The following is a 57671-nucleotide window of genomic DNA, read 5'->3' as shown; positions in this document are numbered from 1 at the left end:
CCATTTTATTTAAGGATGACAAGCCTGTCCTCACTGTCGGATCTCCTGGCGGGGCCACCATTATTTCGTCCGTTTTGCAAACCATTCTCTATCACATCGAATATGGTATGGAATTAAAAGCAGCTGTTGAAGAGCCGAGAATTTACACAAACAGCATGAGCTCTTACCGCTATGAAGACGGAGTTCCTGAAGATGTTCTCAGCAAACTAAACGGCATGGGCCACAAATTCGGCAAAAGCCCGGTGGATATCGGGAACGTACAAAGCATTTCTATCGACCATGAAAACGGCACCTTTAAAGGAGTAGCTGATTCAAGCAGAAATGGCGCGGCGATCGGCATTAATTTAAAACGGAAATAAAAGAAAAAAAACTGTACTCGTTTCAAATGAGTACAGTTTTTTTGTATGCAGACCTTTATATAAGAACAGAAACAACATCCTCCTGCCTGATAACAATCCGAATGCCTTTAATACGGTTTGGTGATACTCCATATGACGGCTTTCTTGACAATCGGCTACGTTCTTAGTTCAGCTTATGCAGCGTAACAGTCTTCATCTTTTCATTTCGTTTACCTCATCAATAAATGTCTGGAACGCACTCGTCATAAAAAAGTCTTTTCTGTATATAAATACGATCTCTAAGTCTTGATACGCTGCTGGCAGCTGATGAATATACACATTTGCACCATGGGTAGAGCAGTCAACAGCGGACTTCGGGAGCAGCGCCGTGCCCAAACCGGCGGATACTCCTCTTAAAATAGCTTCCAATGTGCCAAACTCTATGATTTTTTGATTTTGAATACCTGCTTCCTTCAGCAATCTCTTGACCCTGGCACGATGAGAACAGCCAGCTCCAAAAAAGAGCATCGGCTGCCGAAGCATGTCTTCTGCCGTCCCCTCCCGTGATGAAATCAAAACCAATTCATCACGGGAAACAGGGGTTTGTCTGATATCCGTGTGCTCAACCGGTCCGTATACAAAAGCTCCATCAACCTTATGATCAAGAACCTGTTGAATCAAATTGTGCGTATCAGCTGTGTTCACTGATAAATCAACTTCAGGAAAACGCCTGAGGAAGGAGGCCGCATGCTCGGGCAGATGCGTTACCGCTGTTGTTTCCAACGATCCGATCCGCAAAGGCCCTTTCGGATGCTGGCTCATCTGTGCCGATTTTTCAGCTTCGTCTAACAGGGATAATACTTGCTCTGCGTATTGCAATAGGTTTTCTCCGGCAGCTGTCAGCTTCATCCCGCGATTCGTTCGATGAAAAAGTTTGATATTCAAATCTTCCTCAAGGTTATGTATTCTGGCTGTCACATTCGATTGAACATAATTCAGCATTCGGGCTGCTTTCGTTATACTTCCTTCACGGGCAACAGCCCGAAAAATCTTTAAATCTCCGCTTTCCACAGGCACTCACCTTCTTGCTATGATAAAAAGTGATATCAGCTATCATATTTGTTCATTTTACTCGAAGAAAACCGCTATGTAAAATATGTAAAGATATGAAAATACAATTCAATGAGGAGGCAGACAGCATGAAAGCTGTAATTCACAACGGAAAAACCGGACTTCAGGGGTTATCCTTTCAAGACGCTCCATCAAAAAAGCCCGGATACGGAGAGGTAAAAGTCAAATTAAAATCTGCAGGTCTAAACCATCGCGACCTGTTTCTTATGAATAACAAATCTGAACGAGATCCTCAAGTGATACTGGGCTCTGACGGCGCCGGTATCATTGAAGAGGTTGGTGAAGGCGTGAAAAACGTTGCTGTTCAAACAGAAGTAATCATTTTCCCGACATTGAACTGGGATTTGACAGAGAATGTGCCGCCTGTTCCGGAGATTTTGGGAGGCCCTTCTGACGGAACGCTTGCTGAATACGTGATCATTCCTTCACAAAATGCAATCAAAAAACCTTCTTATTTATCCTGGGAAGAAGCAGGCGTTTTGCCTTTATCCGCTTTAACTGCATATCGGGCCCTGTTTACAAAAGCCCAATTGAAAAAAGACGAGCATCTATTGATACCCGGCATCGGCAGCGGTGTTGCAACCTACGCTTTATTCATGGCTAAAGCGATTGGGGCAACAGTAAGTGTGACCTCCCGCAGTGAGGAGAAAAGAAAAAAAGCGCTGCAATTAGGTGCTGATTACGCATTTGACAGCTACAGCAATTGGGATGAACAGCTGCAGGGAGAAAAGGCTGATGTTGTTCTTGACAGCATAGGCCCCGCCCTCTTTTCGGAATACTTCCGCCATGTTAAACCGAACGGCCGTATTGTCAGCTTTGGGGCAAGCTCAGGCGACGACCTCAGTTTTCCGGTGCGCTCTTTATTCTTTCCTCAGATCAATGTATTGGGAACTTCGATGGGGAGCTGTGAAGAATTTCATGATATGCTCGCTTTTATTGAAAAACATCAGCTGCGCCCTGTACTTGACCGCACATATCCTTTAGAAAAAGCGTTTGAAGCATATACCAGAATGCAGGAAGGCAGACAGTTTGGCAACATCGGAATCGTAATGGAATAAAAAAAGAAACCGGCTGATATTCAGACCGGTTTCTTTTATATGATAATCCCCTTTATTTACGGAAGAACTGAACTCCCCATCAAATATCGATCCACTTCGCGCGCTACTTCACGGCCTTCATTAATCGCCCATACGATTAAGCTTTGGCCTCTTCTTGCATCCCCTGCGGCAAATACGCCATCGATATTTGTTTGATAATCCCCATATGCTGCGCTGATTTTGTTATTTACTGAATCAACACCGAACTGTTTCAACAGCGGCTGTTCTGTGCCTTCAAAACCGATAGCGATAAAGACAAGCTGAGCAGGCCATACTTTTTCCGTCCCCGGCAGCTCGCGGAACTCGTACTTTCCGTGCTCATTTTTCACTTTTTCCATTTGGATGGTATGAAGTTCTTTCAGCTTGCCATTTTTATCCGCAACCATTTTTTTCGTTTGAATGGAGTATTCTCGCGGATCTCTTCCGAATTTTGCTTCCGCTTCTTCATACGCATATTCAAGCGTAAAGACGTGCGGCTGTTCAGGCCACTGATTGTCATTCGTGCGGGCCGGCGGAAGTTTCGGGTGTTTGCCGAATTGGTGCACACTTTTAGCTTTTTGTCGCAGAGCAGTAGCCACGCAGTCAGCTCCTGTGTCTCCGCCCCCGATTACGATGACATCTTTTCCTTTTGCATCAATAAACTTCTTGTCTTTAAAGTTAGAATCTAAATAGCTTTTTGTTGCGAGTGTCAGGTAGTCCATCGCGTAATGGACTCCTTTTGAGTTGCGTCCTTCAATTAATAGATCCCGCTGTTTTTGTGCGCCTGTGCACAGAATCACAGCATCAAATTGCTCTTTCAGCTCATCAGCTGTAATGTCAACGCCAATTTCTGTGTTCGTGACAAAATCAATTCCTTCTTGCGTCAGCAATTTAACCCGGCGTTCTACAATGCCTTTCTCAAGCTTCATGTTCGGAATGCCGTATGTTAAAAGGCCGCCCGCTCTGTCTGAGCGTTCAAACACAGTGACGGAATGCCCCGCTTGATTCAGCTGGTCAGCACTCGCCAGTCCGGCCGGGCCCGATCCAACGATGGCCACTTTTTTGCCTGTTCGTTTTTTAGGAATTCTAGGCTGGATCCAGCCATTCTCAAATCCTTTGTCGATAATGGTCCGTTCGATATTTTTAATGGATACGGCCGGGTCTGAAATCGCTAATGTACATGATCCTTCACAAGGAGCGGGACATACCCGCCCTGTGAATTCAGGAAAGTTGTTTGTTTTCAAAAGGCGTTCCAATGCTTCTTTCCATCTGCCCCGGTAGACAAGATCATTCCATTCAGGAATTAAGTTGTAAATCGGACAGCCGGATGTAAATCCGTTAATGTCTGCACCGATCTGGCAAAACGGTGTACCGCAATCCATACACCGCGCCCCCTGCCGTTTCGATGCTTCTTCTGAAAAAGGAGCAGAATATTCTTTCCAATCCTTTAAGCGAGTGAGAGGGTCCCGCTCAGCAGGTTTTTCTCGTTTGATCTCCATAAATCCAGTTGGTTTCCCCATGTTCCTCTCCCCTTCCTTACTGTACTACCGCTTGTTTTTGTCCCGATGACGCTGTAATCTGCTTTGGCTTCGTGTTGGCTTCAAATGCGTACATGATAGCTTCTTCATCTGATAAGCCTGCAGCTTTTTGCTCTTCGATGCTTGCGAGCATTTGTTTATAGTTTTTCGGAATGACTTTGATGAATTTTTTCACGCTGTCTTCCCACTGATCAAGCAGGTCTGTAGCTTTTTGGCTGTTAGTATACGCAGCATGTTTTTCAAGCATTGCTTTGATTTGCTGGGTTTCTTTTTCATCCTCTAATGATTCAAATAAAATCATCTCAAGGTTGCATTTGCGTTTAAACGCTTTTACATCTTCGGCCAGTACATAAGCGATTCCGCCGGACATACCTGCCGCGAAGTTTTTGCCTACATCTCCGAGTACGACAACACTTCCGCCAGTCATGTATTCACAGCCATGGTCGCCGATACCTTCTACAACCACGTTCACACCGCTGTTCCGAACGGCAAAGCGTTCACCTGCACGTCCGTTAATATATGCTTCTCCGCTTGTCGCGCCGTAGAAAGCTACGTTGCCGATAATGACGTTGTCATCTGAAGCGGAATTGAATCCTTGCGGTGACTTAACGATGATTTTTCCGCCAGAAAGCCCTTTTCCAACATAATCATTTGAGTCGCCATCCAAATAAAGCGTCATCCCTTTAGGAACGAAGGCTCCAAAGCTTTGTCCGGCTGATCCGGTAAACTGCAGCTTGATCGTATCTTCAGGAAGCCCTTCTTCTCCGTAGCGTTTCGAAATTTCACTGCCTGTTATCGTTCCGGCTACACGGTTTGTATTGTTGATTTCAATAGAAACATCCGCTTCTTTTCCAGACTCGATGGCTTCTTGTACGGCCGGGAGAATCGCTGTAATATCAAGTGATTGATCAATTTTATGATTTTGCGGCGATTGGAACGTCCGTACGCCTTCAGGCTGATAAAGAAGTGTAGACAAATCAAGCTGGCTTGCTTTCCAATGCGCCTTCGCCCGTTCACTCACATGAAGTACGTCAGTGCGTCCGATCATTTCATCAAATGTCTTGAAGCCTAACGCAGCCATGTACTCACGAACTTCTTCAGCAATGAACAGCATATAGTTCACAATATGATCAGGATCGCCCATGAACTTTTTGCGAAGCTCTGGATTTTGTGTCGCTACACCGACAGGACATGTATCCAAATGGCAGGCACGCATCATGACACAACCGAGTACAACTAACGGAGCCGTTGCGAAACCGAATTCTTCGGCGCCGAGCAAGGCAGCCATCACAACGTCTCGGCCTGTCATGAGCTTTCCGTCTGTTTCTAATACAACACGGTCACGGAGTCCGTTTAGCATTAACGTTTGATGTGCTTCGGCAAGTCCAAGCTCCCACGGAAGCCCTGTATGTTTAATACTGGTTTTCGGAGAGGCACCTGTACCTCCGTCGTAACCGCTGATCACAATGACATCTGCGGTCGCTTTGGCAACACCTGCAGCGATTGTGCCTACGCCTGCTTTTGACACCAGCTTTACGCTGATTCTTGCGTCACGGTTGGCATTTTTCAAATCGTGGATCAGCTGGGCTAAATCCTCAATCGAATAAATGTCGTGGTGCGGCGGCGGTGAGATTAATCCGACACCAGGCGTTGATCCGCGGACATCGGCAACCCAAGGATATACCTTGTTGCCAGGCAGCTGTCCGCCTTCACCCGGCTTAGCGCCTTGCGCCATTTTAATCTGCAGCTCATCTGCATTAACGAGGTAATGGCTTTTGACACCGAAACGTCCGGATGCAATTTGTTTGATCGCGCTTCTTTTGTCATCGCCGTTTTTATCTGGAACAAAGCGTTTCGGATCTTCTCCGCCCTCACCGCTGTTGCTTTTCCCGCCAAGACGGTTCATTGCGATTGCTAAAGCTTCATGCGCTTCCTTACTTAAGGATCCAAATGACATCGCACCCGTTTTAAAGCGTTTGACAATCGATTCAGCGGATTCAACTTCCTCTAATTTCAGAGGCTTGCGCTCTCCGTCAAATGCGAACAAGTTCCGCAAAAATCCAATGCGCTCTTCATCTGCCGCTTTTGTATATTGTTTAAACAAATTGTAATCATTTCTTCGGCACGCCCATTGCAAGGTATGAATCGTTTTTGGGTTAAACGCGTGATGCTCTCCGCCGTTTCTCCATTGGAAGTCACTTCCCGGTTCAAGCGTTTTGCTGTAATCATCCTGATACGCTTCCCGGTGGCGGCGCTTCGCCTCTTCTGCAATTGTGTTCAAGTCGATGCCGCCGAGCTGTGATGCAGTTCCTGTGAAATAGCGGTCAATCACATCGCGGCTGATTCCTACTGCCTCAAAGATTTGGGCGCCTCTGTAGCTTTGTACAGTTGAAATCCCCATCTTGGACATGACTTTTACGACACCTTCAGTGATGCTCTTTCCGTATTTGCTGACCGCTTCTTCATAGCTAATATCTAAACGGCCTTCATCAATTTCCTGCTTGTAGGTCGCATAAGCGAGATAAGGATTAATCGCATCCGCACCATAACCGATTAAAGCTGCAAAGTGATGCACTTCACGCGCTTCTCCTGATTCCACAATAATGCTGACTTTTGTACGCAGCCCCTTGCGGATTAAATGCTGATGCAGCGCGCTGACTGCCAGAAGCGGCGGAATTGGTGTCAGGCGTCCGTTCATCTTTTTGTCTGATAAAATTAACAGGCTTACACCTTGGCTGATGGCTTTTTCTGCCTGTGTGAACATGTCCTTTAATCCGCGTTCAAGATCCTCTGAAAACAGCACATCGATTTTTTGGCTTTTTAAATCAGGATGGACAATCGTTTTTAATGCATAAAACTGTTCATTGGATAAAACAGGTGTATATAGTTTAATCCGGCGAACGTTTCGCTCACTTGGGTGAAGAAGATCACCTTCTGCACCTAGCCAAGTCATCGTAGATGTCACAAGCTGCTCACGAATCGCGTCGATTGGCGGGTTCGTTACTTGTGCAAACAGCTGCTTAAAGTAGTTAAACAGTGATTGCGCGCGGTCTGACAGAACAGCAAGCGGCGCGTCATTCCCCATTGAACCAAGAGGATCTTTGCCTTCTTTAATGACAGGAATTAAATATTTTTGGATATCTTCATATGTGTATCCGAATGCCTTCTGACGAGTAAGAAGATCTGTAAATTGTTCTTCCTCTCTTGATTCCGGATCAGGATTCACTTGGACAAGCTCTTCCTCAAGCCACTTTTGGTACGGGTACTCAGTTGCAATTTGTGTTTTGACTTCTTCATCTGAAATAATCCGGCCTTCTTCCAGGTCGATTAACAGCATTTTCCCAGGTTCTAGACGGTTTTTATATAAAACGTTCTCCTGTTCAACTTCAATAACGCCTACTTCAGATGAGAATATAATATAATCATCTTTTGTTACATAATAACGGGCCGGACGGAGACCATTCCGGTCAAGGATCGCACCGATTTGTTTTCCGTCAGTAAATGAAATGGCTGTCGGTCCGTCCCAAGGCTCCATTAGGGAACTATGGTACTCGTAGAACGCTCTCTTTTCCTTAGACATATGCGTATTTTCCGTCCATGGCTCAGGAATGAGCATCATCGCTGTATGTGCCGGTTTGCGTCCAGCCATTACAAAAAACTCAAATGCGTTATCCAAAATGGAAGAGTCACTGCCGTCAGCATTCAGAATTGGAAGAATCTTGTTCAAGTCCTCACCGAAGCTTTCAGAAACAAATTGCTGCTCACGCGCTCTCATCCAGTTAATGTTTCCGCGAAGGGTGTTAATTTCACCGTTGTGAACCAAATAACGGTTTGGATGCGCTCTTTCCCATGTAGGGAATGTGTTGGTGCTGAAACGTGAATGGACAAGCGCAAAAGCAGAAACGAATGCTTCATCTTGCAGATCAGAATAAAACGCATCAACTTGTTCAGGTGTTAAAAGGCCTTTGTAAACAATGGTCTGGCTTGAAAGACTGGCAAAATAAAAATCAAGACCTTCCGTAACTCCCCAGTTTTCAGCCTGTTTACGAATGACATACAATTTTCGTTCAAAAGACAAATTGTCCTTCAGATCAGAACTTGCGCCGATAAATACTTGACGGACAAACGGACAGCTTTTCTGTGCCACTGTTCCGATTTTTCCGACATTTACAGGTACAGTTCTCCATCCAAGAACGGCTTGGCCTTCTTGTTCAATCAGTGCATTGATTTGCTTTTCGATTTTTTTTCTTTCATCTTCCTTCTGTGAGAAAAAGACCATTCCTACCCCGTAACGCCCTTTTTCCGGCAGATTGATGTCTTTGCACTCTTTCCTAAAGAAAGCATCAGGGATTTGAACCAGTAAGCCGGCTCCGTCTCCTGTATCCGGGTCACTGCCTTGACCTCCTCTGTGGTCTAGCTGGCAAAGCATCTTAAGCCCCTGTTTGACGATGTCATGAGTCTGCTTGCCCTTTAAGTGCGCATATAGGCCGATTCCGCATGCATCATGTTCAAATTCAGGACGGTAGAGACCTTGAGCTTTTGGCATTTGATTGTACGTCATAATTCCTCTCCCCCGATCAATTTCCGATAATACCGGTCATAAAATCTTACAACTCTATAATCATTGTAGGTTTTCAAAACGATATAAACAATATATAATTTAGATCAAAAGAATCTCAAAATGAGATAGATGGATGTGAGACAAACATGGAGCTGCGCCAACTGCGCTATTTTATGGAGGTGGCTGAACGTGAACACGTTTCAGAAGCTGCTGATCATTTGCATGTGGCCCAATCAGCAATCAGCAGACAAATTGCAAATCTTGAAGAAGAATTAAATGTGACTTTATTTGAGCGTGAAGGGAGAAATATCAAACTCACGCCGATCGGAAAAGAATTTTTGATTCATGTGAAAACGGCAATGAAAGCCATCGATTATGCGAAAGAACAAATTGATGAGTATCTCGACCCGCATCGCGGGACGGTAAAGATCGGCTTTCCTACAAGCCTCGCCAGCCAGCTTTTGCCGACTGTGATTTCAGCATTTAAAGAAGAATATCCGCACGTAGAATTTTTGCTGCGACAAGGCTCCTATAAGTTTCTGATTGAAGCTGTCAGAACCCGCGATATTGATTTGGCCTTATTAGGGCCGGTGCCGACGAACTTTCCTGACATAACAGGAAAAATTTTATTCACAGAGAAAATTTACGCGCTTGTTCCATTAAATCATCCGCTTGCCAAACAAAAAACGGTTCATTTAATCGATTTACGCAATGACCAATTTGTTTTGTTTCCGGAAGGATTTGTGCTTAGAAAAATGGCAATTGATGCTTGCAAACAAGCCGGCTTTGCCCCTCTCGTTTCTACAGAGGGTGAGGATTTGGATGCCATTAAGGGCTTGGTGTCCGCGGGAATGGGCGTTACCCTTCTGCCTGAAAGCACGTTTGCTGAAACAACACCTCGTTTTACTGTGAAAATTCCAATTGAGTTCCCTCAAGTGAAACGGACTGTCGGAATTATTAAACCGAAAAACAGAGAGCTTGCGCCGTCTGCGAATGACTTTTATGAGTTTGTCATTCAATTCTTCTCTAAGCTGGAGCAGTATCAATAAAAAAACGAACCCGAGCTTCTATAAAGAAGCTTCGGGTTTTTTGCTCTTGTCAGATTAATATACAGGCAAAGATAAATCCACATGGCACACAAATGCTTCCTGATCAATTACTGCTTTGTTCATCAGCTCTTTTTTCTTATCGAGTTCTTGAAGCTGTACAGAAGAATAATTGACGATTCCGAGCCCGATTTCTGCCCCTTGAGAATCCATCAGCCGAACAACTGATCCGCTTTTGAATTTCCCTTTAATCTCCTGTACACCGTCCAGATATAAACTCGATTGCCCGTTTGTTATTTTTCGTGAATAATCATCTGATAAAATCATTTCACCCTCTGGGCCGGAATTAAAAGCGATCCACTGCTCTTTATGGTTTAACGGAAGCGTTCCCTCTGCTTCAAAATAGGTGCCTTCTGCCTCTTGATGAACAGCTTGATATAAAATATCTTTTACATCTGCCTGACCAAGAAATCCTTTAATGCCAGAGGCCATTACGATTTTAAACGCATCAAGCTTAGAGCGCATGCCGCCGGTACCGACGCCGCTGCCAGTATCACCTGCGCACGCTTCGATGTCAGGCGTTATCTCACTCACCCGCTGCATCCTTTTTGCTTCTGGATTTGTGCGCGGATTGCTGTCATATAAGCCATCAATATCTGATAAAATCACAAGCATATCCGCATCAATTAATCCGGCGACTTTTGCCGCTAGTGTATCATTATCGCCAAACTTGAGCCGATTGACGGTCACTGTGTCGTTTTCGTTTATAATTGGGATGATGCCGCGTTCGAGCAGTACATTCATTGTATTCCGGACATTGTTATATCTGTATTCATCAGAAAAATCGCTTCTCGTAATTAAAATTTGGGACGCAACATAGCCATGCGCCAAAAACAGCTTTGAATAAGCCTCCATCAGCAGGCCCTGGCCGATTGAAGCTGATGCCTGTTTTTCTGGAAGCTTCTCGGGTCTTTGGATAAATCCGAGCTTCCGATATCCCGCCGCCACTGCGCCTGAAGAGACCAAAATCACTTCATAGCCGGCATCTTTAAGTTTGGCGATCTGGTCGACCAACGCTTCTAATTTTCGAATGCTGATTTCTCCATGAAGGCTTGTTAATGAACTGCTCCCAATTTTCACAACGACTCTTTTCATGTTAGTATCGGACGTCACTTTATCACTCCTGATAGCGGGGCAGCTGTTTTTTCGATATCGTCGCTGATTTCCTTTGAACGCATAGCCGCATGCTTGATCGCTTGAGAAATGGCTTCTCCGCCGCCGCTCTTTTTCAAGGCTTGCAGCCCGGCAGCTGTCGTTCCGTTCGGTGACGTGATATTGTCCCTTAAGACCTCAGGCTGTTCGCCTGTTTCCATGAGCATTTTTGCGGCACCCAAAAGCGTCTGTGCTCCGATGCTTCGAGATAACTGTTTATCGAGTCCTGCTTCCTCGCCTGTCTTCTCAATGAATTCCATTAAATAATAAAAATACGCGGGGCCGCTGCCGGCAATTCCGGTGAAAATGTCCATTTGATTTTCTTGAATTGTATAGACTTCACCCATGCATCCGAGCAATGCTTCGGCCAGCTTTTTCAGGTCTTTTGACACATACTTGCCAAGCGCAATGGCCGTTGCAGAAGCGCCAATCATACTGGATGTGTTGGGCATCACTCTGACAACCGGCTGTTCATTAAGCAATGATTGTTCAATATAAGAGGTGGTTATGCCGGCAAGGACCGACAATATTAATTGATGGGGTTGAATACGTGATTTTAGTGATGACAGAGCGCTTTCAGCGTCTTTTGGCTTCATTGCCAAAATGAGTACATCCATGTCTTCAATACATAGTTCATTGGGCGTAGCGCCAGTAATTCCATATTGAAGTTCAAGTTCAGCTAATCGCTCTGTATTGCTGCGGTTTGTAACGCAGATGTTTTGTTTCGGGATTTTGTTGGCACGAACGATACCTGATATCATTCCTTCCGCCATAGATCCTGCTCCTATAAAGGCTACTTTCTTTTGATCAAAGATCGGTAACATCTCCTTTGTTCGCTTTTTTGTTCGCATTTTCACACGTTTAAAATGTTACCACGTGAGGAAATGATGTCAAGTTTGAAGGTCATCATTGATTTGTATTGTTTCTTTTCGACAAATATGTATAATGAAAAGCAGAAAACACCCGATGCATCCTGCTGTGCCGGGTGTTTGTTTATATTTAAAAGTTATCTGAGAGCGCTTTTTCAATCAGTTTTTTACAGCGGTCCAGCTCAACTTTCAGCTGTTTTTTATATAGTTTGGCAGCCTCGTAATCTTTAAATTGATAGAGAACGACTTCCTGGAGCTTAGCCCCTTCTTTTTTTACTTTGATTTGCTTTAATATCCCGTCATCAAGAAGCTCATGCAAAGATCGGTATACTTCTGTATGATTTGGTTTAAAACCAATCTCTTTAAATTCAGACCTAAGCACTTCAAGCAGCTTCAATCCGTAGAGTCTCTCTTGCTCTGTCATCGTTATCATATAAAGTTTCAAAAATGCGCGCTGTTTAACTAAAAAACCAGTTGAACTTCTTTTTTCTTCTTTCATCATATGCACTCCTTCTTCTGTCAACTGAGAACACTATGTACTAAATATTCAATTTTAATCTATTGGTTTCCTTCTTTATATTAAAGACTGATAATCCAAAAATCTAATTTAGCTGTTTATATGTGGAGCGGAATATAAAAAAATAAATGAACATTCGGTACATAGTTTATTTAGTTCTATTATAGCCGATTTTCACTGTTATCTTCAATTTAAAACGATTGCTGGTTTTCGCGTATTCATTTACCAGTACGGATTACATTCAATTAAAAAAGCCTGTCTTGCGACAGGCTTCTCATTTTTTAGGGATTTGTTGACCATAATCCCGCTGTTTTGATGAAAATTCGCGGATCTAATTTCAATTGTGCCACCATGTATTCAGCAAGATCCTCTGGCTGCATAACCTTTTCAGGATTACCGTCTGTTAAGTTCAATTCGATAGACATATCACTAGCGACAGTGCTTGGCGTTAACGCGCTGACTCTGATATTATGCTTTCTCACTTCTTGCATAAGAGACTCAGTTAACCCGAGAACCGCAAATTTAGAAGCGCTGTAAGCACTTGTCACAGCTGCTCCTCTTTGGCCCGCTGTAGAAGAAATATTAATGATGTCTCCGGCTTTGCGTTCGATCATTTCCGGAAGCACCGCGCGAGTGACATGATACACACCCATTAGGTTGACTTGAATAATATCTTCCCACTCATCAGCTGACAGATCTAAGAAACCGCCAAATTTGCTGATTCCAGCGTTATTAATGAGGATATCGATATCACCGAGCTGTTCTTTCACTTGAGCTACAGCTTGATTAACCTGGTCGGCATCTTTTACATCTGCAGCAGCAAATGCAGCTTTTACACCAAGTGCTTTAACTTCTTCAGCCACTTTTTCAACATTTGCGGCAGTCCGGCCGATTAACCCGATATTCACGCCTTCTTTCGCAAGCGCAAGAGCTGTTGCGCGGCCTATCCCTCTGCCTCCGCCTGTGATAAGAGCAGTTTTATTTTGTAAACTTTGCAATTGAAGCACCCTTTCTTTGTTTACATATGTACGATATCACATTATAAGTACAACAAATCCAATACGCAAATCAAACGACCTGTGCAAATATCATTTCTTTTGATTAAAAAAGCGGAAACAGGGTAAAGACATAAGAAAAGGAGTGAACATATGGTTATTGTTTATATCAGCATCGTTGTATTGGCTATTTCTACAATTTTCTTAGGGGTTAATGTGATTCAAAACAAGAAAAAAATAGATCCCGCACTAAAAGAGCTCACCTCTGTTACGCAGGCAATGCAAAAACAAGTCGAAGGATTAAAGACTGAGGCGGAGTTGCTGACGCAAAAACAAAAGAAGATTCAGCAGGATGTCCAAATGAAAAAAAACGTATTTCGACTAACAACAGCTGAAGTGAAAGAAGTTCCTCAAGCTGTCAAAGAGGTGTGGAAGGCAGGACATTTAAATAGCAGATAAAGATGAATGATATCCCGTTGTTACGATCAGAATGGACAATGGGGTATCATTTTTAAGGAGGACTATGCATGATTGTAAACCGCCGCTGCTTAAAGGAGTTCGCAGAGAAACTACATTCTCTTCCTTCATCTCCTACAAAGTCCGATTTACTCATTTCTCCATTTCGTCTCCATCAAGAAAACGAACTTGGCATCTATTATTCACCTCATAATGAATATATCAATCGTGCTGCCACAATTGTGATTGCGGGAATCACGCCGGGGTTTTTTCAGATGAAAACAGCATACGAAACAGCCGCAGAAAGTCTGCGGCGCGGCCGGTCTCTTGAGCAAATGGCGGTAGACACGAAAAAAGCAGCAGGTCTCTCCGGTTCGATGAGGCATAACCTGATCAACATGCTGGATTTATGCGGGCTGCCGCAGGCTTTAGGCATTCAAAGCGCCTCACAGCTTTTTGGAGACTTGCGGCATATGCTTCATACCACTTCTGTTATCAAATATCCTGTCTTCTTTCAGCTAAAAAACTATTGACAGAACCGGCCCTTCTCATACCGCTGGGAAAAGCAGCCGAAACAGTATGTGATACACTGATCAGCCAGCACTGCATCCGGAATTTGTTTTGCCTTCGCGGCTTTCCCCACCCATCAGGCGCAAACGGCCATCGTTTGAAACAATTCAACAAAAACAAAGAGCAACTAGAAAGACAAATTCGTTCCTTTGCTGCCTCAGGTTTGATTTCACTATAGAAAAGAGGAAATAAAAGGGATATCATAAACGAAAACACAAACTTGGGGAGTGGTTGAATGTTTCCTGTATTAGAAACGGATCGGCTTACACTTAGGCAAATCACAGATCAAGATGCAGAAGACATTTTTGCTTGTTTTTCAAACCATAAGGTGACACGCTATTACGGAGTTGAAAACATGGAATCTATAGAACAGGCAACCTCAATGGTTCAAACGTTTGCCGGCCTTTATCAAGAAAAGCGCGGTATACGGTGGGGAATTGAAAGAAGAGACACTAAAGAATTGATCGGAACAATTGGCTTTCATGCTTTGGCCCAAAAGCATAGGCGTGCAGAGATCGGTTATGAAATCGTCCCGGCGCATTGGCGAAACGGATTTGCATTAGAAGCCATTTCAAAGGTTGTATCCTACGGATTCTCTGCCCTTGGACTGACGCGTATTGGCGCAGTTGTATTTACCGAAAATGAAGCATCAAATCGCCTGCTCGTAAAAATGGGATTCCAAAAAGAAGGTGTCTTAAGACAGTACATGTATCAAAATGGAGTCCCTTATGATACAAATGTGTATTCTATTTTAAAATCAAGAGAATGAATGGACGGCATTCTCTCGATCTGCATGTACATCCCCTTCCCTTTAAATGTCCGATTCAGGACCTGCACCAGCTATGACATCTTGATTCTTGATCACTTCCTTCAAGATTTTCACCTCTTATGCTCATATCACTTACAAAAATAAAAAAGATGCATAGTGGTCTATGCATCTCATGTTCTTTTTCCTCTATTCATAAATCCCTTTATTGGTCCTTCTTCTTGTGATAAAACCCCCAAGGAAACAAAACACAGCCGACCACATCAAAATATAGACAACCTGAGCTTTGTATTCCCACATTGAATGGCCCATTTCTACCCCGTGAATGAAAGTCATATACGCTTTTTGCGGCAGTATCGCACAAAGGGCATTCAATAATGGATGATGTGGAGCAAAAGAAATAAAACAGCCTGACAATACACACGTGATCACACTGATACCGCTCGTCATCAAACTGATGTTGCGATCCATCACAGAAGCCATAAAGATAGCGAATGCTGTTGCAAGCACTGTAAGAACACACAGTAACCCAGCAAGAATATCCAAACGGAAACCAATTTCAGCATGAAAGAGTACATGTGTAATCACGATGGCCAAGTAAGTGGGTATGTATAAACATAAAAACGTAAAGATAAACTGAACAAACAAATATTTCCCCACATGCACGGGAGACACTAAAATCCTTCTGAAGGTTTTGAGCATCCGGTCTTCTGGATATAACGCAGCTAATGCCACACCTTGCATCAATACAAGCATCACGATAAAGCCTAATATATTCGTTCCCGTTCCCCGTTCAGCCCTTAATTTATCCTCTCCCCGGTAGCTGCCTGGCATTTTTCCAGTCTCAAAAAATTGCTGGATCATTTTTTGATCCGCTTTACTTTTCAACGTGGTCACTTTGTAATCACGTTGATTTTTTTCTACGATGGCTGCATATTTCCCTAACACCAGATCAGAAAACTTCGGCTTCTGATGCACCGTTACCACTCTAAAAGCAGAATCACTCGGCATATGTTGCACGTTGTCCTGCTCTGTTACAAAAGCGATCGTTTCTTTGAAAACAGGCTTCCCGGAAAACATAACCGCAACGCCAATCATCAGAGGGATAATGATCACTGCAATGATGATAACGGCTTTTTTGGTCAGGATTCGCTCCCACCTGTTTCGGAATAAACTCAGCATACATATCCCTCCGGCTTAAATACAACATGCGAAACGGCAATACAAATGATTGAAGCCAATAATAGTCCTGACATAACAGGCAGCAGCATACAGAAATCGTGATCATAAATGAGGCGAAATGAACATTCTGTTACCCATTTAATCGGAGAAAGAAGCGATATCTGATTGACGGTATCTCCAAATCTATGAATTCCGAAAAATATGCCGCCAAAGAAAACAAAAAAAGCTATCGGAATTTGCATGATCCCGTTTGCCTGTTCTTCATTTTTCAACAAACAGCAGAACATTGTGCCAAAACAGCAGCCGAAAAATAAAAATACATACAATAAGAGCATGAAATACGGAAGATGTTGTCCTCCAAAGTTCAAATGAAAAATCGTTTGGGCGATCAACACATTCATGCTGTACATGATGACACTGAATATAAAGGTTGATAGTAATTTAGAAAGATAAATACTAGTTGTCGAAACCGGCGCATACACAATGCGAATGTTCGCTTTCTTCACCTTTTCCTCCATAAACGTATTAGAGGCCGTCATCGCAATCAGAGCCGCAGCAAAAATCATCATATTCACACCGTAATAATCATACGAACTGACACCGCCTGCTCCAAAGCTGTTTTTCGTAACAAAGCCCATGACCAGAATGAGAACGAAAGGAAAGGCCGTATTGGCGATCATAAGAACCGGATTCCTTAAAATATTCATAAAATCAAACGTTATCAATTTTAACAAACTCATTTTGCTCTCCTAATCTCTTAAATTTCTTCCCGTCAGCTCTAAAAATACCGTTTCTAACGATGCCTCTTTTTTGTTCATGCTTACGATGCTGCAGCCTTGGGCACCCAATTCTCCTATGATTTCACTCAGGTGATCTTGGTTCTGCTGAACGGTCACTTTTAGTTGATGGTCAGAGAAATCAACTCCTGTCACTCCTTTCATTTCTCTAATTGAGTTTTTATTTAATTGCTGAACATGCGTCAGCTGAAAAGCGTATGTTATGTCTTTATTCAATTCTCTGTACAGCTCTTCTTTTGTTCCATTGACAATGATTCTTCCTTCATTCATGATCATAATGCGATCCGAAATCGCCTCGACTTCTTCCATATAATGTGTCGAGTAAATAATGCTTGCGCCTCTTGTTTTCAGCTCTTTTATTGATTCTAAAATGTGATGCCGAGATTGCGGATCGATTCCTACCGTGGGCTCGTCCATGATAATCAGTTTCGGCTGATGGGCAATCGCACACGCAATGTTTAATCTTCTTTTCATCCCCCCTGAAAACGTCTTAGGCTTGTCATCTTTCCGGTCGTATAACTGTACAAGCTCCAGAGCCTCTTTTACTCGGGCTTTCAGTTCCTCTCCTTTGAGAGAATAAAGACTCGCAAAAAAACGAACATTTTTCTCAGCGGAAATCTCCTCATAAATCGCGATATCTTGAGGCACAATCCCGATGCCTTTCTTCATTTCCTTTGACCCTTTTTTCACACTATGGCCCAATATCGAAACGTTTCCGGAACTGGCCGACAATACCCCGGATAAAATATGAATGGTTGTGCTTTTCCCTGCACCATTTGGACCTAGTAAGCCAAGCACTTCCCCCTCTCTCACTTCAAACGAAATCCCATCTACCGCCGTTTTGTTTCCGTACCGCATTTTCAAATTTTCTACTGCCGCCACGTTGTTCATAGTTTGCTCCTTTTTACATTCTCCGTTTTGCGAATTCCTGCAATAAATTTGTTTTCAAATTGTCTCGATTTTGTTCAATGTCAAAATCAGCAGCATCTTCTTCAAAACCATCCTGTTCTTCTCCGTCAAAACTGTACAGTTTCTTCAATAAAACCCACAATGTTTCCAGCTCTTCAGTCGAAAACCCTTTAAATAGATCTGCCATAAAGTACACCGCTTTTTCACCGCATTCCTCCATGACACGCTTTCCTGAATCAGTAATCTTCACATTAACTGCACGCTTGTCGCGTTTACTTGGTACAGTGGTGACATAACCTCTTTTTTCAATACCGCTGACAAGTCTGTTGATGTTTTGTTTTGAAGTGCCTAATTTTTTTGCAATGTTGTTGAATGTCGTTTCCTCTTCCGGTAAATGCAGTATGGCAACCATCGTCATAAATTGCCTTGACGTTAAGCTTTCATAATAATCGTCCCCGCGTGATTGGATTTTGTTCAAAGCGGAAAAAAGTGTAGCGTAAGACTGCTGCATTAAAAATAAATCTTTCAGTTCTTTAGAATAATTCACGATGTTCCCTCCATAAAAAGACAATATATTGTCTTTATCATCATAACATTTCTTACTCAATTGTCAACATGTTGTCTATTTCTCTTTAGAAAAGTTTAACAGCTCCCTTGATAATTCATGCAATAATAACATACAGTGTTGATGGCTCATCATCGTGAATTCAATGAAGAAAAAAGCATTGGAGACCGCTATGAATCTGTTTTGGGAGAACATTCGGGCGAGCTAAAACGTGAAATTAACGGGGAACAAACGGCTCTGACTTTTATTTTGTTTCGTATCGGCTGATTGTGACGATGAAATCCCATCCAGATCAGTCATTTTTGCGGCATTCCTTATCGGAAATCTTACATTGATTGCTGAACAAATGACGAAAAAAACGCCCCTGAAACAGGGCGCTTTCTGATTAAGATGCACATTGAGGAGACGTTTCCTCCTGTACTGCTTTTTCCTCATGTATATGAATGCATTTCGTCATGACCGCACTCGCAAGATAAAGGATCGCAAAGATCCAGACAACACCTTGCGCCCCGATGAGACCGATGAACAGCCAAGCGAGCGCAGGGCCGACAAACGCTGATAAACCTGCAGCCAAATTCAATACAGACATGGCCGCTCCTTTGTCTTTTCCGGCCACCGTCGGCACAATTGCACCAATCGGCACATAGCCTGCCAGCAAACCTCCCCAAATAAAGCCGATCACGCTGACAACCGCTAAACTTCCGCCGGAGAAAACAGGTGCATAATATAATAGGACGGTGAAAATGCCGCAGCCGACTCCGCCGAACCAAATAACGGTATTTTTCCAGCCGAACTTATCGCCGACAATGCCAAAGAAGAGGTTGAACACAATGTTCCCCAGAAAAATCGTTCCCCAAATCTGCAGCCACACATTGGTTGAAATTCCATACTGAGCCATGTGCATCGGCAAAAAGACTGGGAAACCATATGTACCAATGCTGTTGATAATTCTGATGATTCCGCCTGTAAGCACCCGCGGATTCGTAAAAAGAATGGTAACTCCTTTTAAAAGCTCCTCGGCTGTTTCTGACCTTTTTCTTTTCTTCTTTTCAAAACGGTCTTTATTGATAAACAATGCGAAGAATGCACCAAGACATACCCAGAAAATAGAGCTCCAAAGCGTGTTCAAATAACCGAACGCTTTGATCGCGTAGCTTGAGTACCAAGCACCGAACACAAACATGCCCAGGCAATATGCAATCCAAAACCAGCCGACAGCAGTGCTCAGTTTGTTTTGCGGTGTTCTGTAGATGACCCATGTCAAGAAAGAATAAGCAAAAAGCGGGTAGCCTAACCCTTTTACAAAGTAAGTCACATACATTACAGGGAGGTTCAGCTGTTCAAATCCAAACACGATAAATGCAGCTGTACCGATCACATAAAACAACAGCCCCATAAACATCGTCCGTTTTGCGCCAAATGCTTCAAGACATACACCCGAAAACCAAGAAGCTATGGCAAGCGCAATTCCGTAAATGCTAAAAATTGAAGCGGATTGCTGAACGGTAAGCCCATTTTCGATCAGAAAAGGGCTGAGCCAGCCTTGTTCAAGCCCGTCTCCCATCATAAACAAAACAACCCCTAAAAACCCCCAGGCAAGCCGCTTTGGTATTCCAATTTTATCAAACATATCTGTCTCCTCCTTAGATGCTAATATCAATTACCGTATTACCTCATTAAAGCTGAAAATTAGATATTTCCTCAAAACAGCAGCAAATGCCGCCTTATAACAACACTTTGCTTTCTGAACCTGAAAAAAAGCGCTGTGTTTGCTTCCATTCCTCATATAAAGCCAGTTCGGCCTGACAATCCTGCGGTTCTATTACCCGGACAATTGCTGACATCTCTTCCGTCAATTGAAAGGTTTCATTGCAAATGACTGCAGCCCCAACGACAGATGCCTGATGATATCCCTCTTGGACATAGATTTTTTTCTGAAGAAGGTCCGCGATATATTGAGTGAGCGCTTTGCTTTGGAATCCTCCTCCACACACCCAAACATAGTCACGTTCAAACGGAGTAATCTCTGTTAATATATCAAAGTTCCATTTGATCGAAAATGCGATCTCTTGCAGCGCCGCACGTACAAAATGTGCTCTTTTTAAATGCGCTGAAAGCGGGGCATCAAAAAGAAAACCGCCTCTCGTTAACGCATTCTTTTCTGCCGATAAATAAGAACCGAGAGCCGCTACACATGCATTGTCTTCTTTAGCAAGTGCAGAAATCTCTTCCTCCATCACTTCGTACGATTCATTTGGATAAAAAATCTGTTTTAATTTTTGATAATTCAGGCCGGTAATTCCCGGATTTGTTTCCACAAGCCATTGGCCATGTTCTGTATGGCAGTTCAGCCAGGCTTTATGTTTTGTGTCGTCATGATCAGCAGTAATTTTGGTTATTGGCGTTGTTGTCCCAGATACGATGACGATGTCCTTAAGAGCAGCGCCGGTGCTTTTCACAGCCAGCTGTGTATCTCCGCCCCCTGCTATAACCTTTGCATGTATAGAAAGGCCTAATTCGGACGCAAACTCATTTGTTATCGTTCCAATCGCTGTTCCCGCTCTTACAAGAGGCGGAAGGATTGATGGGGAGAAGCCGAATATGCCGCACATCTCTTCTGACCAAGTGTTTTGCTTCACATCAAACAGCAGGGTTTCGGTTGCCTGTGAGGGTTCATATGTCAATATTCCGCTCAGCTGGTACGTCACCCAATCACTGATGCTTGTAAAGCTTGCAGTTTTTTCCCATAAAGAGGGCTGGCGTTCTTTTAAACCATAAAGCTTGAGCGCAGAAAAAAGTGCGGTCGGCAGGCGCCCTGTGCAGCTGTATATCTCTTCCTGATTGGGTATGCTCTCCTCCCACTCACGGCCGCGGTTATCAATGTTCGGCAGCCCTAGAAAAGAGTCACCGTTCTGATCGATCAGAACAATCCCCTGTCTTTGACTCGTCGATGTCAAACCTATTATGTCAATATCATGCGAACGGGAAAGCGCACGTTTTGCCAATCTCATGACTTGCTTCCACAGCACCTGAGGAGAAAAATAACGGCTGTCCGGGTAAAGCGTCTCGGTGGCATACACGATGTCCTCCCGTTCAACCCTTTGAACACTGCCTGATACACTCACGATCGCTACTCTCGCATTGCCTGTACCGATATCAAAAACGAGATAGCCTTTTTGTTTTTTCATTCCGTTAGCCTCCTTTCTTATGCCTCTGTTTTTAGCTTATCTTTGTTATACAATGTCGGAATATTAAGAGTTTTTTCAACCTTCCATTTTTTGAGGGCTTCATTCAGGATCGTCACGTGATGATCCTCCACTTCAAAGGTTGCTCCAGCGAGATGCGGTGTTGCCAGAACATTAGGCAATGAAATCAATTTGTAATCCGATTCCTCTGGAGGTTCATGATAAAAAACGTCTAAAATGGCTCCTCTGATTTTATGTTCTTTTAATATAGACAAAAGATCGTCACGATTTACCACAACCGCCCTTGAAGTATTGACGAAAATCGCACTCTCTTTCATCAGATCAAAATATGCCCGATCAATCAGTCCAAGTGTTTCCTCAGTACGAGGCAGATGGACAGAAACGATATCACTGACTGAAAAAACCGTTTTAAGAGATACTTTTTCATATTGGGGATGATCGTCTTGTACGTAGGGATCGTAATACTTTATTTTACAGTCGAACGCAGTCAGCAGTTTTGCAATCCTTTGCCCAACCGCGCCAAACCCAACCATGCCGACCGTTTTTCCCGTTAATTCATTTCCTTTAAATTTGACATAAGCCTGCAAGTAATCGCTGTCCCACTTCCCATCCTTCAGCCATTGATTCGAGGTGCTGGTATGGCGGAGAAAGGAAATCACATTACCGATAAACATTTCAGCAACGGCTTGCGCATTCCGTCCAGGCGTATAAAAAACGGGTATGCCTCTTTTTGATGCTGCGGCCACATCCACATTGGAGGGCATTCCCCTGCACACACCGACAAATGAAAGTTCTGGAACAGATGCAAATACGCTGTCTGTTACTTGATCAAGCTCAGTAATCAAGCCTTTCGCATTTGTTGCTTTTAATAGCTGAATGATTTCATCTTCCCGGTATGCCCGGCCTTGCTCCTTCCAGGTATGATAAGCAACCGAGCCGAACAATTTTTCAAGCTCTTTGCGTCCTTCTTCGTTGTACGGTGCTGTAACCAAAACCGTCATGGTGCAAAACATCCTTTTCATCATATTTTTCATAAAAAAAATCTCTTTCCGAAGATGGAAAGAGATTCATATATACGCGTGCCCTGTTACAGACAGACGCCGGTATAAACCTTGCTTTCCTATCTTTCAAGCTGACGCTTGCTGGAATTGGCACAATAATGTTGCCGAGGTTTCATAGGGCCAGTCCCTCCACCTCTCTGGATAGAAAATGTTGAGTATGTAATTTTCAGAATGAAGAATACGTTTATCATAAAGAAGTCTCAGATTGATGTCAATCTCTTTTTTCAGAATTGACGTTATCATCCGAAATGTTATAATTCTTACAAAATATCTAACTAGAGAGAGGAACTGGGCCATGAAATCTTTTGCAACACAACAAAACGGCATTTTCAAATCCGTTTGCTCGCTGGACTGCCCGGATCAGTGCGGATTATTAATACATAAAAAAGACGGAAAAATTGTGAAAGTGCAAGGTGATCCCGACCATCCTGTTACGGCCGGAAACATATGCAACAAAGTCCGAAACATGACGGAGCGCATCTATGATGAAAAGCGGCTGACTGCACCGCTCAAACGGACTGGTGCGAAAGGCCAAGCAATATTTGAACCGATTTCTTGGGAAGAGGCGATCGATACCATTACCTCCCGCTGGAAACAGCTGATTAATGAAGAGGGAGCTGAAAGCATACTTCCATATAGCTTTTACGGAAATATGGGAAAATTAACAGCTGAAGGAATGGACCGCCGCTTCTTTTACCGCATGGGTTCAAGCCAGCTCGAACGGACGATTTGCAGCAAAGCGGGATCTGAGGGCTATAAATATACAATGGGTATAAGTGCGGGAATTGATCCTGAGGAAACCATTCATACGAAACTATTTATTTTTTGGGGGATCAACGCGGTCAGCACAAACATGCACCAAATTACAATCGCCCAAAAAGCACGAAAACAGGGAGCCAAAATTGTCGTGATCGATGTGCATAAAAATCAGACAGGGCGTCTCGCAGATTGGTTTATTCCCATAAAACCCGGAACCGACAGTGCACTTGCCCTTGGCATCATGCACATTTTATTTAAAGAAAACCTTCATGATGAAGCATTTCTGTCCGAATACACGGTCGGCTATGAAGATCTCCGTGAACACGTGAAACAGTATGATCCGGAAAAGGTGTCACTGATCACCGGTGTCAGCACCGAAGATATTTACCAGCTGGCAAGAATGTACGGGGAAACCTCCCCTTCTTTTATCAGAATCGGAAACGGACCCCAGCATCACGATAACGGCGGGATGATTGTAAGGACAATTGCCTGTCTTCCGGCGATCACTGGCCAATGGCTGCACAAAGGGGGCGGCGCAATTAAGCATAACAGCGGAATTTTAGAATATAACACGAATGCCTTGCAGCGGCCTGACTTACTGAAAGGGCGCACACCGAGATCGTTTAATATGAATCAGCTTGGCAAAGTGCTTTTGGAAACAGATCCGCCTATTCGCTCTCTTTTTATTTACGGGACGAACCCGGCCGTTGTCGCGCCGGAAGCGAACAAAGTCAGACAGGGCTTGCTGCGGGAAGACCTATTTACTGTAGTTCATGATTTGTTTTTGACGGAAACGGCTGCATACGCAGACATTGTCCTTCCTGCAACATCCGCTTTTGAAAATACTGATTTTTATACCTCCTACTGGCACCATTACATTCAGCTTCAGCAACCGGTGATTGAGAGATATGGTGAAAGCAAGTCTAACACTGAAGTGTTCCGATTACTGGCTGAAGCAATGGGGTTCACAGACCAGGAGCTCAAAGATTCAGATGAAGAATTAATCCGCCAGGCACTTGACCATCCAGATAATCCATATTTGGCGGAGATTGATTACGATTCACTTACAAAGCATTCATTTATGAAAGCAAAACGCGAAAAACCGCTGTTTCCGGGCAAACTTCCGACGCCAAGCGGAAAAATAGAATTATATTCGAAAAAAATGAAACAAGACGGTTTCCCAGCTTTACCGACATATACGCCTCTTGCAAGCGATAATGAACATCCGTTTATGTATGTTCCGGCGCCAAACCATAATTTCTTAAACTCAACGTTTTCGAACAATGAAAAACACATCAAGCTTGAAAAGACGCCAAAACTCTTTATCAATACAACAGATGCTGATGAACATGGAATCGCTGATGGGGATCCTGTACGAATTTGGAACAGCCAGGGAGAATGCGAGCTGACCGCTGCAGTCGGAGAACAAGTGCTGCCAGGTGTCGTAGTCAGCCAAGGATTATGGGCGGATGAACCGGGAAAAAAACAGCTTGTAAACGCGCTTACCCCAGACCGCTTGTCCGATATGGGCGGCGGCGCCACCTTTTTTTCAGGCCGTGTGCAGATTGAAAAGGCTTGAAAAGATAACAGCCAGAGCACGTTCTGGCTGTATTTTTGTTTCAAGATAATGAAACCCGGAGTATGCCAAGCTCGTATAACATTACATCGACATATTGGAGGCATGCACATGGACGTTTTTTTAGCAATTGGTATTGCTTTGGCTGGATATTTTATCGGTGAAGGCTTAAAGCAAATGAACCACCCAAAAGGTAATGAACAAAGTGATATCTTGCTTATAAAAGAACGAGATATTCACTTTTACATCGCACATTTTTTAGGAATTACGACAGCAGAGGCAAAACAGTTAGCCGGAGACATGACAGACATTCCTTACATTGAAATAAACGGAAAAAAGTATGTACAGAAACATATGTTAAAAGAATGGACATTCACATTAGTTGAGAAACATCAGGGTGAATAAAGCAAATCTGAGGAGAGTGAGAATCATTGTCACGCTCTTCTCAGTTCAGCTGTATAGATTGGCCACCACCAAAACTTTACCCATAACCGGTGATAAACCGCTCAAGCCACAATCAATGTTCTTTCCTCAAACGGCTCAATATGCCCTTTCCACATCAGTACCTGCTGATTGATAACGTATGCTTTCGAAGCACTTTCAACATGTTATTGATAATCCCTCAAACCGCGCCTTTATCTGCGGATCAAACACAGTTTTCCACCCAACGGACACCTTCCACTCCCGCTTCAATAGCTGAATACCACATGTGACTCAATTCTTTCCCGCGATCAGCAGCCTCCATTGCTACAGCAACCGTGAATAAAGATTTAACCACGCTTCAAACACAGGATGGCCGCCACCTTGTAATGCTTCTGAGTATAAATATCCCATTCCGCGCTCTAAAATCTGTGCCGGTTTTCCCTGTATTTGCAAACGCAGCTGGTTAGGCTGTTCATCCCACCATTCAATACTGGCTTTGGAACCAATCACACGAATTTTTTGGCCATGCATAGATCCGGCATTTACACAAGAAGACACACCGTGCCGACCGCGCCATTATCATATCCTATGATTGTATAAGCATTGTCCTCTAGAGGCGCTCTGCCTTTCATAAAGCTTTGTTTCGCACACAATAGTTTTTTCCGGCAGCATTACTTCAGATAAAAATAATGGATGAGTGCCTAAATCCCCCAGTACATAACTAGAACCTGCAAATTTCGCATTTCGTGCTCGGGTTATGTAATTCCACCTGATCAGAGTGAAATCCGTGTGCAAAATTGCATATGAATCATGCGATTTTCACCTAATCCCCATTTGCGATCAGCTGGCGGGCCTGTTCTCCCATTTAATGCCCTGAATAGCCATATGCAATGCCGACAACCCGTGTTTTTCTTTGCAAGACCTTCTATTCTAGTTCTTTTGCTTCTTCGATCGTAAAAGAGAGGTTTTCACATACGACATGCAATCCGGTACTCAAAGCTGCTTTACAGATTTCATAATGAGTGGCATTGGGAGTTGCGACTGACACAGCCTCAATACCATCTTCACGTTTCGCTTCTTCAATTATGTTCCGAAAATCTGAATAGCAGCGTTCCGGAGAAACATGCAAATTTATACCGAACTCTTTCCGACGTACCGGAATGATATCAAATGCGCCTGCAACCAATTGGAAGTCATGATCACGCAATGCCGCTGAAGCGATGAATGTATCCAATTTGACTTCCCCGGCCGCCTCCTACCATTGCCCAGCGTATCGGTCTTTCCACCCTTTTTTTCGCCATTAATCATTCTGGTTCCCTATCACTCGTAACCAACACTTTTTAAATAAGCAATGCTTTGACTGACATCTCTTAAACTAGTATCAGAGTTTCTCGGATCACGTTCCTGTTCGATGGTAATGTAGCCGTGATAATGAATGTCTTTCAGCAATTTATGAATGGAATCATAGTTAATGATTCCTTGGCCGATCGGACACATGACTCCTTTTGCGCAAGCATCAAAAAAGCGGATATGCTCCCCCATCACCTGCTGATATACACTTTCATCAATGTCTTTAAAATGGATATAGTCGATACGGTCCGCACATTCTCTGAGCCATTGTTCCGGATCCATCTTTGAATAATACAAATGCCCTGTATCAAGACAAAGACCCGCAATGTCGTATGGGATATCCTTTAATAATTGCTGAATTTCATCCTCAAACTCAATATAGCCCCCTGCATGAGGATGGATGACGGCCCGCACGCCATATCGCTTCCAAGCCCGTTCCGCAATTGTCTGAATATGAGACATCATACGGTTCCAATCCTTTTTAGATAACCGTTTCGCTTGGTCAGGGTGCCCCGCCTTGTAATCTCTTTCGTCATGCCCCCAGTCAATCAGGACCAAATAAGGCGGTGTAAAGTGGCCGTCCTTTTCCTGAAAAGAGAAAGGGAGTTTTGTCATAAGAGAACATATATCGTCTGCTTGCTGCAGCAAGTTTTCTAAATGAGACGCTGTGACTAAATCATCGAAAATGGTACCGGCAATAATGGACAAATTGTTTTTAGAAAGCTCAGCTTGAACCCGCTCGATATCCATCGGAATATAACCGTATGGACCCAACTCGATCCCTTTATAACCAGCTTGTGATGCTTCCTGCAGCACTCTCTCCCATGGGGGAAGAAACGGATTTTTCGGATCGTCTACCCCCTAGCAGCAAGGCGCACCAGCAATGTGAATACTCATCCCCAACACCTCTATTTTTAAATTATTGAATAAAGCGCTTTCTTTTAATGGGATAACATATTGGTTGAAAAGCACATTTATTTGATTTTCCTCTTTTTCAAATGTTTTGTACAGTGTTTTTCCAGCTTTATAAAGCATCCTGATATACGCAGTGGGCTAACAATAGGTTTCAAAAATACCTTTACCCATATTAAATAATATGACTGACATGAAACTTACTCTCTTGCCTAAATGGGAAGAGAACGAAAAAAAGCGAATGAATACCTGCCCAACAGACAGAATAAGAAGAGTTGATATTTCAACACTTTTCGTAAAGGGGTGAAACCAATGAGTAAGAAAGGCATTCAAAATTCAAGTATTGAACAAATAAGAAATGACCATGAGACTGAAACAGCTTTTAAAGCAGATGATCCTAAAAAACACGGTTCCGATCCTAAAAGAACGAAATAAGTTTTTGCTTAATCCCATATGACACTGTTAAATTCAATAATCTGGAGTGAGAAAAGTGACTCAAAAAAATGGAGCAGACAGACCGGATGACTACAAAAGATTTTCTTCAATAGACAAGGAATATGATTTTCAGCAATCTTTAAATGAAAGTGGTAAGACAGAGAATGTAAACCCTGATACTCAAACTCATAATAAAGAAAACATAAATGACACCACGGATGTAGCTGGAAAATATTTCGACGCCTCGGATTATAAAGGAACTACGCAATTGGAAAAAGGATTGGCTGAAACTCATGAACAAGTCAGCGATGACTATTTTGAAGGAACGATCGATCAAAATTTGGACTAGTCATTCAAACGGGGCTAACTTGAAAGAAACAAGTTAGTTCCGTTCTTAGGAACAAACACAGTAAAAATGACTGTTCCCGAATCAATGCTAACATCTCCTAACCAGCAGATATTAAGGAAGACTAAAACCCCACCGAATAAGATGGGGTTTAAAAGTAATGTAACTTAATTAATATTTAAAACGATTAATGACGGTTTGAAGTTCTTCCGCCAATTGGGATAGAGATTCTGCAGCATAGGAGATTTCCTCCATTGAATTAAGCTGCTCCTGTGAAGATTTTGCAACCGCTTCTGTATTTGCTGATGTTTCTTTTGTACCAGCGGCCAATGTATGAACTGTATGCTGAATGACTTCAACGCCTGATGTAAGCTGCTGTGTTGCCGCTGCCACTTCTTGTATTTGAGAAGTGACCTGTTCCACCAGGTTCAGTATTTCATTGAAATTTCCTGTTGTCTCTTGAGAAAGAACAATACCTGAGCTCACATTTTCTTGAACAATCTTGATGTTATTCACCGTTTCAATGGATTCATTTTGGATAGTTGTTACCACCGATTGGATGTGGTTTGCAGATTTATTCGTTTCATCAGCTAATTTCCGAACTTCTTCTGCCACCACAGCAAATCCTTTTCCTTGCTCTCCGGCTCTGGCCGCCTCGATCGCTGCATTCAGAGCTAATAAATTTGTCTGCTCGGAAATATTTGTGATCAGTGAAGAAATATCGCTAATCTCAGCTGTGCTCTCTACCAATGCCTGCAATCCATTGCCGGCTGAATCTACAGATGTATCAATGAATTTCATCTGATCTAACATTTTGTTGACGGATTTAGACCCTATTTCAGCCTTGTCTCTCATCGAAGAAGAAAGATCCGCTATGTTACCTGTATTTGAAGCAACAGATGATATACTGTCTAATAATTCAGTAATGGATTCCGCACTCTTTTCAGTCATTGAGCTTTGCTTCACATTGCTGTCGGCAGCCATCTGCATTGCCCCGGAAATTTGTTCAGAAGTTGATTTCGATTCTTCCGCGTTTGCTGATAATTCTTCGGAAGATGCGGCGACTTGTTCAGATGAGCTGCTGATCTGCTTCACAATTTGAGTTAATGATTGGGTAAAAGAATTGAAAGATTGAGCAAGCTGACCAAATTCGTCTTTATTTTTAACAATGACTTTTTTGGTTAAATCAGCCTCTCCGTGAGCAATTTCCTCCAGCTGCTTATTCATACTTCTCAATGGAACCATAATGGACTTTAACAGCAATAAGCTTAAAACAATGCCTGCCATTGCTGATATCCCTGTGACAATGATGATGAACCATTGACTCATTTTCCCATTGTCGCGTATTTCGCCTTTTAGATCCTCCACCTCTTGATCCAGGCGATCTGTCAGTTTATCGACAGCCGGATCTACAACGTCTTTTCTTAACGTTCTTTCTTCTCCAAAATGGATGGTTTCTGCTTTTTTAGGATCTGAAGAGTAGGCTGTTAATATCTGCTGATTTAAAGCTCTATACTGAGTGAAACTTGTTTTAATGTCTTCAATATTTGATTGATATTTCTCTTCATCAATCAAGCCATTGATCCGATCAAGGCTCTTTAAGACATCTTCTGCTTTTTCCTTCATTCCCTCGTCATATTCTTTGTCTCCGGTGATCAGGAAGCCTCTTTCATCATTTGATAACCCGGTCAATCGATATTGGATCTGCTTCATCTCTTTTTGGAATTCCATTTTGTCTTTAAGTTCTTCATTCTTTTTTACAGTAGAAGAAATCATAAAAACAGAGGAGCCTCCAATTCCAATCATTGAAACAACTAATATTGATATAATCCCCAGCAATTTTGTTTTCACTTTCATGTGTCGTTTTCCCTTTCTGCACGATGTAATGATTGACATAATAATGTTCAAGCGTTGGCATGCAATTCGCTTACGCCCATGACAATAATATCGACATGTTTTATAAAATTTTATAGTGATGTCTTACTCGGTAAATAAGCCAATTCTTTAATTTGCTGACTTGTCTGCGTAGTATTTGAATTTCTCTTTTTCGCTTTTTCTAATTAAGGCATACTAAAAAAGGCTTTTCTTATCTCAAATTGGCTGAACAGGCTGTTCTTTCGAAAATATAATGACAATACGCAACATGATGTGAAGGAGCGAAACGTCATATGGGGATCATCAATGGAAAAGAATTCATTGACCGATTAAATAAACTACAAAACGAAATATGGTATGATGGCAAAAAAATTGAGGGTAACATTTCTGATCATCCTGCATTTAAAGGAATAATCAAAACCAAAAGCTCGCTTTATGATTTGCAAACGAAGGATGAGTTAATGAATGAAATGACTTATTGCCTTCCTGGAGAACATGACCCAATCGGTCTCTCATATCTTCAGCCTAAAACCAAGAGTGATTTGAGAAAAAGAAGGAACATGATTGAACATTGGGCTAGACATACTCACGGAATGATGGGGAGAAGTCCGGATTATATGAATACGGTCATGATGAGCTTTGCATCCTCAGCAGAGCTTTTAAGAGATAAAGAAAATTGCTTTCCAGAACATATACTAGACATGTATAAACAAGCTGCTAAACACGATCTTTCCTTTACCCATACATTCATTACTCCCCAAGTGAACCGGTCACAGTCCTATTTTGGCTCCAGTGAAAAACCAATATCTGCTAAAGTTATGGATAGGACCGAAAAAGGATTAATTATACAAGGCGCGCGTCTGCTTGCAACCCAAGGCGGGTTAACGGATGAAATCCTGGTTTTTTCGGCACCTAAATTTTTCTTTGAAACAGATGAAGCCTTTGCTTTTTCAATTCCATCTAATACAAAAGGCGTTAAATTCATCACAAGAGAATCATTTGTATTAAGCGAATCATCCTTTAATCATCCCTTAAGCTCAAGGTATGAAGAAATGGATTCAATCGTTGTTTTTGATCAGGTACTAGTGCCATGGAATCGTGTGTTTTTTTATGATAATGTTGAAGTAGCTAAAGATTTTATGACAAAAAGCTCCTTTCATGCCTTTACCTTTCATCAGGTCGTCATTAGGCAAATGATAAAGGTTGAATTTCTATTAGGAGTTGCACAGCTTCTTGTCGACACTATTAATGTTTCTGAATATCAGCATATACAACAAAAACTCTCTGAAATCATTGTGGGGTTGGAAACCATCAAAGCACTCATTGAGAAATCAGAAAATGACGCTCAGTTAGATGAATTCGGCTATATGCGTCCCAGTTTGATTCCTCTTCAAGTCATCAGTACGATCATTCCTACTCTATATCCTCGATTCACTGAAATCATTCAGTTAATTGGCGCTAGCGGAATGGTGACGCTGCCGACAGAAAATGCGTTTGACTCAGAGATACGGGAAGATCTTGATCAATACCTCCAAGCAACCAATACAAACGCTGAAGAACGTGTGAAAATTTTCCGCTTGGCTTGGGATTTAACAATGAGCTCATTCGGAACAAGGGAAACTCACTACGAAAGATACTTTTTCGGAGATCCTATTCGGATTTCAAGCAGACTGTATACAAGTTATCCAAAGCAGCAGCAAGTGAACATGATTAAAGCGTTTTTACATGCGGATGTTGATGATTGATATCTATTCATACTAAAAAAAACAGCGGGAAAAGGTCCGCTGTTTGGTATTTTTCATTCAGGAAACTGTACATGCCCCGGCACTGTATATGCATTGGACGTTCCGCTTTCAGGCAGCTTCGGAATCGTGTCTTTCACAACTTTTCCGCGGATGTCAGTGATTCTGACTGTGAGAGAGCCTGTCCCTAAATTAGTGCTGACAAAATGGTTATAGTCCATTTTCTCCATGTTGATCCACTTTCCGTCTTTATTATATTCCATTTTCATAACAGGATACTTGTGATTTCTGACTTGGATTGCAGCCCACCACCTGCTGCTGCCTTCTTTGATCCGATACGTGAAATTGCCCGTGATTGGGGCTTTGACAACACGCCATTTAATATTGATTTTTCCGTCTTTGATATTGCCGATTTTACGAAAGGCATTAGGTGACAGATCGAGCGCTCCCCGAGCGCCTTCAGGGTATAGATCGGTAACGTAGACAATTGTTTTTCCTTTTGGACCTTGAACTTCCAAATAAGAACCTGCAAGTGCTGCTTTTACTCCTCCGTAATTGAGATCTGCCGGATTTATTGCAGTAATCTCCATATCAGAAGGAATGGGATCCAGCAGGAAAGCTCCTCCTGAATAACCTGACCCTGTATACGTTGCATAGCCTTCATGCAGGTCATCAAATGCTGCCGAAGCTTGCGGGGAAAAACAAAGGATCATCAACAAAACCATGCCAACAACTGCACTTATTTTCTTTTTCATACCTGTCCTCCTCAATCCAGACTTCAAATGAGAATCATTATCATTGTAATACTCAATCCATCTGGTTTGAAAGAGGAAATAGATTCATAGATATTTTATGACAGATTCACTATCATACATATATCCAAGGAAATGTTTGATGAAAAAATCAATACGAATGAACGAGTATGCTCATCAGCCGAGTGACTTGTTTTTATTGAGCTATATTCTTATAGCAATAACCGAAATTAAACGAGTTTTTGGCCTGACAACAGCCAAGCAGGAAAAATTATTTTTCCCCGCTCAGTTTTAACTTAGCTGTCATCATGATGCCAAATATCAGCACGATCGGAACCCAAATGATGATGTAATAAAAATCAGGCTCAGCTAAAGCCACAATAATAGCCCCTACACAATATAAGATAATGGCCAGCGCTCTTAACACAGCATCTCTTAAAAATGTCTTCTTCTGCTTTTTAAAAAACAAACGGCCGGACAAATCCTCTAACAGAGAAGCCAATGTTCCGGTCAACACAGTTGAAGAAATACCTGCGATCCCCAGCTTTTTGGCTGCTATTGTTTGAACCCCCATCGAAATGCTCAAGAGAATAATGAGGATGTATACAGGAACATAAGACGAATAAAAAGAAAGACAAGCAAAAACAAATAAAATGAATGCTTCAAGTGCAAGCGCTTTTGTCACAGCAGAAGGCCAAAGGGTATTTTCTGCCTTTCCGACCATCAGTGTTGAAATAATCACGCCGCATATAAATCCGATTAGCGCAGTCAAAGAATTAAAAACAGTGACCTGAAGGGATTTGCCGATAGCCAACCCCAATAATACAATGTTTCCCGTCATATTAGCTGTGAACACATGTCCCAAGCTTAAATACCCGATTACATCCACGATTCCAGCTGTTAAACATAAAAGTGAAAGCAAGGTGTTTCGATAAGCTGCTGCAGTCAACGGTGTATCAATCCTTTCTTATTTCAATTGAAAGTGTGTCTTTAAAACGCGATCGTATATTTTAAAAAACCCGGCTTTAATTAGGAAGATAGAACCTATTATTCCTTTCCATTAACTGTAATAATAATCCCCGCGAGGAAATTTATTAAAATTGAAAGGGAGCATATTATGATGAAACGATTTTGTTTATGGTTGGCCATGTTCAGTTTGTTATTGGTTCTTTTGCCTGGAAAAGCGTTAGGCGCCGTCGATTTTCCAAATACCTCAACGAATGGCCTTTTAGGATTTGCGGGAAATGCTAAAAATGAAAAAGGCATTTCTAAAGCGAGCACAACGGGCGGAAAAAACGGTCAGATTGTTTACATTCAAAGCGTAAATGATTTAAAAACCCATCTAGGAGGATCAACTCCTAAAATTTTAGTGCTTCAAAATGATCTTTCCGCATCTTCGAAAACAACAGTCACCATTGGTTCAAATAAAACACTCGTAGGCTCATACGCGAAAAAAACGCTAAAAAATATTTATTTAACAACTTCATCTGCCTCTGGAAACGTCATTTTTCAAAATCTGACTTTTGAACACAGTCCGCAGATTAATGGAAATAATGATATCCAGCTTTATTTAGATTCCGGCATCAACTATTGGATTGACCACGTCACATTCTCAGGCCACAGCTATAGTACAAGCGGAAGTGATTTGGACAAGCTCCTGTATATCGGAAAATCAGCAGATTATATCACGATCAGCAACTCAAAATTCGCGAATCATAAATACGGTTTGATTTTAGGATACCCAGATGATTCGCAGCATCAATATGACGGCTATCCCCACATGACAATCGCCAACAATTATTTTGAGAACCTGTATGTAAGAGGCCCGGGTCTTATGAGATACGGATACTTTCATGTTAAAAACAATTACAGCAACAACTTTAACCAGGCCATTACGATTGCCACAAAAGCAAAAATATATTCCGAATATAATTACTTTGGAAAAGGCAGTGAAAAAGGCGGGATCCTTGATGACAAGGGCACTGGTTATTTCAAGGATACAGGCAGCTATCCGTCTCTCAACAAGCAAACCTCTCCGCTGACTTCCTGGAATCCCGGATCTAATTACAGCTACCGTGTCCAAACGCCGCAGTATACAAAAGAATTTGTCACGAAATACGCCGGATCACAAAGTACAACACTGGTATTTGGCTACTGACACAAAAGAGGCCTGCGTAAAAAAACGCCGAGCCTCTTTTTTACTTATAGGCTATTTTTAAGCGGTCTTGTTCCCTCCATCAGATTGGATGAAGGTACTGAAACAATTCCTTTTGCTCCTCTTTATGACTTTTTCACGATAACTTCTCAACGATTTTTATTATACCAGTTTGATACAAGTAAAAAGAATTCATATTATAAAGTTTCAATATATTGATTTTTATCATCTATAAACGAGACCGCCATCAGTTAATATGGCTTGACCTGTAATGTAATCTGAAGCATCTGAAGCTAAGAATGATACCAAATTAGCAACGTCCTCAGGTGTTTGATATCTTTTAAGGGCTATTTCCGAAGAAAATTTTTCAAAAGCTTCTCCTGGCTGCAAATCATCACTATGTTTCACCATTTCTTCATCAATTCTGTCCCACATTTTTGTTTTTGCGATTCCGGGACAATATGCATTCACTGTTATGTTATACTTCGCCAACTCTTTAGCAGCTGAATGTGTAAAAGACTTCACCGCATGCTTCGTCGCTGAATATGTGCCCAGCATTACAAATGACTCGTGACCCGCTATACTGCATGCGTTAATGATTTTGCCCTTTGTTTCTTGTTTGATTAACTGGTCAGCGGCTGCTTGAGTGCCAAAGACAACTCCATTCACATTAACCTGAAATAATCTATTCAGTTGTTCTTCTGTGATTTCCAAAAATGGAGAAACAGCTTCAATCCCCGCATTGTTTACAAAAACATCTAAACGGCCAAACTGATCTACTGTTTCTTTAACCAAATTGAATTGGTCATCACGTTTTGATACATCACCTTTCACACCAATCACCTGAAAGTGTTTCTCTTTAAAATCTGAAACCGTTTCATTTAGCAATGCTTCATTGATATCATGCAGCACTACACGAAAACCATCTTTACATAGTCTTTCTGCGATGCCTCTCCCTAATCCGCCTGCAGAACCTGTAACTATCGCCGTCTTGGACATAAATATTCCCCTTTCGCAATGAGTTAACGTGACTATTATTTATTTTAACAAATCAATTTTTCTCTACATCATGTAAACTGCTTAGGTTTGCTCTTATTTAAAATCATTCGTCCGAACTTGCTCCCCACCCCAATTGCCATATCAGAGGGATGATTATGCCGGGCATGCTTTTCTACTCGTAAAAAACATTTCAATCAATGTCCTTTTCATCTTATCTTTAGACACGTAAAAAAAGGCCAAGTATTAGACCGGCCTTAACGTTCAATCTTTTATTAATATTCGTACAACTCATCAAACTGATAACCATATAAGCCTTTAACTTTCACTTCTCCACAGTCCTGATCTTTCGTTAACTCTAAATAATGATTCTTGTACGGCATCGCTTCTGCTTGATCAGTTGCGCTGAAATCGAAATGGTTGCCGACTTAGCGTGATTTCATTTCCTGATAAAGAAAGGCGAAATAGTCTAGCATGAATTGTGCATCCTTCCGCATCAAAAATTGTGAATCTGTAGCCGAACTGAGACGGAAGCCTATTTGGATTTGAATCATCGGACATCATGAACTCTTTTTGATTTTCTGTCATCGTAAAGCTTACTTTTTCCTCATTTTTTACAATAGCTGCTGAAGCATTCCCTGCACTGATTGTCATAAAAAACAAAGCTAAGATTAACGTGAAGAACTTTTTCACTTAGATTCCCCCAAGCCTTTTTATTTCAATATATTGGAATTTGAGGCTTTGATCAATATAAACTTTGATAAATAAGTCTTTAGGGTCAATTCACACATCTTGTAATGAAAATGCTGAATTAATTATCTAAACCATGCCTTCACTACATGATTCTTGAAATTGGGATCATTAAAAGGAACATTTGCTTTACCGAAATCTGTTATATTTAAAGAATTTCTCGCTGCCGGAGTTAAGTCTTCCCACCCGATTAATGGTTGAGTGCCCCCTGCTGCATGATCACTAATATGTAATTCATGGTTTAAGGGCCATGTGCTGTCGTAAGCAATTAATGGATGTGTATCCTTCATATTGCTTTCATTCGGTTGAACATTTGTAAATTTTCCGTGTCCAGAGTATGCAATTGATAAAACTTGTGGATTTTGATTAGCAGGATTGTCAACCCAAACTACGATGCCTTCCCAGTCATGTCTATGACCCAAACTTGGAGAAGCCTCATCCTTCGGAAAATACCAAGAATACATGATGGCCCACACGCCATTATACCAAGTTGAACGTGAATAAATTTGTCCGGTATGTTTGCTGCAACCCCCTTCAGGCGCTCCAGTCGGCTGTAACCCGCCACTCGTATTGCCTTGTGCGTCTACTGCCGGAAAGGGCACACAGCCGCTATAAACCTTCAAATACGACTGGAACCGTTTTGCGGCTTTTTGAGAAACAGTAGTTGGGGCAACTTCAGTGAATCCTACTACTTTGTCATGATCAATGACAGCAGCATCAACTGTTGGAACTAAGCTGATAAAAGCGAAAAATGACATCAACACAGCACACACAATGTTCTTCATTTCACTTTCCTCCTTATCGCATTCGTTATGTAAAGTCTAAGCTGCAAAGTCATTATACAAATAGTGGAACCTCTATTCAATCACGTTTACAAAATCTTAAAATCAATAAACATAATCGGTACTGGCCTGTCCTTTTTTATCATTGAACATTTTTTCCGCCCTTATTGCTTCTACCTTCAACCGTTAGCTTGCAGTGCATTTCGCCTTTTTGATTTTCATCTATCCAGCCTGTACAATATTCAAAAACCCCAAAAAGGATGATGGACATGTGCGGCAGGTTTACTTTATTCTCTGCATTTGAAGATATTATTGACCACTTTGACATCGATCAATTTTTACCTAAAGACGAATACCATCCAAGCTATAATGTCGCTCCATCACAAAGCATCCTGGCAATCATCAATGATGGATCAAATAATCGCCTAGGCATGATTAGATGGGGTCTTATTCCTCCCTGGGCAAAAGATGAAAAGATCGGCTATAAAATGATCAACGCACGAGCTGAAACATTACCCGAGAAACCGGCCTTTCGAAAACCGCTTGTCAGCAAACGCTGCATCATTCCAGCCGACAGTTTTTATGAATGGAAACGGCTTGATCCCAAAACCAAAATTCCGATGCGGATCAAGCTGAAATCATCTGCTCTTTTTTCGTTTGCCGGCTTATATGAAAAGTGGAAAACAAACCAAGGGACCTCTCTTTACACCTGCACAATCATAACAACTAAGCCTAATGAACTCATGAAAGATATACACGACCGAATGCCTGTTATATTGACTCATGATCATCAAAAAGAGTGGCTGAATCCTCAACATACAAATCCTGATTATCTGCAAAGCTTACTTGTGCCTTATGATGCTGGTGACATGGAAGCATATCAGGTTTCATCATTAGTGAACTCACCTAAAAATAATTCACCTGAGCTTCTTGTTGCACAGAATCGTATGTAATGATTGAATTTCTATATCATAAGATTTTGTAAATAAGCTTTAGTCCTTAGTGCCGATCTATTCCAGTTTTAATGAATATTTAGTACACAGATCATTTAGTTGTTAATACGATTGATAATTTCATTACTGAAAAATAATATTATTATGTAAACCGTAAATAAATAAGCAATGTAAACTCCTTTACAACAGGGTTTACATTGCTTATTTAAACTTAATCCTTGCAGAAAATCGCTTTATTGATCAGCTTTGTCAGAAAAATAACTGAACCACATTAAACTTATGAAGCCTGCAGCACCTATGATTGTAAATATGATATAAGCCCATGTGGGTAAATCCATACACTTTCCCTCCTAAGAAATAGTTAAGGGATTTTTTATCTTCGGCCTTCTTCTTTCTTTTTCTTATCCAATTTAATACCTATGAAAATGTTGATTATTGCAGCTGGGACATATAAAAATCCTACTCCCAGAATGCCTAAAATTGTACTTAAACTTACTATGTAGCTTTTGGTCATCACTTGACTGTCAATTAAAATAAGAAGTGTAATCAATCCAGCTAAAACACCTGCAAACCAGGCATTTCCAACAGCGTAAGAATCATCTAGCACTCCTAGTAATTGTCCAAAGATTGAAATTCCAAGAGCAGTAATACTGGATAATATCGTGAGTGCTTTCATTCTCGCCTCCGTAGTCAATTAGATAATGGTTATCATTTCCACATAAACATTTTAAAGTTCACAACAATACTATGCAAGCAGAAAAACCCTATATAACGTATCTTACATAGGGATTTAATATCAGTGTATCGTATTCTAATGAACATTCACCCCTACTGCAGCTTTTAACGTAACAATAGTGAAATCCGTTGTGTGATCGGTTAACTTCTTTACGTGCTGGGATATTTCACAACAGGCACTTTCTTCTTACGCAGAGAATCGAGCATCACTGATCCAGCCTTCAAGTTGCCTTGCACTAATTCTTTAGGCGTTAATGCCATCCACTGATTGAGTGACACGTCTGCATAGCGGTCACTTTTGAACATTTCTAAAAACCATAACGTTTCTGTACCAGTGTTTTGTATATAATGTCCAGCATTGGAAGGCACGTATCCAACGTCGCCTGCTCTATAATCAAATGTGCGCGCAGTCCCATTCCCGATAAATACTGTCATGCGTCCCTGTCCTGTCAGATAATACTGCCATTCATCGCTATAGGGATGCCAATGAAGCTCTCTCATCGCGCCAGGCTCAATCTGAACAAGTGCTGCCGCTATGTTTTTTGAAATCGGGAAGTTAGAAGAGTCCACAATTCGTACGCTTCCCCCAGGCGTTTGAATGGGGGTTTGATTTAATAACTCGTATTTGAAAGTCAAGGGGACTTTTCCGTAAGGTGACTGAATGTCTTCACTGGCGACTGATCCCGGCACATTTCCTTGATAAATATAGACTTGTTCTGAAGGAAGAGAGTGAAAAGCATTCTCTGGGACACCAAAATTTGCAGACAGAACATCTTTTGGCGTGTGTGCAAGCCAATCTGAAATGGTTAACGTTGAAAACTCAGAAAAGTTTCCATCATCGAAGACGAGCAGAAATTCGCAATGTTCTAATCCTTGAATGGAATGCGGAATTCCTGCGGGAAAGTACCAAAGATCGCCTGGACCAACATCAGCAATGAAATTTCGCCCCTCTTGGTCAACTGCGGTGATACGGGCCTGTCCCAAAAGCATATAAGCCCATTCCGCTTGTTTATGCCAATGAAGTTCACGTACGCCTCCCGCAGTTAAGCTCATATTTACTCCTGCAATTGCGGTCGAAATCGGAAGCTGCCTAACGGTGATTTCACGTGACCAGCCGCCGTGATCTAATTTCATCGGTGCATCTGAGAATGAAAATCTCAAATTAGGAATCATACCTTCGTCTGTAACAGGCGGAACAAGTATATTTGGATTTTGAATATCTCGCATCATATTACGAGGTCCCGCATCAATAGCTCCGGCTCCATCACTTCGAATAGGCTGCGGCACGTTTCTGTCTTCATGATTGATTGGCTGCTTTTCCAACAGTAAACACCTCAACAAGTTTTTTATTTCAGCCTATGCAGGGGCTCATATTGCTGTGCCTAGAGATCCGCAAATAAAAAAGTGGCCATCATCACCGTTATCTTTTATACCATGGCTTCTTATGTAATTTGATTTCTTCTGTTTGTTTTTTCTCGTCTGTCTTCCACTCCACTTTAACTAATACATCATGTCCTATCACTTCATCTTCAGGCATAAAATCAAAGGTAGCGATATGGTCTTCCATGTGTCCTCCACCTGGCATTTCTTCGCCTGTATACTCTGATAAAGCATAATCTTCTCTGTCATCATACTTTTTCCCATCTATGAACAAGGTGATTTTTTCAACAACAGTCCTCTTTTCGTCTTTCTTACTCCCCTGCCAATACAAATTTAAAAAGTAATTAGATCCAATTGACGTCTTGTCTGATTTTTCAAGGTTAGAAACCCACAGTCCGCTTTTTCCGCTGCCCTCATACTTAGTAGGAAAATGGGGTTAAAATGTTACTGATAAGAACTTAAATGAAAGCGCTACAGGAACAAAACTAAATCTTATAACATGCTCTTACATGCATTTTTTATTTCATTGAGTCAATTACCTTCCAAAACGATTACATTCTTTAACAAAATTCCCTATGATTGTGGTAATATCTTGATGAGATATTTTCGAATTTTGAGAAAGAGGGGTTTAGATGAGCAAGATTGCTTCAGAAGTTGTTGCTACTGCGCTTAATGATTGGTACATTGCTATAAAGAAACAGAAGGTTAATGAATCAATCAAGTATTACTCAGAAATAAAAAAACAATTTGATGATATGGAAGAAGATCAGGAGGTTCTTGCATATTACAGTTTATTAGAAGAAAGACATAAGATGTTGTTACACTCATCACGAGGAGAACCATTACAAAAGCACACTTACTTTACTGAAGACAATCAAGCCTTTATTAAGAAAACCAACGACAAATTGGAATACAATTTTTATTTATTTGAAGCCATGTACGAAGCGTATAACAAAAATTACGATCGAGCTATTAATTTATACGGATTAGCAGAGAAAAAACTTGCAGAAATTCCAGATGAGATCGAAGCAGCAGAATTTTACTCCAAAGTCTCCTACCTTTACACTCTCGTTAAACAAAGTGTTGTATCACAACACTATATAAAAAATGCCATCACTATATATAAGCGATACCCTGATTACAAGTGCAAACTGGCTGTATCATTAATGATTGCAGCAGCAAATTATGCTGATATTAGACGATTTGAAGAGTCAGAAGAATATTATCTGGAGGCAATAAACATTGCTAAGGAAGTAAAAGATGAATTTTTGAAAGCACAGTTATATCACAATCTCAGTATCGTTTATTCTGACTGGAACAAATCCAATGAGTGTATTAAGTCTCTTGAAAGGGCTTTAGCAGAGGAATCTTGGGCAGATTCAATTTATTATATCCATTCAATATTCATGATGATTAAAGAACAATTTAAAATTGACGAAAAAGCGAAAGCCATTCATTTTTACAATAAAGCACAGGAAAGACTCATATCAATGGAGAATAACATATACGAAGCCAAAATCAGCATCTTATACAACCTTTATTTTGGGCTGAACAGAAAATGAATCAGGTGGAGGGAATCTTATGAAAAAACTAGTGCTTTGCGTGTCTATTTTAACTGTGATATTAAGTGGAGTAGCTTTAACGCAATTGAGTACAGATTCACCATCTAGCATCCAAGTTGCTGAAAGGCCGGTCGGAGGTTAAGGAAAAGATCAATGAATATAGCCCACCTTATGAGAGTGGGCTTTTTGTTTTTTATCACTCCAAACTCCCTACACCTAAGGCGAATAAGTATAATTAGACCCATTAATTCTTATCAAGAGAACCACAAAGCGGTAAAATGTTATCATGACTTATTAACAGATAAAAGAGGGATTAATTTGAGAGAAAAATTATATTCATGTTTAATTTGCGGATATAAAGGATTAAGTCAAAATCCTTTATATAAAGGCAAGTATCAAAAAACGTTTGATATTTGCCCATGCTGTGATTTTGAGTTTGGCTACAGTGAGGATCATGATGTCAGATTAGGCTTTATTGTAACTCCGGATCATTTAATCGAGGCTGCATTTCAATTGTATCGTAAACAATGGATTGAGTCTGGTATGAAAATTGCTCATCCTGAAGATATTCCTGAAGAATATAAAAACGGTGATTGCCTAAAATTTGAAGTTTTGTTGAAACAATTGAAAAATCTAAATCTTGACATAGAAAATTTTGAAATTGACGGCTTTCAGGTTTAACTGCGTTGCATGTTTTTCAAAGGTGTAACTGTCTTTTTCTTTGTAATTTTAAGCTGCAGGAAATGATCCAGCTGCTTGGTCATTTCGATACCTTTCTTTATTCGTATTCAATCAAGACTTTGTGATCATCGACAAACATTTCACTTCCATCGGATAAGTGTATCCAAAACGCTTCCTCTGGTTCTTCTCTATAGTCATAAATCGCAGTAACTTTGACGTTTGACTCATCTTTGATTGGTTTTCCAACTGTTATTTTCGTTTTTTCCTCTGGCAAAGTAATGGATCTAATCATCAAAGCCCTCCTATCATTTTTGTTTTACTCTCCCCTTTCCTTTCTGGAAATATGCCGCTCTAAAGCCTAATTAACGCCATCTTCAGTGAATTTAAAGGTTTGTTTTAAGTGGCGTCCTTCTATCCCCTTTTGTGTCCAAATAATATTAACTTCTAATTCAGAAGCCTTATCTGCCAGCATAAAATGCTTGAACCTCAGCGGCGAACCATCGTTTAAACTGTCAGCTAACGTTTTAGAATCTTCTTTTTGTTTTATACAATTTTCATCAGGACAACCAAAAAGTGAAAACCTTGTGATTGAATCAGGGTCATTTCTATACAGTTGCACATCAACTGTAGCTGCTTTTACCCCTATGTTTTTGACTTCCAAGGAATATACTTTATATTCCCCGTTTTGAGGTCTTGCAAATTCCTTTACATTCTTTGCTTCACTTACTTTTACTGACCACTGGTCTGTTTTTTGTGTAATGGGCAACACCGTAAAAGTCAGGGCTTGCGCTTTTGATTGAACAAAGGTAAATCCAAATATTAAAACACATAAGGAAAATAATACCCTTTTCACTTTTTTTATCCCTTCTTTCTTTTTCATTCGCTTTTCAATAAAAGTGTGTCTTAAACATGATGTTGAGCAGTTTACAAGCTCTTAACCATCTAAGAGTATGTGCCTTACCGCTCGTCATTTATTTCTTTCGGTATCTGAGATGGTGCTTTAGGAACTTTTCGCAGTTTGTTATTGATCACATCAGAAGAGTAGAGTGTAACAACCATACTCCCCCCATGCCGTTTTGCCCGAATGAGTATTGGTTGATTATATTGGTTTTGAAAGAGAAAGTCTGGACCTCCCCAGCTTACTGTAGCATCACGTCCAGGAGGAACATATGGCACGCTTCTTGTATGAGAATAGCGCTGAACAATTCGCAGCCCCGCACGATCAACAGCATTAAATAGTGTTGATGATACCTGACAAATTCCTCCGCCCACGCCTTCAGACAACTCACCTTTAACGATAATGGGCGCACTCTTATAGCCTTTGTCCCGTGTTCTCATTCCAACAACTTGATTAAATGAAAACGTCTCATTAGGGAAAACAACATGGTTGTCAATTGCTTTAGCAGAAAGTGAAATATTGTGGGAACGGCTTTCATTGCTCGAATTAAAATAAGTTACGTACTGACCGAGCTTCTGCGTACTGATGTGAGCCAGCAATTCGCTGTCAACTTTCGGATAAATATTCAATTCAGGTACTTCTACCTTGGAGGGACCTTGGCCGTAGAAATAAGCATAAAACTTTTCCATAAATGCCTGTTGATACAGTTTGTAACCAACCCTGCCAGGGATGATGCTCCCCTGATCGTTAAGTGCAGCATTTATCGGCTCACGGTAAATTTGCTGATCGAGCTGCAAGATGAACTTACGGTACTTTTCATGGTCAATCAGCGGCGTACCGGGAAGAGGCATCGTAAAGTTTTCACGGTTAACAGTGGCAATCGTCCGTCCCTCTTGTGTGATCGTTAAGCTGTCAGGCTGTTCGCTCGGCTGAGCCAATAATAATAGGCCAGTGATCCAAATTTGTATCATAAGTCGGTTTACCTCCCGACCATTAGTATGAACAGCAGCTTATCCTTTGATGTATTTCTTCCCATCGTTTGTTTGAATATTTAGATGCTGATTTAACTTATTTTTAAGCAATAAAAAAACCCTCATAGAGAGCTATTTCTTTAAGTGTTCACATCAATTCCCCGAGCTCACTGAAACACACGGTTTAAATCGTTGAACAAGTTTAAAATGATAGAGCATCTCCCTCGCATGAGGATGCCTTTTTGTGACTGTCTAAAATAAAAAGATCATTTTATAACAACAATAAAATAATCCTTTTCAATATTTTTTTATTGTAAAACGATAAATCGTGTGTTAAATTCAATTTGACAATAAATAAGTGAGGTGCTTTTTATGAATCGAGTGTCAACACTCTTTTTAAAGATTGCTGTTATTCTAATTGGAATTCCGATTCTTGCTTTGTGCATTTTTGTGGTGCCTAGGATAGCCAATTATACAGCAGAATTATTTCCAAATATGGCTTATATACAATATCTCGTTTTCATCTTTTTGTATGGAGCGGCGATACCTTTTTACTTTGCTCTTTATCAAGCGTTTAAGCTTTTAAGCTATATCGACAAGAACAAAGCTTTCTCTAAAATTTCTGTAAGAGCTTTAAAGAATATTAAATACTGTGCGGTCACTATCAGTATCTTGTTTGCGGCAGGCATGCCATTCTTTTATCTCATGGCCGAGATAGACGACGCCCCGGGTATCATTGTCATCGGATTGGTCATTATTTTTGCTTCAATGGTGATAGCAGTCTTTGCTGCTGTTCTTCAAAAACTGTTAAAAGAAGCGATTGATATAAAATCAGAAAATGACTTAACGGTCTGAGGTGATGAACATGGCAATTATTATCAATATTGATGTGATGCTTGCTAAAAGGAAAATGAGCGTAACAGAGCTTTCGGAGAGGGTTGGCATAACGATGGCTAATCTTTCTATATTGAAAAACGGAAAAGCAAAGGCCATTCGATTATCAACCTTAGAAGCGATTTGTAAGGCTTTAGAATGTCAGCCAGGAGATATTCTGGAATACCGAAATGAAGAAAACACACAGGATTCATAAAGAAAAAATATTTATCATCAAAAGAAAAATAAAGTGATTTGGCGGTGATCCTATGGACGTAACCCAATGTCCATCTAAGCGTGCCTTACATATATCCAGAAAAAAACTTTGGAGGCACACATCATGAGAGCCCTAAAACAACTCGTTCGTTTTGGTTGGGAACAGGCCCTTTCATGTTTGTTTCCTGTCGTTATTTTTGCCTCTTTGGCTATTACACAAATCATCCCTCTCCCCTTCTTGCCGCGGTATGACTGGCTGCTCATCATCTGCGTTCTCATGCAGTGGTGGATGGTGCGTTCCGGGCTTGAAACACGGGATGAATTAAAAGTGATCACCTTGTTTCACCTAATTGGACTTGCTCTTGAACTTTTCAAAGTGCATATGGGCTCCTGGTCTTATCCAGAAGAAGGATATTCCAAAATGTTTGGGGTGCCTTTATATAGCGGCTTCATGTACGCAAGTGTAGCCAGTTATCTATGCCAGGCGTGGAGAAGGCTTAATGTTGAACTGGTTAAGTGGCCGCCGTTTTTTGTAGTTGTACCGCTTGCGGCTGCAATTTATTTGAATTTTTTCACCCACCATTATTCGATTGACATTCGCTGGTGGTTATCTGGACTTGTCATCATTGTCTTTTGGCAATCATGGGTCATATACGAGGTGAATGGAACTCACTACCGTATGCCGCTTGCACTTTCTTTTGTGCTCATCGGATTTTTTATATGGATAGCCGAAAATATCGCAACATTTTTCGGGGCTTGGACATACCCAAACCAAACCAAGGCATGGAGTCTCGTTCATCTAGGAAAGGTGAGTTCATGGCTCTTATTAGTAATTGTTAGCTTTCTTATAGTTGCAACGTTAAAACAAGTAAAGGAACAGAATCCCACAAAGGCTGAAACTGCCAATTTTTATAATTGTTAAAACCCTTTTTAAAAAAGTCTTGGTCCTGCGAATGGCAGGGTCAAGACTTTTTCAGGTTGAAGCTCTCCTAGCGCCCAAAGTTTCAATAAGTTACTGGGAAAAAGCAACGTTCGAATTGTTGCTTTTTTCTTATGATTGATCGCCTTATGTTTTTTTGTGTACGGATTTAAATCACGTCTGCTTTCAAGACCTTGATAAACTCTTGCGCCGCCGGCGTTATTTCATCAAATGAATGCGCGATAACGCCAATATCGCGGGTGATCCGCGGAAAGATGTCTTTTTTGATCAATTGATGCGGGACAGATGACAGTGTAAAGTTTGAAATAATGCCTATGCCCAAGTTGTTTTTAACCATATTGATCAAGGTTTCGGCATTTTGCACAGTTAAGTTTTCCTTTAATTCAATGCGGTGCTGCTGAAACGTGTTTGACATCGCAATTTCATGACCGCCTTTGCAAAAAATAAGGTTATCTTGATATGTTTTGAGGTCGACATGCTTTTCCTGTTTTAATTCGTCATATTGTGGCGGGATGACAGCCACCATATAGTCTTTGCACAATAGTTGATGTTCAAACGGTTCAAATGGAGATGCTGCGACCCCAATATCAACCGTCCGATCCTCGACCCATCCTTTGATTTGATCAGAGGTCCCTTCGACCAATTCTATGCGGATCAGCGGGTAGTTTGATCTGAATGCCGCAATCGCCTGCGGCATGATATTTGTTGAAACAGCAGGAAATGAACCGATTTTCACCTTCCCGCTTAACAGCTTGTTTTCCCGGTTGGCTACTTGATATATTTTGCTTTCAATCCCCTTCATTTGCCTCGCCAGCAGCAAAATTTCCTTTCCGACGTCAGTCAGCATTAAACCATGATGTTTATCTCTGATCAATAATTTCAGCTGCAGCGAGCTTTCCAGATTTTTAATCGCTTTGCTAACCGCTGGCTGAGAGATGAACAATTCTTTTGCCGCTTCTGTAATATTCAATTTCTCCCCGACTTTTACAAATATGTGAAGATGGTTCATGTTCATAACCATTTGGTTATACCCCCGATAATAAAAATGTATTTCAGTTATATATAAATGTAACATATGATAGAAACCAGTACGAATATTTAAACAAGAAAGGCGGCTTTATAATGGTAAAAGTCATGCTGGGAATCATTTCTGTCACACTAATTTGGGGCTATACTTGGGTAGCGATGAAAGTTGGAATACATGACATCCCCCCGCTTTTGTTTTCGGCTTTGCGCCTGTTCATCGGGGCGGTTCCTTTATTTCTCATTCTCTTCATTCAAAGAAAGAAACTTTCAATAGGAAAAGCACATGTCAAAAGCTATATCATCATGAGCCTGCTGATGGGTATGGGCTATATGGGGATCTTAACGTATGGAATGCAATTTGTTGATTCAGGAAAAACCTCTGTTTTGGTGTATACGATGCCTATATTTGTTACGGTGATCAGCCATTTTACATTAAACGAAAAAATGAATGTGTATAAAACGATCGGGCTGATAAGCGGCTTCTTTGGACTTTTATTTATATTTGGAAAAGAAATGCTGCATGTCGATCAAAGCGCTTTATTTGGAGAACTATGCGTCCTTGCGGCAGCGCTTAGCTGGGGAATCGCAAATGTGTTTAGCAAACTTCAATTCAAGCATATCGATATCATTCATATGAATGCCTGGCATCTTCTGATGGGAGCCGTCATGTTATTGGTTTTCTCCTTTATATTGGAACCGGTCCATTCAGCCGAGTGGACATATCAGGCGATATGGTCATTGGTGTTTAATGGTTTGCTTTCTACCGGCTTTACATTTGTCGTATGGTTTTGGGTGCTCAATCAAATCGAAGCGTCAAAAGCATCCATGGCACTAATGTTCGTTCCCGTATTGGCTCTATTCTTTGGATGGCTGCAATTGCACGAACAGATCACCATAAACATTATCATCGGCGCACTGCTGATATGCTGCGGCATTTTTATGAATACATTTAAATTTTCACGACAGAAAGTGTGAATGCATATACATTTCTCAGGAGTAATATTTAGTAATAACAATTTGCCAAAGCCTTTAGAGAAAATGAAAGATTTCTATACAACGTTTTAAAACAGAAAACGACCAATACATCAATCCAAAAAACAATTTGAAACTATTTCATACAGTTTCAATCAGGAACCCGGCTTGAGCAAATGAGACGGTCGGATCTGATGCGGGGAAATTGAAAAAAGAGCATGTAAATTAATGCTCTTTTTGTTTTAAATTTATTTAAAATACTTCTTTATCTTGATCTCTTTGCCTTTCCAATAAAAGAATGTAACGTGTTAAGGTTTAATAAAAACTTCATTAGGAGTAGTTCTTTGCTCAAAGCTTCAAAAATTTTTATTTCATGTGCAGCTTTGATACTATGTGTGTATTCTCTATATAGTCAAAGTGAATTCCTCTTGGTTTCTCTCCAAGTATTAGTTGCACTTCTCTTTGTTTTAGTGGGAGTGGAATCACTTTCAAATAAACAAACAAGGTCAGGGTATTTGTTGTTCGGATCAGCGGCCTTTATACTTGTTGTGAACGTTGTAAAATACGTGATTTAAGTTAAACAAAGGAATGTGGAGTCCCAGAACCAATACATTACCGCAGCGACAATGCTCATTATCGATTCTTCGCTTATCGGTTTTTCGAAAGTTATTTTGCATTCTTTTCAGGCAAAATAATCGATTTAATCATTCACTTCATTCCAAGTTTGTTTTACACGGTTGCGTCCTCAAGTAACTTCTAATTACAAGATTCAATATTACTCGTTAGTACACTTGGCCCCAACTTTTGAGTTCTAGAATGAGAAAGACGTACTTGAACTTTAACATTCTTCATTTCGGCTGTAATTAAGTCAAATCTTCCCGCCCAACTAGGGCTCTCTTCCTCAGGAGTAGGATAAAGTTTAAACCGCCAACTAATTTCACCGGGTTTAGAAGCAAATCCTTCATAACTGTCGTAATTTCCATAAGAAGATGGTTCGGGAAGGTGGACAGCAAGAATGCTTATATTCGTTCTGGCAGCACTCGGTGGATTTAATTGCACCTTATAGATTAATGCCACACCTTTTGCATTTTTAAGGTTTTGATCCACCGGTTCCAGTATTACACTACAAGGCATTGAATTAGCATTTACTTGAGTTGGATAAGCAACAACAGCAGACAATAAGGATATAACTAAAATAAATCGTTTCACTGGATATCCCTCACAATTTTTTTAGTTAATTTCCCTTATTTCTGGATTGATTATTCAGTAGCTCGATGTTCACAGACTTTATCCATTATTTTGTTTATGTAGAAATCCCATTTATTTTCTTTTAACAATTATTTCGACTTCATCACCTTCAAGAAGCTCAAAACTGTCTGGCACATTTCATTCTGTTAATATATCGATTCCGGTTCATAACTCACCTGCATCATGTATTACCCATTTTCATCTTTTACACACCATACTTCATTATCATTTTATAAATCATAGTCTAGTTGATTAAATTCGGAAGGATTAGAACTGATTCAATCTCAAAAATTAAACATCTTGGTCATCTCTCTTATTCTTGTTGTGCCTTTGAATAGTATTTCGGCGAGCTATTACTGCAGGTATTAATAGCAGAGTACCGACAATAAGCAACATAAAAAAGATCACAAACAGCGCTCCTGTACCCGGCACAATTTCTTCATAGGTAATAAAGCGTTCATCCCCCTGCAGAACAAAGAACCGAGAATTTTCGAGAAAGGCTAAATGAAAGGCTATAGACGTCCATAAGCTTTCAGTTACAATGCGCAGAAGTTGAAGGATGAATCCAAAAGACAACAATAAAAAGATGTAATCCAATGTGACAGCAGGTGATTCAATTCCTGCTATATATTGCAAACCACTTACAGTTAATGGTGCAAGCACAAACAGGATCGGCTGAAGGAGTAAAGATATGAAACAGTTAAACCGCCTGTTTAGAGCATTGTACACTGTCCCACGAAAAGTTAATTCCTCTGGAAAAGCTTCATAAAAGAAAGCGATAATCATGTTTAAGAGCAATACTGTAACCAAATGGGCAGAGAAGTGAAATTGTGTAACTTTGATCCAGCCCAATAAATGGGCAATAGTGAATCCGGATCCGGATAGAATAATCACATACATTGCTCCCATAATGGCTTTCGGAATGGCTTGCTGCCACCCAGACAGTCCGATAGAGTAGAATGGTCTACTAGAAAACCGCTTAAGAAGAATGTAGAGCAACGGGACAGTCATTAATGTCACTAAACCAGCTTGGATACCTTGCTGCAAAAGCTTGGAAGCACCTGCTTGGCGGGCCATTGAACCGATTAATGTAGCAAAAAACAAAGCAAAAACGAACGTTCCCCAGCTGAGCAAGATAGTGACCAACCATTTTGGATGATTGTTTTGTTTTCCGCTTTGGGTATGATGAAGGTGCATTTGGATACCCCTTTCACATCTTTATATAATCACTAAACAAAAAAGCAAATTGTGCAACTTATATTTAAACTTTATTATCTCGATACGTTCTAGATGCAGTTATTGTTTCAAATTTCTGCATCACCCTACTTCCTTCTGACTTAAATTCTACATAAAAAAGCGATCTGCTATTATATGTTTTACTAATAAAGGGACATATAACAACATTCCAGGTTATTCAAAAACTATAATAAAAAAATGCCCCATAAGTTCAGGGGCATTTGGCAATGATTCTATTCATTTATTGTATTCATTAACTCGAAGAAATATTCAGGTTTATGGGTCTTATTTAGCTTATACCATGAATGCAATGTATCCGGTGCAAATACATCTAATTTTTTCAATACTTCCATCGCAAATTCCAGGGGAGCTATTCCTGATGCAGTAACCAAATTTTCATAAGATACTGCAGGTCCCTTCTCATATAATTTTTCTCCTTTATAAGTAGGACAGACCATTTTCATATACTCTAAGTCATTGCTTGTATGCTTTCTAGAATCTAAGTATCCATAATTCGCGAGGTCTTGGGTTGCACCACAAATGGCAGCAACAATCGTGCCAAGCTCTAAAGCTTCGCCAACTTTTTTCAAGATCGGTTGATGAGTATCTTCTCCCCAAGTATTCCCTCCGGGTAAAATTAAGAGATCTTTACTCTCAAGCGTACACTCATCAAGGGACATATCTGGTTTTATGCTAAGCCCTCCCATCGTCGTAATCATTTCTTTATTAACTCCTACTGTAACTACTTTTAAAGGGGCTACATCTTTTTTAAAATATCTCCCTGAGTTTAGTTCAGCAATCAAATATCCATATTCCCAGTCTGACATTGTATGAAATACATAAAGATAAACTTTTTTTGTTTTCACTCATAACACTCCAATCCCAATTGATAAAGCCCATTAGATTGACTTCGTGCCCATCCTTTTAAATAATGCCATACGGGTAGCAATAGAAACAATTATCAAATCTCATGCTACACCTAACCTATTATCAATGATATAACTTTTCACATAATGTTTACCTTTAAAATTGGTGTTTTTCTATTTTCTTATTCCTCTCTTTTCCCTCGTGACCCTAATTCTCTTAACATATTAAAAATAAGAAAACGAAATGAATGAAAAGAGTTTTGTTAAACTAACTGTCATGAGGAACATTTCATGGAAATATATCGATTTTACTCCTATTTTTAAGGTATTAATAGAAGGTGAATACAAAATCAATTGAATTAGGAGGCCTTGATTAATTTGAAAAATAAAGCGACATTAAAACTTGGAATATGTATTGGACTTTTATGTTTAAGCCTTACTGGTTTCAAACCCTTTGACGGATCAACGCATGCTGAAGCAAAAGCCATAGGAGACACAAAAATGACAAGCCGTACAACTATTAAAAAATTTGTTCAACTTGAGAAAAAATTTGATGCCAGGCTTGGCGTTTATGCAATTGACACAGGTACAAACAAGACTATCGCCTATCGGCCGAATGAACGGTTTGCTTACGCATCAACCTATAAAGTTCTAGCCGCAGCTGCTGTCCTGAAGAAAAACTCAATTGAAAAACTTAATGAAGTCATCCACTACAGCAAAGACGATCTTGTTACATATTCTCCAATCACAGAAAAACACGTAGATACAGGCATGAGCCTGAAGGAAATCTCAGAAGCTGCTATCCGTTACAGCGATAATACTGCTGGGAACATATTGTTGCAACAACTTGGCGGCCCTAAAGGTTTCGAAAAGTCACTGAAACAGATTGGGGATCATGTAACCAAGGCTAATCGATTCGAGACGGATCTAAACTCTGCAGTTCCTGGGGATATTCGTGACACAAGCACCGCAAAAGTACTAGCAACCGACCTTAATGCTTTCACTGTGGATAACACTCTCACGACTGATAAGCGCACGATCTTAACTGATTGGATGCGTGGGAACGCTACTGGTGACGAACTGATTCGGGCAGGCGCTCCTATAGGGTGGGAAGTCGGCGATAAATCTGGAGCCGGAAGTTACGGAACACGAAACGACATTGCTATCGTTTGGCCGCCTAATAGAGCTCCTATTATTTTGGCAATCCTATCAAACCGGTTTACGAAAGATGCTCATTATGATAATGCTCTTATTGCTGAGGCTGCAAAAGTCGTCCTTAACGATCTCAAATCGTAGATGAAGACTCCTTTTTGGAGTCTTCTTATTCTGAAACCAGTTTATAATACTCTTAGTTATTCGGACTCACTTCCCAATATTTCGTCCCGTTAAAAGAAACTAACGTGTCAAACCATATCTCAAAATTGGAATCTAAGTTAACCGCATCTTCAATATCATCAATTGAATCTAGATATAACATATAACCTAATCCGTTTTTTGATTTGTTGGTGTCAATGACATATCTTCCATCATAATGATATCCAATTAGGACGTATCCCCCGGGGAAATCTTGAACTCCATTGTAATCAATAATTCCTTCTGTGCTAAGTAATTCAATACCGTCAAACATTTCCATCCCATTATGTTGTAACAAAAACTCGTTTATAATCATTAGGGAATGTAACACCTAACTTCTTTTCTAAATTGCTAATTTCTTGAGGACTTGATGGATCTCTGAAACGAAAAGTAGCATCTTCCATGACATACCCACCATGATGGAACATAGGGAATATACCATAATTAGAACCTGCTTTCTTAATACCATCGAGAGTCATGTGAACTAACTTTCCTTCTTCCATAAAAGCTCCTCCTTCGCAAATTACCCTACTAAATTTCACCATACAAAAGATTCTAAGAAGTGATTGAGATATTTAATGAAGCATTTACCAATAGACTTTTGGAGTACACTTCTATTAAAGTTAAAAAAAGATCGGCAGATGCACCAACATCTAACCGATCTGCAAGAATAGCTCCTCTTATAAGCTTCACAGGGACCCCATTTGATTCTGTAACTTCCATACTCAAACACTCTGTGTTCTCCCGGTTCCGTTACATTTCCCTTCGTTGCTACAGTCAACACTTTACTGCTGGTGATGGCTTACCTGATACACTTATCGCTTTTTCCGTATAGTCATAACTGTTGTTAGCTATTAAAACTGTAGAGGTTCAATATCATCGTATTAGGTTTACATCAATTACGTTATAAAAGGCATTAGAGGTATCCGCAACATCCCACACCCCTAGAATAACATGATAACCACTGCGATCAGTTGGTACATAAATCTTATGAGATAGATTAGTATCAGCCTTTGAACCATCGTGATCTACAGTTCCAATTAACTCAAACTCATCCCTTGTTAAAGGTTTGTTTGGATTCCAATCTTTCTTGGTTATATAATAGTGCCACTTTGATGTTGCGTGAGGAGCAGTATAGTGCCAAGTAAAGGTGTTTAGACCCCCACGTATGTTTTGTTTTACCCAATGATCTGCAGTCTGCCTGTCTAACCCAAAATCAATTTGACCCGAGCCTCCATTTGCTGATGCAATTTTCCCATCTGGTGGACCCGCGGACGGAAACCCTTTTGGTCCTTCTACCGATTGAGGATTATCAACTACGGAACCATATTTCTGAGTAGCTGCCGTCCAACCAATTATTTGTTTTTCTAATGATCCCATATACGCTCGACTAGCAGGTTCTTTTATATACCCGTGTGCAGATACATCACCTGCAAATAAAGTAGCACCAACACCTAGAACAGCAGTTAGAACAGCACCTTTGATCAAACCCTTCATTACTACCTCATTCCTCCCTTTGTTGTAAAATTTTTCTCTTTCCTGCTATAATAATTCATTACATGTGAGGTAATCTCCTTCTTTATTTTTGTTGACGTTTAAAGAACTTCATGTTCCCCTGCTTCTTTGTTCTTCAGCTTATTGACAAACCCTCTTGGCAAACAGCTTTCCATTTCAGCCACAGATACCGAACACTTTATCAATCTCTTTTTGATCTTTTGGCAACTCTATAAAACACTTATCATCTCTAATATCATTTAACCCCATTTTCGTTGAGATCGGCTTTTCACATTGTTTACACTTTATTTGACCTCACCTTATTTTCTGATTAAAATTGTTGTTTTTATTGAGATTCCCCATTAAAAAAAGCGCTCTGCTTTCTGCTGCAGATGCGCTTCATCTCTCAATATATGGACATATACCACCATTCCAGATTATTCGTACTTAATAACTCTATCTTCTAGTTGCTGAATCTTTCTTAAAAGCTTCTAACTGCTCAAACTTTTAAAAACTAAGACGGTATGCCTCCAATATAATTACAACATAAACTAAGAAAATCCTATAACATTGTTTTTCGGGTTTGCATATGGAGAGGAAAATTTTGGTGAAAGATTAGCATTATTTATAGAAGAAATGAAAGAAATACTCAGCAAATATGCCGACCTTCCCAAAATTTAAATGGCTATCATCCGGGACATTTATAAAACCAACATAAGAAAAATGCAACCGTTTATCATTGCGCTCTTTTACTATCAATTTCCGCTGAAGCAAAAGACAAGATGCTTTGATACTTCTATAAGTCTTTCTTTTTAACAGAAACCGCAGATATAGCAGCAGAAATAACTATCCGCTCCGCTTCTTATACACTCTCTGTAACATGGAGAATTAAAAAAGGGAGGTCGTTCATATACATAGGGGGAGCTTCCTGGATAAGTCCATGGATAAGGATTATATTCTTGTCGCTGATACAAATGGAAAGACGGGTAATAATACAACATGTTCAACTCCTTTTTTCAGTTTCCAATATTATACTTATCTATACCCTTTTTAGGTGATTGTCTCTGTATAATTGGGTAGTTGCCTAGTGGATTTTTATTCTGCAAAGTCATGGGTGCATGTTCTATTTGACATTGCAGCTGAACTTAAAATCCATTCATCAAGATCTAGAATCTCACATAATCTTACGCACCATTCACCCTGATCCTCTGGTTATCTTTGATTTCTTCCGATGCGTTCTCTACTCCCGACGACAGCTGGGAGATCGTATTAAAAATCCTCAGCCATGGCGCTAGACCGGACGATTTTATATGTACCCTTCGTGATTAAATATATGTATTTAATTTCTGATGTAATTCATCTGGCTCTTTCACAGTTGCCTCCAAAATACTTTGCATTGTCCCAGCACAAGCTGTGAACCCCTGATTAGTGTACTTAATTAACCTTCTCATGGGAACAACGCCATATGTCAGTTTATGAAGGGCTAATTTATTCCTCAAGAGCTCCCACAAAGAATGCGTCATAAGCGAATTGAGTAATGGTAAAGTAAAATGTATCTAGTAACGATTCAACGTTTACATAAAAGCCGATATTAACTAAATTGAATCATCCTTGGCTTATTTTTAATATGAATTAAGTAAGTCTCTGATGGGCAGTTTCATTAGATTATTTTCCACCCTCTTCTTTGATGTGTTTTTTAATGCTGCGAATGCTTCTTTATTTTTAAAAAAGAGGTCATAATCTGAAATGGCTTTAAAGTATTAATTACCTCGAAAATCTCCATGTCCTCTGGATCATCCATATACCTTGATTAGTGAACTCACCTAAAAACAATTCGCCAGAGCTCATTGAATCCGATTAAGTACCATACCATATTGCTTTATTATGGTGATATTTTGTTTGTATCGCCAATGTTGCTGTATTCAATAAAAGAACCTTTTGTTGAAGAAGTAAGACTTAAAAATTTTTAATAGATCATTTCCACTCTTCTTTTAAAATAGCGTAATAATATTCATCCCACCATTCATTGCCTTTGGGAATACATTTTTTAAAAAAGCCCTCTCTTCTCATTCCAATTTTCTCCATAACTCGGTATGATGGAATATTCTCAGGTTGACACGTAGCTATAATCCTATGTAAGTTCATTTCTTTAAATCCATATTCCAAGATAGCTTGTGCTGCTTCAGAAGCATACCCTCTATTTTGATAATTAGGATTAAACACCCATCCAATCTCATATGTATGTTCACCAAAATACTTTAAAAAAACAATATGCCCTATAAGACAACCTTCATCTATTAGTACTACTGGAAATTTTTCAGCGTTATCACCTTTGTTTTCAATTACAAATTCTTTTGCATCTTCTTCAGTAAAAACCCCTTCTGGTATATACTTCATCACATTAATATTTGATGTATACTCATATACAGCTTGCCAATCTTTGAATTCAAATTCACGTATCAGTAACCTTTTTGTTGTTATATGCATTAAAGTAACTCCCATCAAAAATACTTAAACCCAATCTTTATTTCGATATTAAGACAACAATAACCTCTTTAATTACTATCCTTATTCAACAATATGGCTCCTTACTTGAACAACTCAAGAAATTTCTGATAG

54 protein-coding genes, 6 pseudogenes and 1 riboswitch (1 of these 61 cut by a window edge) are annotated in these 57671 nt (G+C 40.6%); of the genes and pseudogenes, 23 read left to right on the top strand and 37 right to left on the bottom strand.

Annotated features, from left to right (window positions below; genetic code table 11):
* Positions 1–359, top strand: the final stretch of a protein-coding gene (ggt, locus tag CVV77_RS02905; protein WP_100274597.1) for a gamma-glutamyltransferase. It extends 1405 nt beyond the left edge of the window; the window shows 359 of its 1764 coding nt (coding positions 1406–1764); its start codon lies off the left edge, out of view; it ends in the stop codon at positions 357–359.
* A 192-nt stretch (positions 360–551) separates the two neighbouring features.
* Here ggt and yofA read toward each other — a convergent pair whose 3' ends face one another.
* Entirely contained in the window at positions 552–1409 is an 858-nt protein-coding gene (yofA, locus tag CVV77_RS02900) for a LysR family transcriptional regulator YofA (RefSeq protein ID WP_100274596.1), read from the bottom strand.
* Positions 1410–1537: 128 nt separating this feature from the next.
* Here yofA and CVV77_RS02895 point away from each other — a divergent pair, with 128 nt between their 5' ends.
* Entirely contained in the window at positions 1538–2527 is a 990-nt protein-coding gene (locus CVV77_RS02895; RefSeq protein ID WP_100274595.1) for a zinc-binding dehydrogenase, read from the top strand.
* Between the two features lie 56 nt (positions 2528–2583).
* Here CVV77_RS02895 and gltD read toward each other — a convergent pair whose 3' ends face one another.
* Both gltD and gltB read right to left on the bottom strand, forming a co-directional pair.
* Positions 2584–4065, bottom strand: coding sequence for a glutamate synthase small subunit (gene gltD / locus CVV77_RS02890; protein ID WP_084994471.1), 1482 nt, complete (start codon positions 4063–4065; stop codon positions 2584–2586).
* 16 nt (positions 4066–4081) lie between these two features.
* Positions 4082–8644, bottom strand: coding sequence for a glutamate synthase large subunit (gene gltB / locus CVV77_RS02885; RefSeq protein WP_100274594.1), 4563 nt, complete (start codon positions 8642–8644; stop codon positions 4082–4084).
* A gap of 146 nt (positions 8645–8790) precedes the next feature.
* Here gltB and gltC point away from each other — a divergent pair, with 146 nt between their 5' ends.
* Positions 8791–9693 carry a glutamate biosynthesis transcriptional regulator GltC gene (gene gltC, locus CVV77_RS02880; protein WP_019258572.1) on the top strand — a complete coding sequence of 301 codons (903 nt, stop codon included), beginning with the start codon at positions 8791–8793 and terminating at the stop codon, positions 9691–9693.
* Between the two features lie 54 nt (positions 9694–9747).
* On the opposite strand, the gene proB is transcribed toward gltC, so the two are convergent.
* The 4 genes from proB to CVV77_RS02855 form a co-directional block, all read right to left on the bottom strand.
* Positions 9748–10863, bottom strand: coding sequence for a glutamate 5-kinase (proB, locus tag CVV77_RS02875; RefSeq protein ID WP_100274593.1), 1116 nt, complete (start codon positions 10861–10863; stop codon positions 9748–9750).
* Complete coding sequence (gene proC, locus CVV77_RS02870) at positions 10860–11753, bottom strand: pyrroline-5-carboxylate reductase (RefSeq protein WP_080030916.1); 894 nt, start codon at positions 11751–11753, stop codon at positions 10860–10862. The genes proB and proC overlap by 4 nt, the downstream gene beginning before the upstream one ends.
* Positions 11754–11901: 148 nt before the next feature.
* Positions 11902–12270: a replication termination protein gene (gene rtp, locus CVV77_RS02860; RefSeq protein ID WP_003220337.1), complete on the bottom strand. Its 369-nt coding sequence runs from the start codon at positions 12268–12270 to the stop codon at positions 11902–11904.
* A 299-nt stretch (positions 12271–12569) separates the two neighbouring features.
* Positions 12570–13286 (bottom strand): 3-ketoacyl-ACP reductase, encoded by a 717-nt coding sequence (locus CVV77_RS02855; protein ID WP_003241915.1) that lies wholly within the window; start codon positions 13284–13286, stop codon positions 12570–12572.
* A 150-nt stretch (positions 13287–13436) separates the two neighbouring features.
* On the opposite strand from CVV77_RS02855, the gene CVV77_RS02850 reads away from it, so the two are divergent.
* The 3 genes and pseudogenes from CVV77_RS02850 to CVV77_RS02840 all read left to right on the top strand — a co-directional run bounded on the left by CVV77_RS02850 (position 13437) and on the right by CVV77_RS02840 (position 15078).
* Positions 13437–13742: a DUF948 domain-containing protein gene (locus CVV77_RS02850; protein ID WP_100274591.1), complete on the top strand. Its 306-nt coding sequence runs from the start codon at positions 13437–13439 to the stop codon at positions 13740–13742.
* Positions 13743–13810: 68 nt separating this feature from the next.
* Positions 13811–14501 (top strand): annotated as a pseudogene (locus CVV77_RS02845) (hypothetical protein).
* Between the two features lie 43 nt (positions 14502–14544).
* Positions 14545–15078: a GNAT family N-acetyltransferase gene (locus CVV77_RS02840; protein WP_100274590.1), complete on the top strand. Its 534-nt coding sequence runs from the start codon at positions 14545–14547 to the stop codon at positions 15076–15078.
* Between the two features lie 186 nt (positions 15079–15264).
* On the opposite strand, the gene CVV77_RS02835 is transcribed toward CVV77_RS02840, so the two are convergent.
* Genes CVV77_RS02835 through CVV77_RS02820 form a run of 4 tightly spaced genes read right to left on the bottom strand, consistent with a single transcriptional unit; the run spans position 15265 to position 18510 of the window.
* The gene (locus tag CVV77_RS02835; RefSeq protein WP_100274589.1) at positions 15265–16257 is read right to left on the bottom strand and encodes an ABC transporter permease; all 993 of its coding nucleotides are present in this window, start codon (positions 16255–16257) and stop codon (positions 15265–15267) included.
* A complete protein-coding gene (locus CVV77_RS02830; protein WP_100274588.1) occupies positions 16251–16997 on the bottom strand; it encodes an ABC transporter permease in 747 nt (248 codons plus the stop codon). The genes CVV77_RS02835 and CVV77_RS02830 overlap by 7 nt, the downstream gene beginning before the upstream one ends.
* Before the next feature lie 9 nt (positions 16998–17006).
* Positions 17007–17945, bottom strand: coding sequence for an ABC transporter ATP-binding protein (locus tag CVV77_RS02825; RefSeq protein WP_100274587.1), 939 nt, complete (start codon positions 17943–17945; stop codon positions 17007–17009).
* 13 nt (positions 17946–17958) lie between these two features.
* Complete coding sequence (locus tag CVV77_RS02820; RefSeq protein ID WP_019258581.1) at positions 17959–18510, bottom strand: MarR family winged helix-turn-helix transcriptional regulator; 552 nt, start codon at positions 18508–18510, stop codon at positions 17959–17961.
* Positions 18511–18651: 141 nt separating this feature from the next.
* Between CVV77_RS02820 and CVV77_RS21955 the strand changes: the two genes are divergently transcribed.
* Positions 18652–18795, top strand: a complete 144-nt coding sequence (locus tag CVV77_RS21955; protein ID WP_157796808.1) for a hypothetical protein — start codon at positions 18652–18654, stop codon at positions 18793–18795.
* A 118-nt stretch (positions 18796–18913) separates the two neighbouring features.
* Here the strand turns inward: CVV77_RS21955 and CVV77_RS02815 are convergent, their stop codons facing one another.
* The 3 genes from CVV77_RS02815 to CVV77_RS02805 form a co-directional block, all read right to left on the bottom strand.
* Entirely contained in the window at positions 18914–20158 is a 1245-nt protein-coding gene (locus CVV77_RS02815) for an MFS transporter (protein WP_100274586.1), read from the bottom strand.
* A gap of 94 nt (positions 20159–20252) precedes the next feature.
* On the bottom strand, positions 20253–21716 hold the full coding sequence (locus tag CVV77_RS02810; protein WP_100274585.1) for an FGGY-family carbohydrate kinase: 1464 nt from the start codon (positions 21714–21716) through the stop codon (positions 20253–20255).
* 17 nt (positions 21717–21733) lie between these two features.
* Positions 21734–22768, bottom strand: coding sequence for a 2-hydroxyacid dehydrogenase (locus CVV77_RS02805; protein WP_100274584.1), 1035 nt, complete (start codon positions 22766–22768; stop codon positions 21734–21736).
* 83 nt (positions 22769–22851) lie between these two features.
* A riboswitch (SAM riboswitch) is annotated at positions 22852–22943 on the bottom strand.
* A gap of 147 nt (positions 22944–23090) precedes the next feature.
* Here CVV77_RS02805 and CVV77_RS02800 point away from each other — a divergent pair.
* Both CVV77_RS02800 and CVV77_RS02795 read left to right on the top strand, forming a co-directional pair.
* Positions 23091–25133 (top strand): molybdopterin oxidoreductase family protein, encoded by a 2043-nt coding sequence (locus tag CVV77_RS02800; protein WP_100274583.1) that lies wholly within the window; start codon positions 23091–23093, stop codon positions 25131–25133.
* A gap of 108 nt (positions 25134–25241) precedes the next feature.
* Positions 25242–25535 (top strand): hypothetical protein, encoded by a 294-nt coding sequence (locus tag CVV77_RS02795; RefSeq protein ID WP_019258587.1) that lies wholly within the window; start codon positions 25242–25244, stop codon positions 25533–25535.
* 342 nt (positions 25536–25877) lie between these two features.
* Here CVV77_RS02795 and CVV77_RS22565 read toward each other — a convergent pair whose 3' ends face one another.
* The 3 genes from CVV77_RS22565 to CVV77_RS02785 form a co-directional block, all read right to left on the bottom strand.
* Positions 25878–26111 carry a hypothetical protein gene (locus tag CVV77_RS22565; protein ID WP_309300181.1) on the bottom strand — a complete coding sequence of 78 codons (234 nt, stop codon included), beginning with the start codon at positions 26109–26111 and terminating at the stop codon, positions 25878–25880.
* Positions 26112–26478: 367 nt separating this feature from the next.
* The gene (locus CVV77_RS22560) at positions 26479–26787 is read right to left on the bottom strand and encodes a Gfo/Idh/MocA family oxidoreductase (protein WP_309300180.1); all 309 of its coding nucleotides are present in this window, start codon (positions 26785–26787) and stop codon (positions 26479–26481) included.
* Between the two features lie 86 nt (positions 26788–26873).
* Positions 26874–27719: a sugar phosphate isomerase/epimerase family protein gene (locus CVV77_RS02785; protein ID WP_250622068.1), complete on the bottom strand. Its 846-nt coding sequence runs from the start codon at positions 27717–27719 to the stop codon at positions 26874–26876.
* 408 nt (positions 27720–28127) lie between these two features.
* On the opposite strand from CVV77_RS02785, the gene CVV77_RS02780 reads away from it, so the two are divergent.
* Positions 28128–28250, top strand: coding sequence for a hypothetical protein (locus CVV77_RS02780; protein WP_003241887.1), 123 nt, complete (start codon positions 28128–28130; stop codon positions 28248–28250).
* A 55-nt stretch (positions 28251–28305) separates the two neighbouring features.
* The gene (locus CVV77_RS02775) at positions 28306–28599 is read left to right on the top strand and encodes a YozQ family protein (RefSeq protein WP_100274582.1); all 294 of its coding nucleotides are present in this window, start codon (positions 28306–28308) and stop codon (positions 28597–28599) included.
* Positions 28600–28767: 168 nt separating this feature from the next.
* On the opposite strand, the gene CVV77_RS02770 is transcribed toward CVV77_RS02775, so the two are convergent.
* A complete protein-coding gene (locus CVV77_RS02770; RefSeq protein WP_100274581.1) occupies positions 28768–30453 on the bottom strand; it encodes a methyl-accepting chemotaxis protein in 1686 nt (561 codons plus the stop codon).
* 311 nt (positions 30454–30764) lie between these two features.
* Between CVV77_RS02770 and hpaB the strand changes: the two genes are divergently transcribed.
* A complete protein-coding gene (gene hpaB / locus CVV77_RS02765; RefSeq protein ID WP_100274580.1) occupies positions 30765–32216 on the top strand; it encodes a 4-hydroxyphenylacetate 3-monooxygenase, oxygenase component in 1452 nt (483 codons plus the stop codon).
* A gap of 53 nt (positions 32217–32269) precedes the next feature.
* On the opposite strand, the gene exlX is transcribed toward hpaB, so the two are convergent.
* Together exlX and CVV77_RS02755 are read right to left on the bottom strand one after the other, a co-directional pair.
* Entirely contained in the window at positions 32270–32968 is a 699-nt protein-coding gene (gene exlX / locus CVV77_RS02760; protein ID WP_060398757.1) for an expansin ExlX, read from the bottom strand.
* Between the two features lie 268 nt (positions 32969–33236).
* Positions 33237–33914: a YoaK family protein gene (locus tag CVV77_RS02755; protein ID WP_100274579.1), complete on the bottom strand. Its 678-nt coding sequence runs from the start codon at positions 33912–33914 to the stop codon at positions 33237–33239.
* A gap of 171 nt (positions 33915–34085) precedes the next feature.
* Between CVV77_RS02755 and CVV77_RS02750 the strand changes: the two genes are divergently transcribed.
* Positions 34086–35123, top strand: a complete 1038-nt coding sequence (locus CVV77_RS02750) for a polysaccharide lyase family 1 protein (RefSeq protein ID WP_100275131.1) — start codon at positions 34086–34088, stop codon at positions 35121–35123.
* 222 nt (positions 35124–35345) lie between these two features.
* Here the strand turns inward: CVV77_RS02750 and CVV77_RS02745 are convergent, their stop codons facing one another.
* The 3 genes and pseudogenes from CVV77_RS02745 to CVV77_RS02735 all read right to left on the bottom strand — a co-directional run bounded on the left by CVV77_RS02745 (position 35346) and on the right by CVV77_RS02735 (position 37651).
* The gene (locus CVV77_RS02745) at positions 35346–36119 is read right to left on the bottom strand and encodes an acetoin reductase (RefSeq protein ID WP_100274578.1); all 774 of its coding nucleotides are present in this window, start codon (positions 36117–36119) and stop codon (positions 35346–35348) included.
* Between the two features lie 272 nt (positions 36120–36391).
* Positions 36392–36770 (bottom strand): annotated as a pseudogene (locus CVV77_RS02740) (hypothetical protein).
* A 161-nt stretch (positions 36771–36931) separates the two neighbouring features.
* Positions 36932–37651, bottom strand: coding sequence for an NPP1 family protein (locus tag CVV77_RS02735; RefSeq protein ID WP_100274577.1), 720 nt, complete (start codon positions 37649–37651; stop codon positions 36932–36934).
* Between the two features lie 266 nt (positions 37652–37917).
* Between CVV77_RS02735 and CVV77_RS02730 the strand changes: the two genes are divergently transcribed.
* Positions 37918–38601, top strand: coding sequence for an SOS response-associated peptidase (locus CVV77_RS02730; protein ID WP_100274576.1), 684 nt, complete (start codon positions 37918–37920; stop codon positions 38599–38601).
* A 373-nt stretch (positions 38602–38974) separates the two neighbouring features.
* Here the strand turns inward: CVV77_RS02730 and CVV77_RS02725 are convergent, their stop codons facing one another.
* The 3 genes and pseudogenes from CVV77_RS02725 to CVV77_RS02715 form a co-directional block, all read right to left on the bottom strand.
* Complete coding sequence (locus tag CVV77_RS02725; RefSeq protein ID WP_019258600.1) at positions 38975–39277, bottom strand: hypothetical protein; 303 nt, start codon at positions 39275–39277, stop codon at positions 38975–38977.
* 209 nt (positions 39278–39486) lie between these two features.
* Positions 39487–40674, bottom strand: coding sequence for an oxalate decarboxylase (gene oxdD / locus CVV77_RS02720; protein WP_100275130.1), 1188 nt, complete (start codon positions 40672–40674; stop codon positions 39487–39489).
* Positions 40675–40756: 82 nt separating this feature from the next.
* A pseudogene (locus CVV77_RS02715) lies at positions 40757–41137 on the bottom strand (DUF4944 domain-containing protein); the annotation flags it as partial.
* Positions 41138–41348: 211 nt separating this feature from the next.
* Here CVV77_RS02715 and CVV77_RS02710 point away from each other — a divergent pair.
* From CVV77_RS02710 to CVV77_RS02700, 3 genes and pseudogenes are all read left to right on the top strand, one after another.
* Positions 41349–42263, top strand: a pseudogene (locus CVV77_RS02710) (response regulator aspartate phosphatase); the annotation flags it as partial.
* A gap of 34 nt (positions 42264–42297) precedes the next feature.
* Complete coding sequence (gene phrK, locus CVV77_RS02705; protein WP_019258603.1) at positions 42298–42420, top strand: phosphatase RapK inhibitor PhrK; 123 nt, start codon at positions 42298–42300, stop codon at positions 42418–42420.
* 176 nt (positions 42421–42596) lie between these two features.
* Positions 42597–42959: a hypothetical protein gene (locus CVV77_RS02700; RefSeq protein ID WP_100274575.1), complete on the top strand. Its 363-nt coding sequence runs from the start codon at positions 42597–42599 to the stop codon at positions 42957–42959.
* Positions 42960–43056: 97 nt separating this feature from the next.
* On the opposite strand, the gene CVV77_RS22115 is transcribed toward CVV77_RS02700, so the two are convergent.
* From CVV77_RS22115 to CVV77_RS02690, 3 genes are all read right to left on the bottom strand, one after another.
* A complete protein-coding gene (locus tag CVV77_RS22115) occupies positions 43057–43251 on the bottom strand; it encodes a hypothetical protein (protein ID WP_084994401.1) in 195 nt (64 codons plus the stop codon).
* A 66-nt stretch (positions 43252–43317) separates the two neighbouring features.
* Positions 43318–43812, bottom strand: coding sequence for a hypothetical protein (locus CVV77_RS02695; protein ID WP_100274574.1), 495 nt, complete (start codon positions 43810–43812; stop codon positions 43318–43320).
* 104 nt (positions 43813–43916) lie between these two features.
* Positions 43917–44828 (bottom strand): VanW family protein, encoded by a 912-nt coding sequence (locus CVV77_RS02690; protein WP_100274573.1) that lies wholly within the window; start codon positions 44826–44828, stop codon positions 43917–43919.
* A 372-nt stretch (positions 44829–45200) separates the two neighbouring features.
* Here CVV77_RS02690 and CVV77_RS02685 point away from each other — a divergent pair, with 372 nt between their 5' ends.
* From CVV77_RS02685 to CVV77_RS02675, 3 genes and pseudogenes are all read left to right on the top strand, one after another.
* Positions 45201–45683 (top strand): DUF2975 domain-containing protein, encoded by a 483-nt coding sequence (locus CVV77_RS02685; RefSeq protein ID WP_100274572.1) that lies wholly within the window; start codon positions 45201–45203, stop codon positions 45681–45683.
* Positions 45684–45693: 10 nt separating this feature from the next.
* A pseudogene (locus CVV77_RS02680) lies at positions 45694–45950 on the top strand (helix-turn-helix domain-containing protein).
* A gap of 91 nt (positions 45951–46041) precedes the next feature.
* Positions 46042–46839: a DUF817 domain-containing protein gene (locus CVV77_RS02675; RefSeq protein WP_084994394.1), complete on the top strand. Its 798-nt coding sequence runs from the start codon at positions 46042–46044 to the stop codon at positions 46837–46839.
* A 166-nt stretch (positions 46840–47005) separates the two neighbouring features.
* On the opposite strand, the gene CVV77_RS02670 is transcribed toward CVV77_RS02675, so the two are convergent.
* The gene (locus CVV77_RS02670) at positions 47006–47878 is read right to left on the bottom strand and encodes a LysR family transcriptional regulator (RefSeq protein WP_100274571.1); all 873 of its coding nucleotides are present in this window, start codon (positions 47876–47878) and stop codon (positions 47006–47008) included.
* Between the two features lie 101 nt (positions 47879–47979).
* Between CVV77_RS02670 and CVV77_RS02665 the strand changes: the two genes are divergently transcribed.
* Both CVV77_RS02665 and CVV77_RS22615 read left to right on the top strand, forming a co-directional pair.
* Positions 47980–48858 carry a DMT family transporter gene (locus CVV77_RS02665; RefSeq protein ID WP_100274570.1) on the top strand — a complete coding sequence of 293 codons (879 nt, stop codon included), beginning with the start codon at positions 47980–47982 and terminating at the stop codon, positions 48856–48858.
* Between the two features lie 341 nt (positions 48859–49199).
* A complete protein-coding gene (locus tag CVV77_RS22615; protein WP_019258611.1) occupies positions 49200–49430 on the top strand; it encodes a membrane protein in 231 nt (76 codons plus the stop codon).
* A 181-nt stretch (positions 49431–49611) separates the two neighbouring features.
* Here the strand turns inward: CVV77_RS22615 and CVV77_RS02650 are convergent, their stop codons facing one another.
* The 3 genes from CVV77_RS02650 to CVV77_RS02640 form a co-directional block, all read right to left on the bottom strand.
* A complete protein-coding gene (locus CVV77_RS02650) occupies positions 49612–50064 on the bottom strand; it encodes a YoqH family protein (protein WP_019258613.1) in 453 nt (150 codons plus the stop codon).
* 330 nt (positions 50065–50394) lie between these two features.
* Entirely contained in the window at positions 50395–51300 is a 906-nt protein-coding gene (locus CVV77_RS02645; RefSeq protein WP_100274569.1) for a CPBP family intramembrane glutamic endopeptidase, read from the bottom strand.
* A 272-nt stretch (positions 51301–51572) separates the two neighbouring features.
* Positions 51573–52205 carry a type 1 glutamine amidotransferase family protein gene (locus tag CVV77_RS02640; protein WP_100274568.1) on the bottom strand — a complete coding sequence of 211 codons (633 nt, stop codon included), beginning with the start codon at positions 52203–52205 and terminating at the stop codon, positions 51573–51575.
* Between the two features lie 372 nt (positions 52206–52577).
* Here CVV77_RS02640 and bla point away from each other — a divergent pair, with 372 nt between their 5' ends.
* Positions 52578–53501, top strand: coding sequence for a class A beta-lactamase (gene bla, locus CVV77_RS02635; protein ID WP_100275129.1), 924 nt, complete (start codon positions 52578–52580; stop codon positions 53499–53501).
* Between the two features lie 52 nt (positions 53502–53553).
* On the opposite strand, the pseudogene CVV77_RS02630 reads toward bla, so the two are convergent.
* The 4 genes and pseudogenes from CVV77_RS02630 to CVV77_RS02615 form a co-directional block, all read right to left on the bottom strand.
* Positions 53554–53962 (bottom strand): annotated as a pseudogene (locus tag CVV77_RS02630) (SMI1/KNR4 family protein).
* 472 nt (positions 53963–54434) lie between these two features.
* The gene (locus tag CVV77_RS02620; RefSeq protein ID WP_084994377.1) at positions 54435–55055 is read right to left on the bottom strand and encodes a lytic polysaccharide monooxygenase auxiliary activity family 9 protein; all 621 of its coding nucleotides are present in this window, start codon (positions 55053–55055) and stop codon (positions 54435–54437) included.
* A 1322-nt stretch (positions 55056–56377) separates the two neighbouring features.
* Complete coding sequence (locus CVV77_RS22745; protein WP_483861830.1) at positions 56378–56575, bottom strand: Gabija anti-defense Gad2 family protein; 198 nt, start codon at positions 56573–56575, stop codon at positions 56378–56380.
* Positions 56576–57026: 451 nt separating this feature from the next.
* A complete protein-coding gene (locus CVV77_RS02615; protein ID WP_100274566.1) occupies positions 57027–57539 on the bottom strand; it encodes a GNAT family N-acetyltransferase in 513 nt (170 codons plus the stop codon).
* Positions 57540–57671 lie beyond the last annotated feature (132 nt).

Source organism: Bacillus sp. SN1 (assembly GCF_002796895.1).
In the GTDB taxonomy this organism is placed as follows: Bacteria; Bacillota; Bacilli; order Bacillales; family Bacillaceae; genus Bacillus; species Bacillus inaquosorum.
The sequence above is the reverse complement of the archived record's forward strand: the minus strand, read 5'-3'. Positions and strand labels throughout refer to the sequence as shown.

Coding starts and splice junctions, on each gene's coding strand:
- CVV77_RS02895 (WP_100274595.1), top strand. CDS start 1,538: ATGAAAGCTGTAATTCACAACGGAAAAACCGGACTTCAGGGGTTATCC.
- gltD (WP_084994471.1), bottom strand. CDS start 4,065: ATGGGGAAACCAACTGGATTTATGGAGATCAAACGAGAAAAACCTGCT.
- gltB (WP_100274594.1), bottom strand. CDS start 8,644: ATGACGTACAATCAAATGCCAAAAGCTCAAGGTCTCTACCGTCCTGAA.
- gltC (WP_019258572.1), top strand. CDS start 8,791: ATGGAGCTGCGCCAACTGCGCTATTTTATGGAGGTGGCTGAACGTGAA.
- proC (WP_080030916.1), bottom strand. CDS start 11,753: ATGCGAACAAAAAAGCGAACAAAGGAGATGTTACCGATCTTTGATCAA.
- rtp (WP_003220337.1), bottom strand. CDS start 12,270: ATGAAAGAAGAAAAAAGAAGTTCAACTGGTTTTTTAGTTAAACAGCGC.
- CVV77_RS02850 (WP_100274591.1), top strand. CDS start 13,437: ATGGTTATTGTTTATATCAGCATCGTTGTATTGGCTATTTCTACAATT.
- CVV77_RS02840 (WP_100274590.1), top strand. CDS start 14,545: ATGTTTCCTGTATTAGAAACGGATCGGCTTACACTTAGGCAAATCACA.
- CVV77_RS02835 (WP_100274589.1), bottom strand. CDS start 16,257: ATGCTGAGTTTATTCCGAAACAGGTGGGAGCGAATCCTGACCAAAAAA.
- CVV77_RS02830 (WP_100274588.1), bottom strand. CDS start 16,997: ATGAGTTTGTTAAAATTGATAACGTTTGATTTTATGAATATTTTAAGG.
- CVV77_RS02825 (WP_100274587.1), bottom strand. CDS start 17,945: ATGAACAACGTGGCGGCAGTAGAAAATTTGAAAATGCGGTACGGAAAC.
- CVV77_RS21955 (WP_157796808.1), top strand. CDS start 18,652: ATGGCTCATCATCGTGAATTCAATGAAGAAAAAAGCATTGGAGACCGC.
- CVV77_RS02815 (WP_100274586.1), bottom strand. CDS start 20,158: ATGTTTGATAAAATTGGAATACCAAAGCGGCTTGCCTGGGGGTTTTTA.
- CVV77_RS02810 (WP_100274585.1), bottom strand. CDS start 21,716: ATGAAAAAACAAAAAGGCTATCTCGTTTTTGATATCGGTACAGGCAAT.
- CVV77_RS02805 (WP_100274584.1), bottom strand. CDS start 22,768: ATGAAAAATATGATGAAAAGGATGTTTTGCACCATGACGGTTTTGGTT.
- CVV77_RS02800 (WP_100274583.1), top strand. CDS start 23,091: ATGAAATCTTTTGCAACACAACAAAACGGCATTTTCAAATCCGTTTGC.
- CVV77_RS02795 (WP_019258587.1), top strand. CDS start 25,242: ATGGACGTTTTTTTAGCAATTGGTATTGCTTTGGCTGGATATTTTATC.
- CVV77_RS02780 (WP_003241887.1), top strand. CDS start 28,128: ATGAGTAAGAAAGGCATTCAAAATTCAAGTATTGAACAAATAAGAAAT.
- CVV77_RS02770 (WP_100274581.1), bottom strand. CDS start 30,453: ATGAAAGTGAAAACAAAATTGCTGGGGATTATATCAATATTAGTTGTT.
- hpaB (WP_100274580.1), top strand. CDS start 30,765: ATGGGGATCATCAATGGAAAAGAATTCATTGACCGATTAAATAAACTA.
- exlX (WP_060398757.1), bottom strand. CDS start 32,968: ATGAAAAAGAAAATAAGTGCAGTTGTTGGCATGGTTTTGTTGATGATC.
- CVV77_RS02750 (WP_100275131.1), top strand. CDS start 34,086: ATGAAACGATTTTGTTTATGGTTGGCCATGTTCAGTTTGTTATTGGTT.
- CVV77_RS02745 (WP_100274578.1), bottom strand. CDS start 36,119: ATGTCCAAGACGGCGATAGTTACAGGTTCTGCAGGCGGATTAGGGAGA.
- CVV77_RS02735 (WP_100274577.1), bottom strand. CDS start 37,651: ATGAAGAACATTGTGTGTGCTGTGTTGATGTCATTTTTCGCTTTTATC.
- CVV77_RS02730 (WP_100274576.1), top strand. CDS start 37,918: ATGTGCGGCAGGTTTACTTTATTCTCTGCATTTGAAGATATTATTGAC.
- CVV77_RS02725 (WP_019258600.1), bottom strand. CDS start 39,277: ATGAAAGCACTCACGATATTATCCAGTATTACTGCTCTTGGAATTTCA.
- phrK (WP_019258603.1), top strand. CDS start 42,298: ATGAAAAAACTAGTGCTTTGCGTGTCTATTTTAACTGTGATATTAAGT.
- CVV77_RS22115 (WP_084994401.1), bottom strand. CDS start 43,251: ATGATTAGATCCATTACTTTGCCAGAGGAAAAAACGAAAATAACAGTT.
- CVV77_RS02690 (WP_100274573.1), bottom strand. CDS start 44,828: ATGATACAAATTTGGATCACTGGCCTATTATTATTGGCTCAGCCGAGC.
- CVV77_RS02685 (WP_100274572.1), top strand. CDS start 45,201: ATGAATCGAGTGTCAACACTCTTTTTAAAGATTGCTGTTATTCTAATT.
- CVV77_RS02675 (WP_084994394.1), top strand. CDS start 46,042: ATGAGAGCCCTAAAACAACTCGTTCGTTTTGGTTGGGAACAGGCCCTT.
- CVV77_RS02670 (WP_100274571.1), bottom strand. CDS start 47,878: ATGGTTATGAACATGAACCATCTTCACATATTTGTAAAAGTCGGGGAG.
- CVV77_RS02665 (WP_100274570.1), top strand. CDS start 47,980: ATGGTAAAAGTCATGCTGGGAATCATTTCTGTCACACTAATTTGGGGC.
- CVV77_RS02645 (WP_100274569.1), bottom strand. CDS start 51,300: ATGCACCTTCATCATACCCAAAGCGGAAAACAAAACAATCATCCAAAA.
- CVV77_RS02620 (WP_084994377.1), bottom strand. CDS start 55,055: ATGAAGGGTTTGATCAAAGGTGCTGTTCTAACTGCTGTTCTAGGTGTT.
- CVV77_RS22745 (WP_483861830.1), bottom strand. CDS start 56,575: ATGACGCATTCTTTGTGGGAGCTCTTGAGGAATAAATTAGCCCTTCAT.
- CVV77_RS02615 (WP_100274566.1), bottom strand. CDS start 57,539: ATGCATATAACAACAAAAAGGTTACTGATACGTGAATTTGAATTCAAA.